Origin of the sequence: Streptomyces sp. NPDC088252 (assembly GCF_044740965.1) — a bacterium.
GTDB lineage: Bacteria > Actinomycetota > Actinomycetes > Streptomycetales > Streptomycetaceae > Streptomyces.
The window spans coordinates 1-55,801 of sequence record NZ_JBIURS010000035.1 but is presented as its reverse complement, the minus strand read 5'-3'; the positions used below and the strand labels follow the sequence as shown (position 1 = coordinate 55,801).

Below are 55,801 nucleotides of genomic sequence, written 5' to 3'. Positions count from 1 at the left end.
CGGGCGGCCTCGCTCCCGCCCCCCGGCGGCGGCGCGGGGGGGGGTGGGGGGGGGCCACCCGGGGGGGGGGGCGGGGGCCCCCGCCCGCCCCCCCGGCCCGCCCGTTCTCCATACTCTCCCGCCCACCCCGACCGATACCCGCCCACGGACCTCCGGTTCCCTTTTCCGCCCCCGCCCCCGCCCCCGGCAGGACCGACGCGGACCGACGCGGACCGACGCGGACCGACAATCATTCTCGTCCCCTTGACGATATTGACCACACCCCCTTATCGTCTGCATGACGAAAATAGAGGGGATTCCGACATGGCCGACATCACCCGGCGCTTCGGCTGGCGCCATCTGCGCTCCGCACCCACTGCGCACATCCGCCACCACAAGCGCGGCCGGCTCGCCCACGACGGGCCGGGGCTGAGTTTCTGGTACCGCTCACTGACCGCAGCGCTCTCCGAAGTCCCGGTCAACGACCGGGAGTTGGCCATGACCTTCCACGCGCGCACGTCCGACTTCCAGGACGTCACCGTGCAGGCCACCGTGACGTACCGGATCAGCGACCCGGCCGAGGCCGCCGCCCGACTGGATTTCTCCGTCGACCCGGACACCGGGGTGTGGCGCGGAGCACCGCTGGAACAGATCGCCACCCTGCTCACCGAGACCGCTCAACAGCACACGCTGGACGTGCTGGCAAGGACCGCATTGGCCGAGGCACTGGTCGACGGGGTCGCATCGGTGCGCGACCGGGTCGCGGCCGGGCTCGCCGCGGAACCCCGGCTGCCCGCCACCGGTATCGATGTGGTCGCGGTGCGGGTGGTCGCCATCCGTCCCGAAGCCGAGGTGGAGCGAGCCCTGCGCACCCCTGCCCGCGAGCAGATCCAGCAGGAGGCCGACCGGGCCACCTATGAACGCCGAGCCGTTGCCGTGGAACGGGAACGGGCCATCGCCGAGAACGAGCTGGCCAGCCAGATCGAGCTTGCCCGCCGCGAGGAGCAGTTGGTCGAGCAGCGCGGCACCAACTCCCGGCGCGAAGCCGAGGAGAACGCGGCGGCCGACGCGGTGCGTGCCGAGGCCGAGGCGGCACGCAAGGTACGCCTGGCCCGAGCCGAGGCCGAGGCCGCACGCGAGGTCGGTGCCGCACGCGCGGAGTCCCAGGCGGCCTGGCTGCGGGTGCACGGCGAGGTGGACGCCGCGACCCTGCACGCCCTGGCGACGACGAGACTGGCGGAGAACCTGCCCCGCATCGACAGTCTCACCCTCTCCCCCGACGTCCTCACCGGCCTGCTCAGCAAGCTCGGCAGGACCGATCCCGAGCCCCGGGCATGAGCCTCGCCCCCCGCGCGGTCCTGGTCCACCGCACCACGGAGTACGAGGAGTTGCTGGCCCGGCACGGCACGCACGGCCAAGTCGCGTTCTTCCTGTCCAGCCGCGGCCGGTCCATCGACGAGGTGGCCCGGCGGCACCGACACACCCAGCAGGCGCTCGCCGATGTGGCGGCAGCCGTACCGCTTCAGTGGCGGCAGTCGCGGGTGGAGCGCGTCGATCTCGACCGCTTCCTGTTCGCGCCCGAGGACGTGGTGGTCGTCGTCGGGCAGGACGGGCTGGTCGCCAACGTCGCCAAGTACCTGTCCGGGCAGCCCGTCGTGGGCATCGACACCGACCCCGGACGCAATCCGGGGGTGCTCGTACGCCACCGTCCCTCCGACGCGGCCGGCCTGTTGCGGGCGGCCGCGTCCCCCGTCGGCACGGTGGACGAACTCACCATGGTCGAGGCGGTCGCCGACGACACCCAGCGCCTGCTCGCCCTGAACGAGATCTATCTCGGTCCGCCCGGCCACCAGACCGCCCGCTACCGGATCGGCCCCGACGCGCCCGGCGCCGCCACCGAACCGCAGGCCTCGTCCGGTGTCCTGGTCGGCACGGGCACCGGTGCCACGGGCTGGCTCCGCTCTCTGTGGCAGGAGCGCCGCAGCGCCCTGCCGCTCCCGGCGCCCACCGATCCCCGGCTGCTGTGGTTCGTCCGCGAGGCCTGGCCCTCGCCCGCGACCGGTACTTCGCTGGTCGCGGGCGAGTTGGGGCGCGGACAGGGGCTGAGGCTCACCGTCGAGTCCGACCGGGTGGTGGTCTTCGGCGACGGAATGGAGACGGACGCGCTGGACCTGACGTGGGGGCAGACGGTCCGGCTGGGCATCTCGGCGACATCGCTGCGGCTGACGGTCTGACGACCCGAACCACACCCCTGACGAGGATGGTCGCCGGGTCGGCGCCCTCCGCGCCCACCCCGCGCAGCCGTTGTCCGGCCGTCGTGGACAAACGGTGGTCCGTAGGCTTCCTTTCACGTACACCGGATTGCCGAGGCCCCCGCCCGCAACACCCCACGCCGACCCGCGAGGAGCACCATGGACACCGCCCCTGACGAAACCCTCCCCCGCAACTCCCGTCCGCCTCTGGCGCAGGCGGCGCTCGGCGTGGGCGTCATCGTGCAGGACGCCCACGGGCGGGTGCTGCTCGGCAGACACCACAGCGGCACCTGGGAGCTCCCCGGTGGCAAGGTGGACCCGACCCATGAGTCCATCGCCGACGCCGCCGTCCGTGAGCTCCGCGAGGAGACGGGCCTGGAGGTCGATGTGGCCGGCGTGAGGGTTTTCGCCATGCTCCATGACGTGGTGGCGGGGATCAACCGCGTGTCGATGGCGGCCGTGGTGACCCTGGAGTCGGGGCGCCCCCGGGTGACCGAGCCCCATCTGATCAGCACCTGGCAGTGGACCGCACTCGACGCACTGCCGAGGCCGTTGTTCGGTCCCTCGGCGCAGGTGCTCGCCGCCTGGCGCCCGGATCTCCCGATCGAACACCCGCCGGCGCACCGGCTGACCGTCTCCGCCGCCGAAGACGCCTCGTGAGTCCTCAGCCGAGCCGGTGACCGCCGCGCCGGGCGACGGCGAGGATGGCCATGTCGTCCTGGTGGCCGTCGGAGGTCCAGCGTGCGACATCCGCGGTCACCGCGTGGACCAGGTCGTCGGGGTCCCTGAAGCGGCTGCCGGTGAGGGTGGCGGACAGACACGGATCGTAGAAGGCACCCGTGCGATTGCGTGCCTCGGTGACACCGTCGGTGATCAGGAGCAGCAGCGCGCCGGACGGCAGCGGAAAGACATCGGTGAGGGTGTCGCCCTCCGGCGCGGCCACCGCGCCCAGCCCCATGCCCAGAGGCAGCTGCGGGCGGGTGGCGTCGAGCCGTGCGACCACACCGTCGTGGATCAGGTACGGGCCCGGATGGCCACGGTTGACCAGGCGCAGCAGCGCGCCGTCGCCGGGCACTTCGGCCAGCACGGCCGTGGTGAAGTCCTCGCCGGACGTCTTGCTGCCGCTGCGGCTCGACTCCCTGCTCAGCGCGTCGTCCAGGCGCTGGGCCAGTTCGGCCAGTGTGGGGGCGTGTTCGGCCTCCTGACGGAACGCCCCGATCGCCACCGAGACGGCTGCGACCGCCTGGAGCCCCTTGCCCTTCACATCCCCGATGATCATGCGCACGCCGTAGGGGGTCTCCTGCACCGCGAAGAGGTCGCCGCCGATCCTCGCCTCGGCCTGTGCGGCGGTGTATCCCGCGGCGACGGCCAAGGGCCCCGCCCGCGACGGCGGGTCCGGCAGCACCGCCAGCTGTACCGCCTCCGCGATGACCCGGGCCCGCGCGAGGTCCCGCCCCTGACGCTGCAACAACAGATTGACCGCGAGCGCCAGAATCCCGATGAGGCCGATCACGGCCAGATCGACGAAGCTCGCCGTGGTCGAACGCCCCCGGACGAAATCCAGCACCAGCGACACACCGCAGGCGAGGCCGGCGACGAGAACTCCCGCCCGGAACGACAGCATCGCTCCGGCGATCAACGGCGCCGCGGCCAGCAGCGGAAGCCCCATGTACGGCTGGGGCGCGAAGACATTCAGCAGCACACCCGACACCAGGGCCGGCACGACGAGCAGCCAGCCCGCCCATGCCGCCGTGCGCCGACTCTCCTGCACCTGTACTCCCTGTCGCCCCCTCCAGGATCCCAAATCTGAACGTACCACCCATGATGTCCACATATGCCCACCGAGGGACCGGGTCCCGCTGGGCCCGCGATCGGACCCCCGGCCGCCTCGGCCCTGGCCATGTGTCCGGCGAACGTTCCCGCACCCCGACCGTTCTGGCCGCACACTTGTGACCATGCTGAATCGAGTCGCCGTACTGTCCGACATCCACGGAGTCCTGCCGGCCTTGGAGGCCGTGCTCGCAGATCCGGAGGTGCAAGCCGCGGATCGCATCGTGCTCACCGGCGACATCACCGCCGGCCCGCAGCCGAACCAGGTCCTCGACCGGCTCATCGGCCTCGGCGACCGCGTCGTATGGATCAGCGGCAACGCCGACCGCGAACTCCTCGAATACCGGCGCGGACAGCGGGAATCGATTCCCGATCCGATCGCCCCCTGGGCCGCCGAGCAGTTGCGCGAGGATCATCTCGACCTGCTCGGCTCATTGCCCCGATCGCTCTCCCTGTCGGTGCGCGGCCTCGGGAAGGTGCTGTTCTGCCACGCGACTCCCCGTGACGACGAAGAAGTCGTCCTGGTCGACTCCCGCCTCGACCGTTGGAAAGAGGTCTTCGGCGGACTCGACGACGACGTGCGGACCGTGGTCTGCGGCCACACCCACATGCCGTTCGTCCGCCTCGCCCACGGTCGGCTCGTGGTCAACCCCGGCAGTGTCGGCATGCCCTACGGAAGAGCGGGAGCCCATTGGGCCGTTCTCGGGCCGGGCGTCGAACTGCGCACCACGGACTTCGACGTCGAGACCGCGTCGGCGCAGATCGGGCACGACTCCGGCTACCCCGGAATCTCCGAGTGGACCGACTACTTCCTGCACGCCCGCGCGACGGACGAGGACGCTCTTCACGCCTTCGCCCCACGGGACGGCCGCGACCACGCGCCCTGACATCCCCCTCGGCGGCCCCTTGAGCCCCGTGGGCGGCCCGGTCCCGGCGGGGGCTCCCACGGCCTCGACCGCGCGCGCCGCTCACGAGCCGCACACGGTGCGACACGTCGGCCGCGAGCGGTTGGGGCGGCCCGGGAACCGGGCACGACGGCCCGTACTCCGATCCGCCCCGGCACCGTTTCCCGGCAATCGGTACCGTCACTTGTCCGAATGACCGGAAGCCCGGACCGGCTTCCGTACTGCTGCCGGGTCAGCAGCACGTCGGTCCGAGGCACCGGAGGCGTATGAGGAGCAGCGATGAGCCCTGAAGCCTTACTCCGACAGGCGGTGGCCGAGGACATGAGAGCCATCCCCGCCGGGGAGATCGTCCTGCGGGACGAGGGCACCCGGACGGACTGGAAGGTCGCGGTCGGGGCCTTCCGGCTGGCGCCGTATCCCGTGACCACCGAGTTGTACCGGGCGGTCGGGGGCGAGACGCCCGCGGGCCCGGCGGGCCCGCTGACACCGGTGACGGAGGTTTCCTGGAAGGAGGCCGTCGGCTTCTGCAATCTGCTCTCGCGAGCGACGGGACTCGAACCCTGCTACGTGCTCGGTGACGATCCCGACGGGCAGGACGTGGTCTGTGACTGGGAGGCCGACGGCTACCGCCTCCCGTCCGAGGCGGAGTGGGAGTACGCGTGCAGGGCAGGGTCGTCCGACACCCGCTACGGGGAGCTGGACGAGATCGCCTGGCACCGCGGGAACTCCGGCGGCAGGGTGCACGACGTCGCGACGAGGGCACCGAACGCGTGGGGGCTCCACGACATGATCGGCAACGTGTGGGAGTGGTGCTGGGACGTCTACGATCCGAGCGTCTACGGCCCGTACCGCGTCTTCCGTGGTGGCGGCGCGTACGACCGCCCCCGAGGATGCCGGGCGTCGTGCCGCCGCAAGAGTCACCCGACCTTCCGCATCGACGACCTGGGGTTCCGGCTCGCACGATCGAACTGAGCGGGACATGAACGGCGCGCCCGGTGGCTGTCCCCCGCTCCGGGGCAGCCGCCCCGTTCAGGCCGGGGCACCTGCCGTGAACGTGACCGGCAGGTGCTCCGGACCGCGCAGACCACCCGGCCGCCACCGCAGTTCGCCGGGCGGGACCGCCAAGGCGAGGCGCGGAAGGCGGCGCAGGACGGTGCCGACGGCGATCTGGCCTTCGAGCCGGGCCAACGGAGCACCCAGGCAGTAGTGGATGCCGTGCCCGAACGCGAGGTGCGCGTTGTCCCTGCGGGCGATGTCGAGGCGGTCGGGGTCGGGGAACTGCTCCGGGTCGCGGTCGGCGATGGCGGAGGCGATCAGCACGGTCGCACCGCGCGGGATGTCCACCCCGGCGAGGGTGACGTCCTCGCGCGCGAACCGGGCGATGCCGGGGTTGACCGGTCCGTCGTAGCGCAGGAACTCCTCGATCGCGCCCGGCAGCAGCGCCGGATCGTCCCGCAGCATCCTCAACTGGCGGGGGTGGGCGAGCAGCGCGGCGATGCCGCTGCCGATCAGGTTGACCGTGGTGACGTAGCCGGCCACCAGCAACAGGAAGGCCATGGCGATCAGCTCGTCCTCGTCCAGCCCCTGCTGCTCGTCCCGGGCGACGACCAGTGCGCTGAGCAGATCGTCCCCGGGCCGGGCGCGTTTGGCTTCCAGAAGCCCGGTCAGGTACGAGCGCATCCGGCGCCACGCCCCGTCCACCCGGGCCGGGTCCGGTGGTTCGTTCCCTCTCAGGACCATGTCGTCGGTCCACCGCTGGAAGTCGTGCCGGTCGGTCACGGGCACCCCGAGCAGTTCACTGATCACGGTGACCGGGAGCGGCAGGGCGTAGCTCTCGATGAGATCGGCGCGGCCGGCCGGCACGATCTCGTCGAGCAGTCGGTCGGCGATCTCCTGGATGCGGGGCCGCAGCTCCGCCACCCGGTGTGCGGTGAACGCCCGGGAGACCAGTCGACGCAGACGGGTGTGGTCGGGCGGATCGGAACGGAGCATGTTGCGCAGTACGGACTCGCGGTCGGTGGTGGGCAGCCGTTCGGCGAACCGGGGATCCGACGCATCACGGACGTCACTGCTCAGTTGTGGGTGGGACAGAGCCGCGAGGCCGTCCTCGTACCGCGTGACCAGCCATGCTTCCAGGCCCCCGGCGATGACGGCGCGCCGTACCGGGCCCTCCTGGCTCAGTTGCCGGTAGAACGGAAAGGGATCCGCCATGAAGGCCGGATCGGCATAGGGCAGGAGGACCGGCTGCTGGCTCATCATGCCTCCCTGTGGGCATCGCGCCCGTTCGCTCATATTCGTACGACTTTGGCCTGATTCATTCCAGCTTAAGGGCTGTCCCGTAATCCCTGGTGGATCAGCGCGCGGCGTCGGATGCGGTGCATCGCAAGGCGAAGGGACGTCCGCACACTGGATTCATGAGGACGTTCCGACGACGCGGCGAGGTGCCGTAGCTCCGTCGTGCGCCTGCCAGGAGTTACGAGACAGCCCTTGATGGGCCCGGGACGTCATCGAGGAAACATGCGGCCCGAGCCGGCTCGATCCGAACGAGAGGACCTAGGTCGGCCAGTCGACCTGCCCGTTCTCCACCTTGAGCACGTCTGGCGTCAGGGCTTCGTGGAACCTGATGCAGCCGATCCGGACCGCGGCCTGGTCCGCGATCAGGTGGGTGCTGTGCGCTCGGACGGCCAGCCAGCTGAGCAGTTCGCCGACGATGTCGAATTCGTCGGGGTGAATCTCCTGCCGGGAGGTCAGCGACCAGCCCTTCCGGGGCAGGTCCGCGCGACCGGCCAGCGCAGAGCAGAGCACTCCGCCCACACGCGAGGCAGCGCCACTCTCTGCCAGCAGGGGATGCGGCTCGTCCACGACCACCGGATACCCCGAGTCGTCCACGACCACGAAGGGGAACCCGGTCACGATGGACTGACGCTCGGGCCGCGGCCCGATTCTCAGATGCCAGCGCAGCTCGGCGACTTCCGGCTCGGTGATCTCGTCCCGCAGATCGACCGTGATCACCAACTCATACACGTCGCTCACCCGGCGCACCCTACCGAGACGCCGGGTATCGATCCGAGGTTGGGGAAGGCGGGAACACCATCACGGGCGGTCCCCGAACGCCCCGCTGCCTGCAGCGCACCTCGACCAGGCCGGATGAGCTGCCACCCCGTCAAGAACTGATCCCTGGTCGGGCCCGATGGACGATCAAGAGGCCGTTCCGGATCACTCCGCAAACAACCTCTGATAGCGCTCGCGCCCGTTGCCCTCGATCGAGCAACAGCATCGTCGTCACCCGGCCAGGGTGGACCTCGAAAGCCACCGGTCTCAACGTAGGAGGTCGCCGTGCGGGAACGCAGGACCCATGGTGTCGCGCGGGGGGTTGAGAAGTCGGTGGAGATGCTTCGGGCACGGAGTGCCGAGCTCTCCGTGGAGGTGCAACGGGCTGACACAAAGGCAACGACGCTCTGCGGCGTGGCCGGTGGTCTGCTGACATGAGTCGCAGGAATGTGGATACCGTCGGCGCCGGGCAGTGGCCGGATCGCCAGGCTGACCTTGATCGTGGCAGCCAGGCAGTGACCGCCGCCCTCGCCCGCCCGCTCGGGCCGCACGTGGCCCTCTCACACCCTGAGGCCGCACAACCGTCTCAGGCGTCGGACAGCAGTGCGCGCAGGCGGTCGGCGTCGGGTACCTGGAGCCGTTCGTCGATCGCGAGGGCCTGGCAGAGGAACGCACGGCCCTCACGGGCGGACCCCAGGGATGCGAGGGATCGCCCGGCGCCTTCGAGGGCGCGGGCCTCATCGTAGGGGGAGCGGATCTCACGGGCCAGGGCGAGAGCCGCCTGGTAGCACTTGAGAGCCTTCTCCGGGGCTTCCTCGGCGAGTCGGGCGTCGCCCAGGATGACGAGGGCGGTCATCCTGCCGCCGCGGTCCTGTGTCTGCGTGCAGAGTTCCAGGCTCGCCAGGGCGAGGCCGAGGGCCTCCGCGTGCGTGCCGAGGGCGGACGTGGCCTCGGCCAGGTGCATCGTCGCGTAAGCGCGCCCGAAGGGGCTGCCCAGTTCCTCGCAGATGGCGAGCGCCTCACGCAGGCCCTGCGCGGCCTCCGCGGGACGCCCGAGGCGCAGTTGCACCCGGGCCAGAAACGTGAGGGCCTGCGCCACGCCCATGGTGCTTCCGATCTCTCGGGACAACCGCAGGGCCCGTGCGATGGTGCCGGCGGCTTCGTCGTACGCGCCGAGCAGTCTCAGCACGTCACCGAGATCGGTGAGGGCGTTCGCCACGCCCAGCGGAACGTCGAGACGCTCGTAGAGCGTGAGGGCCTCGCGATGGCGGGCGACGGACTCGGTGTACCGGCCGGTGGACCTGAGGATGTCGCCGAGGGTGGTGAGGGCGCCGGCCCGGGTGACGTCCTCACGTTCCCGGCTCAGCTCCAGGGAGCGCTCCAGACTCGCGGCTGCCTGTGTGTAGTCACCAGTGAGTTGCTGGACATGGCCGAGTTCGATCCAGACGGCGGCCTGCCCCTGCACGTCCCCCACGTCGACACAGCACGCGAGCGCGTCACGATGGCTGCCCATGGCGTCACCGAACCTGCCGGTCAGCCGCTGGACCCGTCCGAGCCCGTTCAGCGCGATCCCCTCCCGGCGGCGGTCCCGCGCCTCGCGAACGAGCGTGAGGGCCTGCCGGAAACCCGCCTCGGCCTGCTCGTAGTGGCCACGCAGGCACTCGATCATCGCCTTGTTGTGATGGGCCACGGCCTGCATGGTGAGGTCGCCCGTCACCAGGGCCGCATCCAGAGCCGTCCGGTGCAGCGCCAGCGCATCGAGCCAGTGGCCGTTTCCCCGCAGGAATTCGGCCATCGCGGCGGGCAGGTGCGTCGCGTGGGCCATGTGCCGTCGATCGGCGGCGTACTCGACCGCTGCCCGCAGGTTCTCCCGTTCGGCGTGCATCCAGGCCGTGGCGTCCTCGGCATCGCGGAAGACGGGCAGAGCCGGGGGGCGGCGCACTGCGCGGACGAGGTCCGGGGCGGTGAAACGTGCCATGTGGCGGTCGGCTTCGGCCGCGGCGTGCAGGTAGTAGTCGAGCAGGCGCTCCCCAGGAGCCGTTGTCTCCTCGGCGGCACCGGCCCGGGCGTAGGCGCGGACCAGGTCGTGCATGCGATAGCGGCCGCGCGCCCGTTCCTCCAGGAGGTGCCGGCTCTCCAGGTCCTCCAGGAGTGCGCGTGCGGAGCCGAGGGAGATGTCCTCGATGGCCGCGGCGACGTAGGGGTCGAAGCAATCCCCCGGCACGAGCCCGAGCCGATGGAACAGCCGTCGGCTCTGCGGGGAAAGGTCCTGCAAAGAGAGATCGAAGGCAGCGGCGACGGAGGTGTTCTCCGAGGCCAGGGCGTCGAGCCCGCCGTGAGCGGCGCCGAGGTCACGCACCAGGTCCGCCGGGGACCAGGTGGGACGGTGGCGCAACCGGGCGGCCACGAGCTGGAGGGCGAGCGGCAGGTAGCCGCACAGGGCGGCGAGTTCGCGGACCGTCGGGTCGTAGGCCGTGACGTCCGGGCGTGCCGCCCTGATCACGAGCAGGTGCACGGCCTCGTCAGGCATGAGCAGATCCAGGCTCAGCGGCGTCGCGTCGGTCAGGGCCTCAAGCCGGCGGCGGCTGGTGACGAGGACCATCGAGCCGGGCGTCCCGGGCAACAGCGGTTCGACCTGATCGCTGCCACGGGCGTCGTCGAGCAGGACCAGGACGCGACGGCCGGCCACGCGGCTGCGCCAGAGGCCGGGCAGCGCGGCCGGGTCGGTCGGAATGCGCCGGGGGCTCTCCCCGACGGCGAGCAGCAGAGTGGTGAGCGCGTCCGCCGGGTCCACGGGCGACGTTCCCGGCGTATGGGCGTGCAGAGGCAGGAATATCTGGCCGTCGGGAAACGCGTCCTTGAGCCGGTGCGCGACGTGGACGGCAAGCGCCGTCTTGCCGATCCCCGGCATGCCGTCGACCGCGTGGATGCCCACCACGCCGGGAAGGGTCCCGGGGTCGCACACGGCGGCGGCCAGCAAGCGATCGATCTCCGTGGTCCGGCCGGTGAACACGGCCACGTCCCGGGGCAGGGCGTTCGGCACGGTGAACTCGAAGGCGCCTGCCGAGGACCTTACCGCCGCGGCGTCGGGCGGCTCGGGGGCCCGTTCGTCGTCCAGTGCCTCCTGATAGGCGGCCCGGACCGCCGGTCCGGGCTCGACCCCCATGGTGTCGACGAGGGTGCGACGCAGGCGGTGATAGACCTCCAGGGCCTCGGCCCTTCTGCCGATGCGGTGCAGCACCTGGAGGAGTTGAGCGTGGAAGGACTCCCGTACGGGAAACTCCTGTGCCAGGCGCGTGAGTTCGGCAAGCAACTCGGCGTGGCGGCCTTGGCGCAGTGCGGCATCACCCCGCAGCTCGACGGCCTGCAGGCGGGCCTCCTGCCACTCCGCCACCTGGGCCACGGCGTCGAGGGTCAGGGTCGGGAACTGCGCCAACGGCTCGCCGCGCCACAACGACAACGCGGCGTCCGCCTCGCGGCCCGCACCCTGCCAGTCCGCTGCGAGCCGAGCGTCGTGCGCCGCCTCCACGTGCCGTGTGAAGCGCACGTGGTCCAACTCCTCTTCCTTGGCGCCCAGCACCAGACCGCCCGCCACGCTGCGCACCCGCGAGACATCGCCCAGTGAACGCCTCAGTCGCATCAGATGGTTGTGCAGCGAGGCCCGGGATCTGGCCGGGGGCCGCCCGTCCCACAGGAGCGCTTCGAGCCGGTCGTAGGAGACGACCCGGTTCGGGTCCAGGAGCAGCGCGACCAACAGGGCTCTGGCCATGGGGGAACTCGGCGCACGGTCCACTCCCCCGTCGTCATGAACCGTGAGTACGCCAAGGAGCCCGAACCTCATGCCCACCCCCGTGTGAACGCGGGGACCATTCCCCCCTCGTCATCGTAGCGGCGCGGTCTCCGGAGGCGCGCGGGGTCACCATCGGGAACGCGCTCCGGGCGGATGCCCGCGCAGCCGGGCGGCCTCTAACACTGCCTGTTAGACAGCTGTTAAGGAGAACGAGAAAGATCGGTTCCATCGCTCCGATCACCATCGAATCAGGGGGAGTTCGTGCGTAAGATCAAGCGTGCGGCTGCGTTGTTCACCACTGTGGCCGCGATGACGATGGGGGCCGTCGCCGCTGCTCCGGCCGCTTCCGCGGGAGTGGGGCCGGCGTGTCCCAATGACGGGTACAACCACAACTGCCTCAACCTGTATTACAACAGCAACTTCGGGGGCGCGGGCGAAACGTTCTGGGACACTCCCATTCCGAACTTCGAGCCGTACAAGTTCGAGTGGCCCGGGCTCACGGGCGCCGGCCTGGGGCAGAGCGTCAAGAACCACGCGGCTTCCGGCTTCACCATCACCATGGGGTGGCCCTCCAAGACGTGGGCGACCATCTACTTCAACAGCAACTACGGCGGGGCGTGCGACGCGATCGCCCCCGACTCCAAGGCGTACCAGCTCCACTACACCTACAACAACAACGCGTCCATGACGTGGGCCTACACGGGAACGTGCTACCAGTTCCAGTGAGGTTGATCCCAGTTCTCCGGATCACGCTGCCGGCCCTGTCGCTCATCAGCATGAGCGCGTGCACCTCCGAGTCCGGATCCGTGCCTCGGGAAACCACGAGTACGGCATCGGCCGCGCCCGCTTCTCCGGAGACCCCGGCAGCGCGTGAGGCGCCCTCTCCGACCTTCAGTCTGCCGCTCGCGACATACAGTTTCACGGCGGCTCAGCACGCCAGGATCTCGACCGCCGAGGACGCTCTGATCAACGCGTGCGTCAGCAGGTTCGGCATCGTTGCCCAGGCACCGGTGTACGACGCGTCCGCACAGCAACCATCGGATCGGCGGTACGGCCTGATCAGGCGCCGTGAGGCCGAGGCGGAGGGCTACCATCTCCCGATTCGGAAGACGCCGGAGAAGCGGACGAGGATCGACGACGATCTCATGCTGGTTCTCCATGGCACGACGACTCCGTACGCGTCGGCGGGAACAGCGACGCCGCCCCCGTCACCCGTTCCTGTTCTTCATGGACGGAAGATCCCGAAGGGGGGTTGCACAAAGGAGGCGAACGACAGGATCCACGCACCCTTCGCCTACCCCGAGGGCTCGGAGATCGCGAGCCTGATCAACAGTCGCGCCAACCGGGAATCGACGCAGGACGCGCGCGTGCGGGCGGTCTTCGCCCGGTGGTCCTCCTGCATGAAGTCGTCGGGCTTCTCCTACGCAACCCCGCTGGACGCCATGGCTGACCATCGGTTCCTCGGCCCTGCCGTTTCCACATTGGAGAAGCGAACGGCGGTCGCCGACGTCACGTGCAAGGAGTCCGTCCAGCTTCCCCAGGTGTGGCTGTCCGTCGAGTCCGAGAAGCAACGGCCTCTGATCCAGCAACACGGTGAAACTCTCGACAAGTTGTACCTGATGCATCAGAGGAAGATGAAGGAGGTTGACGACATCCTCGCCACTACGGCCGGTCGCTAAGGGGTGTCCCGTAATCCCTGGCGGGCGCGCGGCGTCAGCTACGGCACCTCGCCGCGTTGTCGGAAAGTCCGCATACATCCAGTATGCGGACGTCCCTCCGCCTTGCGATGCACCGCATCCGACGCCGCGCACTGATCCACCACGGATTACGGGACACCCCTTAGACCGGCAATTGGGGGGCCGGAGTGGATGTGATGGACCCTCGTATCGGCCGGCTCATGCGCGAGACGACAGAAGACTTCACCGTGCATGCCGATTCTCTCGCCCGTGCCGGACTGTGTAGGGGGCGGGCGATCAGGAAGAGGCGAGTCCTTGCCTCGTCGGTCGTGGGTGTCGCCGCCATCGCGATGAGCTTCTGGTTGTTCATTCGCAGAGCCCGACGTTGACGCCTGCGCCGCCGATGGACGAATGGGCCGGCGCCTGCTTCCGAACCCCCGACAAAGTACACAACCTCGACGGCTGGTGGTGGGGCGACGTCCGCTGCACCCCCTCCCGCTCCGATGACTGCTCGGGCGTCGACCATGGCACCCACGACGCCTTGGTTCCCTGGAACCAGCGCAGCGACAACTACGTCCAGAGCGGCCTGCAAGACGCTTCCGCCAGAAGCCCACCACCGGTCGCCCCCCTCCGTCGTCTCTTCGACGACGCATGGTTTACCCCGCCGCCCCAAGCCGACCACTTCGTCATGCCGCACGGCTACCTCCGGAAGGAAAACCCATGACCATCAAGACCAAGCTCGCCAGGATCGGTACCGTAGCCGCCACCGGCGCGGCCCTTGCGGTGCTCGGCTCCGGCTCCGCGTTCGCCGGAACCAATGGCCAGCAGCTGCGCTTCTACGACACCCAGGGCAGCACCTACTCCATCCAGGTCGCCGGATGGAACCACGCCGGCCAGTACACCACCGCCTGCTTCAACACCCCCGTCAAGGACAACTACATCGGCGGATGGTGGTGGAAGTGGGACCTGCACTGGGTCGGCTACTCGAGCGCCGGCTGCTCCGGCAACGTCACCGTCAGCGAGAAGCAGGACCACGTCGAGCCGAACCAGGCCGACGACTGGTGGTTCATCCACAGCTGACACGCCTGAACTCGTGAGGGCCCATTCCAAGAATCGGACGCTGTTGGTCAATTCGGGGCCCGGCGTGACGTCGGCCCCCAAGACCCGGTTGTGGTCCTGGGAGCCGACGTTGTCGTATGGGGAGGGTGTTCTCTGCGACTTTGGACCCGGGCGGCCCCCCACCTGGGCCAGTGGCACGCACTGGCGCAATCAGTGCGCCGGTGCCTCGGTGCGACTACGGGTGCGCTGCCAACACGAAGGCCATCAGCCTTGGGTCCTCACCTACAACGTGGACGTGGCCGACCTGCAGTAACTCGTCACGTGGGCTGCTGACGACGGACGCGGCCGTCATCCATGCAGGGCATCGTCCGCGCCAGCCTCACCCTGCCCGAGCTCGTCCCGGCCCCCTTCCTGGAGTCCGGCTCGGACAAGGCGCTCACCGTCGCCAGCCACCGGCTGATCGTGACCGCGTTCCTGCCGTTCTTCGACTGCGCCCAGAACATCGGCGTCGGCCTGCTGCGTGGACTCGACGACACCAAGAGCGGATTCCGCATCACACTCATCGGCTACTGGGCCGTCGGCCTGCCCGCGGCACGGCTCCTCGCCTACGCCCTGAACCTCGAAGCCGTGGGAATCCGGCTCGGCCTGCTCACCGGCCCGGCCACCACCGCCGTCCTGCTCCTGCGCCGCTATTCCGCCTCCCTCACCGCACGAGCCGACGACCGGACATCCGTCGCGGCAGCCTGAATCGGACCGACACCCACCTCGCGGCACAGGACACAAGGAGGGCCCGAGCGAGTGGCTGAACACCCGCAGGGCGAGTCGAGCCACCACGGCGCGTGGGCGCGCCCCATCGTGGCGGCCCTCGTCGCACCCCGCGAGACTCGACCACACCCTCGTCTCGATCCTCACGGGACGGCCGTGCTCTCCGAGGAAAACGCCCTGTGGCGGGCCGACGCCATCCCCTGCGGCCTGCGCCATGTGGGACGGGTGGCCGCGGTGGCCCGATACCGCTTGCCGGACGCGTGCCGACTTCTGCCGCCGACGAGCGTCTGGCGTCGGAGGTCTCCCGATGGCTGTCACTCTTCGAAGCACCCAAGGATCCAACAGGGCAGGCGGCAACTCTGCGACGCTGCGCACCCGATGTGGCGGTCACTCTCCCGCGCACCCGAAGTGGCAACCGGCACACGAAGCGAATGCTCCCTGCCGAGCCCGATCGCCATGACCCGCTGAGGCCGGTCAAGGGCGCCGGTCCCCAACTGGTCCCCAAGAATGACCAGGGGCCGGTTTCGGATTTCTCCGAAACCGGCCCTGACCTGCGACTGTCTCCAGTCGGGACGACAGGATTTGAACCTGCGACCCCTTGACCCCCAGTCAAGTGCGCTACCAAGCTGCGCCACGTCCCGATGCGATTCCCCCCGGTCTTCCCGGGCGGCTGCGCAGGACAAACATTACCTCACTCCGAGGACCGGATCGACGCCCGTGCCTGGTGGGCGCGGTCGGCCAGGGCTTCGGCGCCGCACGCCGTGGCCAGTTTGTGGGCCCTGGCGAGTTCGCGCGGGGAGCGGATCGCGATGCCGTAGTCGACGAGAGCCAGGGCATGTTCGTACGCGGACGGGGAGGCCTCCAGATGACGGACCGACTCGGCCAGCAGATGGACTGCCTCCTCCGGACGTGCGAAGAGCGCGACACAGCGCAGGGCCTCACCGATCGCGGTGTCCGTGCCGAAGCGCTCGGCGTGCACCCGGGCAGAGCCGGCGATCTGGGCGGCGCGGCCCGGGTCCTCCTCGGCCAGGGAGCGGGCGAGATCGCCGGCCCAGGGAGCCCATACGCCGTTGAACCTGCCTCGTGCTTCCAGGGCGCGGCCGGCCGTTTCCAGCTCGGTGACCGCCTCCTCCGTACGGCCCTCGGCCAGCAGCAGCCGACCGCGCAGGCACGGGGCGTCGGGCAGCACCATCGCGCTGGGATAGGGCGGACCGAAGTCGTAGCGGTCGGCGATCTCGCGGGCCTCCGCGACACGGCCGCGGGCGGTCAGCGTGTCGATCAGGAGACAGGCCGCGTCCCAGTGGACGGGGAGTCCGCTGCCGACCCGGTCGGCGAGGCGCAGCCCTTCGCGCAGGAAGCCCTCTGCCTCCGCGAGTCGTCCGCGGCGGCGGTGGACCAGGCCGAGCAGGGTGTGCGCGAATGCTAGGTGGGCACCGCTCCAGCCGGAGATCTCGAAGGCCCTGACGGCCTCGCCGAAGAGTTCCTCGGCCCGGTCGAGCTGGTCGGTGAAGGCGTAGGTGATGCCGACGAGGGTCGGAAGCTCGAAGCCCCATTCCGTGTCGGTCCAGCCGAGCCCGCGGGCGGGGTGGCCGTCGACCAGGGCACGTTCGCAGAGGTCGACGATGAGCTGGGAGTTCTCGCCGCGCATCATGGCGTCGAAGGCGCGGAGCGTGAGCAGGGCGCGCTCGGCGTTGTCGCGGCCGGAGAGATGGTCGGCGTTCCTGGCGAGCCTGCTGGAGCGGGCGGGTCCGTCGTCCTCGGTGGACTGCATGCCCTCCCAGAGGAAGTGGGCGGCCTGAAGCCGCATCAGGCCGGGGCCGGGCGCGGTGCGGGCGGCCTCGGCGGCGAGGGCGGTGGCCGCCTCCTTCAGCTGGTTGTTGTGGGAATGCGCGGCCGCCAGCCGGTAGGTGGCGTCGACCCGCTGGTCGTCGTCGAGTCCGGGCATGTCGAGGGCGGCCCGCAGATGCCGGACGGTGGTGGCCGGGGAGCTGAGCAGCGTGGCGCAGCCCAATTCGTACAGCAGCGTTGCCTTCACGCGTTGGCGCGGCGGTTCCTCCAGGGCGCGTTCGAGGCAGCGACGGGCCGCCTCCGGAGCCCCGACCGCGAGATGCTGTTTGGCCGCGTCGCGGAGCTGTTCGACCAGTTCCTGGTCGTCGTCCGGGTGCACTTCGAGCAGGTGCCGGGAAGCCGCCGCGGCGCCGAGGCCGGCCCGGGTGATGGCCCAGGCCGCCCGGCCGTGCATGGCGGTACGGGTGGCCGGCGGGATCGAGCGGTACACCGCGGTGGCGATCAGCGGGTGGACGAACTCCAGCGGGTCGAAGCCGGTGACGATACGGGCCTCGCGCAGCCGCGCCGTGCAGTCGGCCGCCTCGGCGGGACTCATTCCGGCGAGGGTGGCGGCGAGGTCCTGCGAGATGTCCGTACCGAGGACCGCGGCGGCCCAGGCGAACCGGTTGGCATTGGTGCCGAGCCGTTCGAGCCGCGCGACGAGGCCGCTGCCACGGGCCGACGCGCCGAGTTCGCGCAGCAGCCCGGCCGATTCCTCCAGCGGCGCCAGCTCGCGGTCCTGGACCTTGGCGACGAGTTCGACCGCCTCGTAGGGGTTGCCGCCGGTGACGGCCCACACCTCGCGGCAGAAGGGATCGTCGGCGTGTTCCCCGAGGGCCGCACGGGCCAGTTCCGCGGTGGCATCAGGGGTGAGGGCGCGCAGCGCCACCCGGACCTGGGAAGGATGTGAGCTGCCCACTCCGCTCTCCTTCTGCCGCGCCGCCAGTTCCTCCGGCCGGTGGGCCTGGACGACCAGGACGGGCAGTTCACCGAGGCGGGCGGTGAACGAGGCCAGCCAGGCGAGGGATTCGCCGTCCGCCCAGTGCGCGTCGTCGATGACGAGCAGCAGCGGACGGTGGCTGAGCCGGGACGCGAGGCGGGAGACGACGAAGTCGAGGCCGTCCCGCACCCCTTGCGGATCCGCCTGCGGGCCGGTCGGCTGAGCGAGCCCGAGTGCGGGCGCGGTGATCTCGTACCAGGCCCCGAACAGGGTCCGCACCTCGTCGGGCGGGAACTGGTCGAGGGCGGGTTGCAGCAGTTGGCGTACGACGTGGAACGGCACGGACGTGACGGTTTCGCCGCCGCGTGCGGACCAGACCGTGCAGCGGTCGGCGGCCATCGCCTGGATCTCGGCGAGCAGTGCTGTCTTGCCGATGCCTGCCTCACCGCTGAAGATCAGCAGCCCGCCGGCCGCCTGGGCGCCGCACAGGGCATCCATGGCTTGTGCGGCAGCGGCGAGTTCCGGTTCGCGCTCGTACAGCGGCCGGGACTGCTTCATCCCTACCCTCCCCAAAGTGGTGCGGATGACTGTCGACACTAGTCGTGCGCGGGGGTCCACGGACAGTGGTTCGGACAGTTCGCCGCAGGTGCGGGGCACAATCGAGGGGTGGATGAGACTCACCGCGACCGCGATGCCGAGGGCCGGGCGCGCAATGCGCGCCCCCGTGACGGGCTGGGACGCCCGCTGCCGTACGGGACTCCGGGAGTGGAGCGGCAGCCGGAGGGGGTCGTACGTACGCCCGAGGAGACCCTGCGCGAGGCACAGCGGTTGCTGGACGCGGGGATGCCGTTCCATGCGCACGAGGTGTTCGAGGACGCGTGGAAGTCGCGGCCGGTGGCGGAGCGGGAGTTGTGGCGCGGGCTCGCGCAGCTGGCCGTGGGGCTGACCCACGCGGCGCGGGGCAACACGACCGGCGGGGCCCGGCTGTTGCGGCGCGGCGCGGCGGCGCTCGCGGAGTACGGGGTCACCCGGCCCCACGGAATCGGGGTCGAGGGACTGATCGGCTGGGCCGGGGAGCTGGCAGGGCGGGTGGAGCCGGGCGGCGGCGCGGCCGACGTCCGGGGGGCGGGTGCCGAACCCGTGGACGCGGCCGTCGAGGCGCCTCGTCTGCGGCCCCTGGAGCCCTAGCCCGGACGACCGGGGGCGGTGGCGCACGGGCGGTGGCCCGGACGGTGCGGGCGGTGGGGCATGGTGCAGACTCGGTGCGGTGAGAAAGATCTATGTCATCGGTATCGGCGCGGGCGACCCCGACCATCTGACCCTGCAGGCCATCAAGGCACTGAACAGGGCGGATGCCTTCTTCATCCTCGACAAGGGCGAGGAGAAGTCCGATCTGACCGGGCTGCGACGGGACATCCTCGACGTACATGTGAAGAACGCGTACCGGTTGATCGAAAAACGGGATCCGGAGCGGGATCGCAGGACATCGGACTACTCACCCGCGGTGGACGACTGGCGCAGGCGCCGTGCGGATCTGTACGAGCGGTTCATCGCGGAGGAACTCGGCGAGGACGAGTGCGGGGCGTTCCTGGTGTGGGGCGATCCCGCGCTGTACGACTCCACGCTCGGCATCCTCGAAGAGATCCTCGACCGGGGTGCGGTCGCCTTCGACCATGAGGTGGTCCCCGGGATCAGCAGCGTCTCCGCACTGCTCGCCAGGCATCGGACGGGGCTGAACCGGGTGGCGCGTCCGGTGCAGATCACGACGGGCCGACGGCTGGCCGACGGCTGGCCCGAGGAGGTGGACGACGTCGTGGTGATGCTCGACGCGCGGCAGGCGTTCACTCGCCACCTGGACCAGGATCTACACATCTACTGGGGGGCGTACGTGGGGACCGCCGACGAGATCCTGGTCTCCGGACGCCTCGCCGAGGTGTCGGACCGGATCGAGGAACTGCGGGCCGAGGCGCGGGCCCGCAAGGGCTGGATCATGGATACCTATCTGCTGCGTCGCGACTGATTCCGCCTTCCCGGCACAGCAGTCGGAGCGCCGCGGCGACATCGTGCACGACGCGCACGCCGTCGGGTGGCGGCGGTCGGCGGACCACGACCACGGGCAGCCCGAGGTTCCTGGCAGCGGTGAGCTTCGCCGCGGTGGCGGGGCCGCCGCTGTCCTTGGTGACAAGGACGTCGATGGTGTGGTCGCGCAGCAGCGCCGTCTCGCCCTCGACGGTGTACGGACCGCGGTCGAGGAGCACCGCGGTGTGGCGGGGCAGCGGCGGCTCGGGCGGATCCACGGACCGTACGACGAAGTGGAGCCGGTCCGCGCCGGGGGCGGTGGCGAAGGCGGCCAGGCCGAGACGGCCGGTGGTGAGGAGGATCCGGCGGCCCAGGCCGGGCAGTCGGGCAGCGGCGTCGGCGAGGTCGTCGGCCTGATGCCATTGGTCGTCGGGGCCCGCCGTCCAGCCGGGGCGGCGCAGTGCGAACAGTGCGGTGCCGGTGGCCTTTGCGGCTTCGGCGGCGTTGGCACTGATGGTGTCGGCGAACGGATGGGTGGCATCGACGACGGTGTCCACGCCGTGGGTTCGCAACCAGTCGGCGAGGCCCCGGGGGCCGCCGAAGCCGCCGATGCGTACGTCCCCCGCGGGCATTCGGGGCCGGGCGACCCGGCCGGCCAGCGAGGTGGTGACGCGCGCGGTCGCCCCGCCGCCGGGCCCGGTCAGCTCGGCGGCGAGCTGCCGGGCTTCGGTCGTTCCGCCGAGGATGAGGACGTGGCCGGGCATGCACCGAACCTACGTCACTTTGGCCGTCCGCCGCCCGGAGCGGCGAACAGGGCTGCCCGCAGCCACTACGATCCGGCGTCATGAGCACTTCTGACCAGGACCAGGCCGTGGACAGCCCGATAGCCGATCCGGAGGCCGCGTCGAAGACGGCTCCCGCAACCGTTCCGGAGGCCGTTCCCACGACAGCTCCCGAGACCGTTGCGGAATCCGCTTCGCGGACGTCGGCGCACCCGGTTCCCGAGGCCTCGGCAAGGACCGCGGCGGAGACCGTCCCCGAGGCGGCTCCCGCGGCCGATCCGGAGACCGCTGCCGAGACGGGCGAACGTCGGTTGACACCGCGTCAGGCGAGACGGCTGCGCATCGTCCTCTCGTCGATCGGCATGGCGGCGATGGCGGTCGTTCTCGCGCTGCGGATCGCCAGCCGGTCGTCCGTGCTGGTGGTCGGGGTCTACGGGCTCGCGCTGATCCTGTGCGGGATCGTGATCGAGCTCAGCAGGAACGGTCGCACCCGGCTCGGCAGTTGGCTGCTGGCCGTCGGGCTGCTGGCGGCGATCGGTTCGGACTGGCTACTCATTCCCTGACGCATGGTCAGGACAATGCGATCCGCACGGTCACCGCCGTGCGGATCGACCCGGTCGAGCCGGACGGCGCGCAGACGGAACGAGCGGCCCGGCACGGCGGGCAGCAGCAGCCGCCGGCCCGCGCCGACGACGGTCACGTCGTAGGCGGGCGGATCGGCCGGGTCCGCCGACGGGCTCCCGGGGAGGTCGTCGGGCAGTGCTCCGGCGGTGCCGATCGTGCGGTCTTCCATCGCGCTTTCATCGCGCGGGACTCGCACGTATCAGGCATGGTCCAGCAGGGTCCGCACCGCGGCTCGGAATCCGGCCAGGCGTTCGGCCGCCTCGTCGGCGCCGATCCGGGGTTCGTACACGGCAACGGGCTTCCATTCGGGTACGGCCTGCCGGAGCGGGAGCCGGGGGTCGAGGCCGAGGCGGGCGACGGCTCCGACGCCGAGTGCGGTGACATCGGGCAGCGCGGAGACCTCGACGGGGCGTTGCAGCAGGTCGGCCTGGGTCTGCATGAGCAGTGCCGAGCGGGTCAGGCCTCCGTCGACCCGGAGTGAGGTCAGCGGGGAGCCCAGGTCGGTCGCGACCGCCTCGGTGAGTTCGACGACCTGTGCGGCGATGCCTTCGCACAGCGCGCGCACCAGATGGCCCGCGGTGGTGTCGAGGCCGAGGCCGGTCACCGATCCGCGCAGGTCGCCGCGCCACCAGGGGGCGGCGAGACCGGCGAGCGCCGGTACGAACGTGACACCGCCGGAGCCGGGGACGCCGGCGCCGACCGCGTCGAGGTCCGCCGCACCCGAGATCACCCCCAGGCCGGTGAGCCAGTCGACGGCGGACGCGGCGGTGTAGACCTGTCCGTCGAGGCAGTAGCTGGTGCGGCCGCCGAGCCGCCAGGCGACGCAGCTGACCAGTCCGGTGGACCCGCGGCGGGGCGCCGGACCGGTCTGGGCGAGCAGGAAGGCGCCGGTTCCGTAGGTGCACTTGGCGTTGCCGGGGTCGAGGGCGTTCTGGGCGAGCAGGGCGGCCTGCTGGTCGACGAGGAGTCCGGTCAGCGGGAGTTCGCCGCCGAAGGCGGTCGTGGTACCGACCACGCCGTCGGAGTCGACGACGGCCGGGAGGCGCTCGTCGCCGAGGCCGAAGACGTCCAGGGCCTCGGGTGACCACCGGACCCGGTCGAGGTCGAGCAGCTGGGTGCGTCCCGCGGTCGCCGCGTCCGTGACGAACGCACCGGTCAGCTGATGGACGAGCCAGGAGTCGCTGGTGGTGACCACGCCCTCGCGGGTCAGCTCGCGCCGGATCCAGGCCATCTTGGGGGCGGCGAAGTAGGGATCGAGCGGCAGCCCGGTGAGGCGGGTCAACTCCTCCTCGTGCGGCGCGAGTTCCGCGCAGACGGGTGCGGAGCGCCGGTCCTGCCAGACGATCGCTTGGGTGAGCGGGCGCCCGGTGTCCGGATCCCAGGCGAGCACCGTCTCGCCCTGGTTGGCGAGGCCGACGGCGGCCACCGGTTCGCCCGCTTCGCGCAGCGCCCGACGCCCGGCCTCGACGACCGAGCCGAGCAGTTCGGCGGGGGCGACCTCGACCGCCCCTCCGGCGCCGTGACGCGGCCGCACGGGAGCCGAACCGGAACCGATCACGCCTCGCTCCGGGCAGACCACCAGCGCCTTCGTTCCCGACGTGCCCTGGTCCACCGCGAGTACCGGGCCTGTCATCGACACTCCAGTCGTGCGAAAGCTCTACGGCTTGAACGGAATCGTGATCATTGGTCTCCGCCGCCCAGAGTGGTGCAGACCACCGCGTACGTCAAGGGCTGTCCGGGCGCACGTCCGGAACAACCGGATGCTGATCAACGTCCGTACGGGTCAGCCGACTTGAGTAAGATCCGCGAATCGGTCCGGAGTTCGGGGCAACTGGCCTTACACTCACCGCCGAGCAACAACCGGACGCTTTCGAGCAGTTCGTTGTTCAACAGCTGCTTCACCCCCCACGCCCTTGAGGATTGATGACACCGACATTCCCTCCCGAGCTCCGAGACCTCGAATCCCGGGCTTTCCGCTTCCGCACGGGTTCCATGCCACCGCCGGGCTGCGTGACGTGCTGAGGAAATCTCCCGACCGTCACACCCCGTCCGGTCGCACATGGGCAGGGCGTGTCCATGGCGAACAGTGAATTCCGGCCGGTCTATCACCCGGCCGGCCATGACAACGAATTGCGTGTCGCCTTACAGGATCTGCGCACCGGGCGCTGGCTTTCCATGCGCGACCTGCTGGAGCGTACGCCGGACTGGACCCTGTGGACGCAACGCACCCAGGTGCTCGGAGCCATCGCCGCCGGTTCGGACGCGGTACAGGCCTGGCTGGCCGAGGAGCCGCGAAGTGTCGCCGCCTCAGTGATGCACGCACGGGTCGTCGTGGAGCGGGCCGTGCGGGCCCATCGCGAGGGCCATCACCGTGCGCAGGAACTGTGGCAGGAAGCCTGGGGAGCCTGCCGGACGGCCGCGCACACCTCCCCCGCCGACCCGGTGCCCTGGGTGTGCCTGCTGGCCCTGTCGCAGCTGGACGAGCACCAGCGACTGGAGGAGCACCGGCTGCACCCGCCGGGGCCGATGCTCTTCCCCGGCCCGTGGGGGCTGCTGGCGGAGGCCGACAAACGGGATCCGTACAACCGCGAGGCCTACCACCGGATGCTCCAGTTCGTGTACGCGCGGAAGGCCGGCGGATCGCTCTCGGAGGCGGTCAACTTCGTTCAGTGGGCGGCCTCTTCCGCTCCCGACGGATCCGCGCTGCACGCGCTGCCCCTGTATGTGCGGGTCGAGCGCTACCGGCGCGAGCACGGGCACGAGAAGGCCCTGGATCTCCACTGGGTCACCGAGGACGCGGAGCGGGACGCCGCTCGGGCGCTGGAGCTCTGGTTCCGTCGCACGCCTCCGATCTCCCACTCCCTGCTCGATCTGAACCATCTGGCCCACGCCCTGTGGGGTGCCCTCCAATTCGCCGACGCCGCACCGGTGTTCCGGGAACTCGGGCCCTATTTCACCTCCGTTCCCTGGGTGTATCGCACACGGGACCCCAAGGCCCCCGGTGGCGCCGAGGAAGTCTTCCTGCGTGCCCGCAGCCGCTGCCTCACGGTGTCCCGCGACCCCGGACGGGGGCCGCACGGCTGAGCCATGGCGCCGATCGCCGAGCCGCATCCCCGTTCCGGACCGACCGCTTTCCTTCCCGTCCCCGTCACTCCTCATGGAGGTTTTCCCATGTCCATATCCACCCCGACCCAGTCGGGTGCGGAGGCCACCCCGCCGAAGGACGAGGAGGAGCGGCTGCGTGAACTCGGCTATCAGCCCGTGCTCGCCCGACGCATGGGCGGCTTCGGCAACTTCGCCATCAGCTTCTCCGTCATCTCCATCCTGTCCGGCTGCATGACCCTGTACGGCTTCGGCATGTCCACCGGTGGTCCGGCGGTGATGCTCTGGGGCTGGGCCGGTGTCGGGCTCTTCGTGCTCTGTGTCGGCATGGCACTCGCCGAGGTCACCAGCGCCTACCCGACCTCGGGAGCGCTCTACTACATGGCCGACCGGCTCGGCGGCCGCAAGTGGGGCTGGTACACCGGCTGGCTGAATCTGCTCGGTCTGCTCGGTGCGATCGCCGGTATCGACTACGGTGCCGCGCTGTTCACCGGTGCGCTGATGAATCTGCAGTGGGGATTCACCCCCACACCGGGCAAGACGATGATCATCTTCCTCTGCATCCTGCTGCTGCACGCCGTGCTGAACCTCTTCGGTGTCCGCCTCGTCAGTGTGCTCAACTCCATCAGCGTGTGGTGGCATCTCGCCGGTGTCGCGGTGATCGTCGTCGTACTGGCGGTCGTGCCGTCGCACCACCAGTCGCCCTCGTTCGTCTTCACCGAGTTCGTCAACGACACGGGCTGGCACAATCCGTTGTACGTGGCGGCGATCGGTCTGCTCCTCGCCCAGTACACCTTCTGCGGCTACGACGCGTCCGCCCATCTGTCGGAGGAGACCTCGAACGCCTCGGTGACGGCCGCCAAGGGCATCGTCCGCGCTATCTGGGTCTCCTGGGTCGCCGGTTTCGTGCTGCTCGCCGGGCTGACCTTCGCGATCCAGGACTACGCGGGCACCCAGAACAGCGCGACCGGGGTACCTCCGGCCCAGATCCTGATCGACGCGCTGGGCACCTCCGGAGCAACGGCCCTGCTGCTGATCGTGATCGCGGCCCAGCTGTTCTGCGGCAACGCCGAGGTCGCCGCCGCCAGCCGGATGGTGTTCGCGTTCAGCCGGGACAACGCCCTGCCGGGCTCGGCGCTGTGGCGCAAGGTGAGCGCGAGCACCCAGACGCCCGTCAACGCGGTGTGGCTGTCGGTCGTCGTCGCCGGTGTGCTGGCGCTGCCGTCGCTGTACTCCGCCACGGCGTACGGTGCGGTGACCGCGATCAACGTCATCGGCATCACGCCCGCCTACGCGATCCCGATCTTCCTGAAGCTGCGCTCCGGTGGCCGGTTCGAGCGCGGGCCGTGGCACCTGGGCCGCTGGAGCAAGCCGATCGGCTGGATCGCCGTGGTGTGGGTCGCCATCGTGACCGTGCTGTTCCTGCTCCCCCAGTCGTCCCCGGTGACGGTCGACTCGATGAACTACGCGTCGATCGCGCTGGTCGCCGTGCTGGTTCTGGCCACCATCTGGTGGTTCGTCGCGCGTCGTTCGTACAGCACGCCGTCCGCGTACGGGAACGCACGTGAGCAGGCGGAGATCGAGGAAGGCATCGTCTGATCCGGCCCCGCCCACGCCCTTTCCCAGCCCTCCCCGGTCGCAGCGAGCAGCTGTCGGGGAGGGCTGCGGCGTGTGTGCGGCGGCGGGTTCGGAACGTCGTGTGCGCTCAGCGCAGGAGCAACTGGAGTCCACCGAGGACGGTCGCACCGATGACCAGCTGCTCGAAGAGTCTCTGGTTGATCCGGTCCACGCACCTGCGGCCGATGAAGGCGCCGGGGAGGACGAACAGCAGCATGCAGGCATCCAGCAGCAGCGACTGTGCGTCGATGAGGCCCAGGCCGACGCTGAACGGCACCTTGGACGTGTTGACGATGAGGAAGAACCACGCCGACGTCCCCAGGAAGCCCAGCTTCCGGAAGCCGGCGGAGAGCAGACAGAGCGACATGACGGGGCCGCCCGCTTTGGCGACCATGGTGGTGAATCCGCCCAGGACCCCGTACGAGCGGGCCTTGAACCCGCCACTGCCGCGCGTCGTCGGTTCGCCGGACTCCTCCGCGGCCTCCCGTCCCGTGGCCGCGGGCCTCCGCCGCCGGATGGCGACACCCGCCATGAACAGCAGGATCGCGCCGATCGATGTCCGTACGGCCGCGTCGTCGGCCCACACCATGAAGGCCGTTCCCGCCACCACGCCGACGGCGACGGCGGGGAAGAGCCGCAGCAGGGTCGGCCAGTGGGCGTGCCGCCGGTGGATGAGAACGGCGAGCACGTCGCCCGCGATGAGGATCGGGAGCAGTACCCCGGTGGACTCGCGGGCGGGAGTACGGCCGCGAATACGGCCGGACTGATCGTGTTGGCGCCGCTGACGGCCGACTTCGAGAAGCCGACGAGAGCGGATGCCGCGGCGAGCGAGGCCAGTTGCCCGGCCGGACCCCCCTCGCCGATCCGGCCTGACTCGAACGAAAGACCCCAGGTGCCGTTGGACCAAGCCCGCAAGAGCGCCCTGAGACGGGTGAGGCCCACAGGACGATCCACGCGCGTGGACGGGGCTGGGGCGATCGCTATGCTGCGACGCGAACGCTCACCTGAAGCGCTCAAACGAACAACACACGGCGGTACGGCGAGGGGGCCAACAGCATGCGGGAGCCGGTCGAACTCAGGCGACAACGAATCCTGTCGGTGGTGGAGTCGCGCGGCGCCGTCAAGGTCAGCGTGCTCGCGGCCGAGCTGGATGTCTCGGTGGTCACGATCAGGCGGGACGTCGAGGAGCTCGCCCAGGCCGGACGGCTGCGGCGCGGACACGGGGTGGCCCGGCCGGTCGGGGAGGCTCAGCCGCCCGCCGCGGTGCCCGCGTCGCGGGGCGAGGAACCTGCCGGGGAGGGCGGGGCGGTGGCCCTGGTCGTACCGGAACGGCATTCGTACCTGTACGAGACCCTGCACGGCGCCCGGAGCGTTCTGGAGGAGTCCGGCATGCGCATCGCCCTGCACATCGCACCCCAGGCGGCCGGAGCCGAACGACCACTGGTGGAGCGGGCGCTGGCGGACGGGGCGCGCGGGCTGCTGATCGCGCCGCGCTGGCGCAACGCGCGCTCGGAGGAGCTGGACTACGGATGGCTCGCGGACGTGGGGGTGCCGACCGTGCTCATGGAGCGGCGGCCGCGGCCGGGCAGCGCGCTGCACGCCCTCGACTCCGTCTGTTCCGACCACTGGTACGGGACGCACCTCGCCGTCGAGCACCTGGTGTCGCTGGGGCATCGCCGCATCGTCCTGGCCGCCCGTGACGACAGCCCGACGGCGCGCAGCATCCGTGCGGCGTTCGCCGAGATCGCAGCGGCCCGCGCGGAGGTGGAGGACTGGTCGGTGGTGCTGAGTTCCCCGGCGGCGGTGCCCGGCCCCGGTCCCGACTCCGCCGCCTCGGGAGCCGGCGCGCCACCGGGCCCCGGAGCCGATGGTCGATCCGGCCTCGACCTCGCGGCGCTGCTGCGGGAGCGGGGGGCCACGGCGGCCGTGCTGCACGGCGACGTCGATGCGTTGATGCTGGTGCAGCGGCTGGCGGAGAGCGGTATCGAGGTGCCGCGCGACTGCTCCGTGGTCGCGTACGACGATGTGGTCGCGGCCCTCGGCAGCACGCCCCTGACCGCGGTGGCTCCACCGAAGACGGCGATCGGACGCGCCGCCGCCGAGCTGCTGCTCCACAGGCTGTCCGGGACTGTCGACGCGAGTGGACCCGTACGCCGGACGGAGTTGCTGCCCACGCTCAAGGTGCGCGGATCCGCGCAGGAGAGGATCCCTTCCACAAGATGAGCGTTTGACCGCTTTGATTTTCTTCTGAGCGATCTCTTGACCAGTACCGATCAGCCGATCAGGATTCCCCGTGACCCGAATCAGGAGCCGCGGGAGGCGCACATGCCCGGTCGACAGAGCCGTCGATCCGTGCTCGCCACGATCGCCGCCCTGCCGCTGACAGGCGCACTGAGCGCCTGCGGCGGCAGCGGCGGATCATCGGGGTCGGGCAGCACGAGCAACACCAGCTTCGGAGGCACCACCGGCAGCGGGGCCGGGAAGAACGCCACGCGCATCACCTTCTGGTCCGCCCTGCGCGGCAGTCAGGAGGTCGTGGACGCGTTCAACCGCAGCCACGACAAAGTCCAGGTCGACTTCCAGCAGATCCCCACGGGCGGCCAAGGTGGTTACGCGAAGCTCAGCAACGCCGCACGGGCGGGCAACGCCCCCGACGTGGCGACGATCGAGTATCCCCAGGTGCCCGGCTTCGCGATCGACGGGGTCGCCCGTGAGATCACGGACATGGTCAGCGACGACCTGCGCGCCGCGCTGCTGCCGCAGGCACTCGGCCTCACCACCTTCGAGAAGCGTGTCTTCAGCGTTCCGCTGGACGTCGAACCGATGGTCATGCACTACCGCACCGACCTCTTCGCCCAGTACGGACTCGAAGTCCCGCGCACGTGGGACGAGTTCGAGAACCTGGCCCACACGGTGCGCCGCAAGGCGCCCGGCCGCAGACTGTGCACCTTCGCCACCGACGGTGCCCCGCAGTTCGCCGCGTTCGCCTGGCAGGCCGGCGCCCAGTGGTACGACACCCGCTCGGGCGCCTGGAACGTCTCGCTCGCCGACGGGCCGAGCCGGCGCGTGGCCTCGTACTGGCAACGTCTCATCGACCAGGACCTGGTCTTCATGAACGCGGTCGACAGCCGGCAGTACGACGCCCAGGTCGGTAACGGTCAGGTGCTCGTCCGGCTCAGCGGCGCCTGGGACGCCGGGGCGCAGATGAACGCCCGGCCCGCGCAGAAGGGCAAGTGGGCCGTCGCACCGCTGCCCCAGTGGAAGGAGGGCGACGCCGCGCTCGGCACCCATGGCGGGTCCACCTTCGCGGTCACCGCCGACAGCCGGCACCCGGAGGCCGCGCTGGAGTTCATCGGGTGGCAGGTGTCGCACCCCGACGCGCTGCGCGCCCGGCTCTCCAGCGGCACCAGCAGCCAGTACCCGGCCGCCCCGGCGCTCGTCGCCGTGGGCCGCGAAGCCTTCGACCGCGGCTACTACAGCGGCCAGGACATCTACTCGCTGTTCGAGCGGGAGGCCCACAAGATCAGGGACGGCTGGACCTGGGGGCCCCGGATGACCGCCTCCCAGAAGGTGATGCAGGACGGCTTCGCCCGGGTGGGCGGCGGCCAGGGCTCACTGATCGACACCGTGCGCGCGACGCAGCGGGGCACCATGCCGGACCTCAGGGCACTGGGCCTGGCCACCACCGAGCGCAGCAGCTGACCCGAGCCCGCCCCGTCCCCCTTCCCAGCAGCAGAGAGGCAGGTGACACCGATGACCAGCCCCCTCACCACGACCGCTTCCACTCCCCCGAGCCCGGCCGCGCACCCGTCGCGGGCCCCCTCGCCCCTACCGGCGAGTTCCACCCGCAGATCCGCCAGGCGCCGTGAACTCGGCGCGTGCGGCGCCCTGATGACCCCGTTCCTCCTGCTCCTCGTGACGGTCTTCCTGATCCCCGTCGGGACGGCCATTTGGCTCAGCTTCTTCAGCGACGACCAGCCCGGGCTCGGCTTCGGGCCGGAGCGCACGGTCTTCGTCGGACTGCGCAGCTATACCGCCGTGCTGACCGACCCGACCTTCCTCGGCGGGCTCGGCACCGTCGTCATCTACTGCCTGATCTACATCCCGCTGATGGTGATCGGTGCGCTGGCGCTGGCACTTCTGCTGGATTCCGGGTTGGTACGGCTGCGGTCCTGGGCACAGCTCGGACTGTTCCTGCCGCACGCCGTGCCCGGCATCATCGCCGCCGTCATCTGGCTCTACCTGTACACGCCGGGGCTCAGTCCGGTGGTCGACCTGTTCGCCAAGGCCGACATCACCATCGACTTCCTCGGTGTGCACACCGTCGTCCCGTCGATCGTCAACATCGCCCTGTGGAGCAATCTCGGCTACAACATGGTCGTCTTCTACGCCGCCCTGCAGGCCGTACCGCGCGAGATCATCGAGGCGTCGGTGGTCGACGGCGCCGGACCGGTGCGCACCGCACTCCAGGTCAAGACTCCCCTGGTGCGTTCGTCGATCGTGATGGTCGCGATGTTCACCCTGATCTTCGCCCTGCAGCTGTTCACCGAGCCGATGCTGCTCAGCCAGGCCACGCCGATGATCAACTCACGTTTCTCACCCAGCATGTACATCTACGACGCCGCGTTCACACGCAACAACTACGGCCTCGCCGCGGCCGCCTCGGTCGTCCTGCTCATCTGCACGATCGCCCTCTCCTACGGCGTCACCCGCTGGACCAACCGCTCCAACACCCCCGAGGAGGAAGCCCGATGAGCGCGACGAGCACCGTCCGCACCGCCGCGCCCCCGCGGCCCCGGCTCCTCGGCCGGTCCGTCGTCAATCTCGTCGTCGGCGTCTCGGTGCTGTACACGCTGCTGCCCGTGCTGTGGCTGGTGCTCGCCGCGTCCAAGGACCGGGACGCCCTGTTCGGCAGCGATGTGCTCTCGCTGGACCACTTCTCCTTCGGACAGAACCTCAAGGACCTGTTCGCGATGGACGGCGGACTGTACGGACGGTGGTACGGCAACAGCCTGCTGTACGCGGTCCTCGGCGCCGCACTCGGCGCGCTCGTGAGCATCGCCTGCGGATACGCCTTCGACAAGTACCGATTCGCGCACAAGGAGAAGCTCTTCGGTCTGGTGCTCGCCGCGGTGATGGTGCCGCAGACCGTGCTCGCGCTGCCGCTGTATCTGATGGCGTCCCGCACCGGCCTGGTCAACACCTTCTGGTCCGTCTTCATCCCCGTGCTCTTCAACCCCTTCGGTGTCTACCTCGGCCGTATCTTCAGCCAGGGTTACGTGCCGAACGAGGTGCTGGAGGCGGCGCGGGTGGACGGCGCCGGCGAGCTGACCACGTACGTCCGGGTCTGCCTGCGGATGCTGGGGCCGGGCCTGGTCACCGTCTTCCTCTTCCAGCTCACCGCGATCTGGAACAACTTCTTCCTGCCCATGGTGATGCTCTCCGACCAGCACCTGTACCCGGTCAGTCTCGGGCTCTACACCTGGAACAGCTCCGCCACGGTCTCCCCCGAGTACTACCCCGTCGTGATCATGGGCTCGCTGCTCGCGGTCCTGCCGCTGATCCTCGCCTTCGCCCTGCTCCAGCGGTTCTGGAAGTCGGGGCTCACCGCGGGCGCGGTCAAGTAGCCGCGCCACCGTCCTCATCCCCGACCAGGAGAGAGATGCACAGCACCTACGCCACCCCACCCACCGGCCGGAACAGACCGCGCGCCGCCGTCGCCATGAAGCCGGACGCCGCGACCGCCCTCCTCGACGCCCGGTCCCTGGCCGCGCTCGGCGAGGTGTGCGATCTCGCCCCGCCACCCGTCCTCGACGACTTCACCACCGACCGGGCCCGCGCCACTCTGGCGGATGTGGAGATCCTGGTCACGGGCTGGGGCTGTCCGCCGCTCGACGAGGCGGCCCTGGCGGCGGCACCGCGGCTGCGCGCCGTCGTCCACACCGCGGGCAGTGTCCGCGGGCACATCACCGAGGCCTGCTGGGACCGCGGCATCGAGGTGTCGTCGGCAGCCGCCGCCAACGCGCTGCCGGTGGCGGAGTACACCGTCGCGATGATCCTCCTCTCCGGCAAGCGGGCCCTGGAACGGGCCCGTGACTACCGGACGGAACGCCGCCGCGACAACTGGCTCGCCACCGCGACCGAGGTCGGCAACTACGGCCGTACCGTCGGCATCCTGTCCGCCTCGATGATCGGCCGACGCGTCATCGAACTGCTGCGACCGTACGACCTGCCGGTCCTGCTCCACGACCCGTACGTCTCCGAGGCGGAGGCCGCCGCGCTCGGCGTCCGGTCCGTCGGTCTCGGTGAACTGTTCGCACACAGCGACGTGGTGAGCGTGCACACCCCCCTGCTGCCGGCCACCCACGGGCTCGTGAGCCGTGAGCTGCTCACCTCGATGCGCAGGGACGCCGTGCTCATCAACACCGCACGGGGCGCCGTGATCGACCAGGACGCGCTCGTCGACGTGCTCCGGCAGGACCGGATCCGGGCGATCCTCGACGTCACCGTCCCCGACTCGCTGCCTCCCGCACACCCCCTCTGGGAGTGCGACAACGTCACCATCACCCCACACCTCGCAGGCTCACAGGGCAACGAGTGGCGGCGACTGGTCGATCTGGCGGTCGGTGAGGCCGGCCGCTGGGCCGCGGGCGACGGATTCGCCCATCCCGTACGACGCGAAAGGCTGGCATTCCTCGCATGACCGCACCCCATCCGGATTCCCCCCTCGAACTTCCCGCCGAAGACAGGGCGTCGAGCCCGCACACCGGCTACACCCGCGCGCACTGGGAGGCCGCGGCGGACGGACTGCTCAAGGCGGCCTGGCAGTGGGCCACACCGGGCGGCGCGCTGCTGGACCTGCCGGGCCGGCCGTCCGCCTCCGGGGTGCGTTCCGACGGGCTGGAGGGATACGCGCGTACGTTCCTCGCCGCCGCCTTCCGGGTGGCGGGCGCGGACGGCAAGGACCCGCGCGGCTGGCTCGACCGGTACGCCGACGGACTCGCGGCCGGTACCCTCACCCCCGGCCGCGACGACACCGAGTCCTGGCCGTTGATCCGTGACCACACCGTCTTCGGCCAGCCCATGGTCGAGTCGGCCTCGGTCGCCATCGGTCTGCGGCTGACCCGGCCATGGCTCTGGGACCGGCTGGAGTCCGGGGTCCGGGACCGTGCCGAGGAGTGGCTGCGCGGCGCGCTGCGCCACACCCCCGCGCCCAACAACTGGTACCTGTTCCCCTACTCCGTGGCCGCGTTCCTGGAGTCCGTGGGCCGTGGCGACGCGGAGACGGCCCGCGCGAAGGAGCGCGCCCTGGGCCTGCTGGAGGGCTGGTACCGCGGCGACGGCTGGTACGCGGACGGCGACGGCCGCGCCTTCGACCACTACAACGGCTGGGCCCTGCACCTCTACCCCGTACTCGACGCACATCTGTCGGGCGACTCCGAGCTGTCCGAGCACTACGGTTCCCGGCTGCGCGAACATCTGGAGGGCTTCTCCCTCCTGTTCGGCGGCGACGGTGCGCCGATCCACTTCGGCCGGTCGCTGACGTACCGGTTCGCGGCTGCCTCGTCGGTCGCGCTCGGCGCCGTCACCGGGCACACACCGCTCACGCCCGGCGCCTCGCGGCGGGTGATCAACGGATCTCTGCGCTACTTCCTGGACCGCGGCGCCACCGGTACGGACGGGCTGCTGAGCCTGGGCTGGCACGGCCCGCACGAGGCGTCACTGCAGAACTACTCGGCACCCGCCTCGCCGTACTGGGCGTCCAAGGCCTTCGTCTCCCTGCTCGCCCCGGACAGCCATCCGCTGTGGACCGCGACCGAGGAGCCCGCGCCGAGCGAGGGCCCCGACCGGGTGCTCGCGCTGCCCGCGCCCGGGCTGCTCGTCCAGTCCACCCGGGCGGACGGAGTCGTACGGCTGCACAATCACGGCAGCGACCATGTCCGCCCGCACGAAGGCGAGTCGGGGGTGGCGGACGACCCGCTGTACAGCCGTCAGTCGTACTCCACGGTGACGGGCCCCACGGCGAAGGCCAACCAGGCGGACAACCACCTGGCCGTGGTCGTCGCCGGAACGCGCAGCGGCCGCCGCTCCATCCGCCCGCTGGGCGCCGGCGGCGGCGACGACTGGGGCTGGGCCGCCTCCTGGCACCGACCGGTCTTCTCCTCCGGTGCGCCGATGGTGCCGGGGATGCGCGTGGAGAGTGTCACCGTGGCACGCGCCCGCTACGAGCTGAGGGTGCATCGGGTGCTCGGCGCGCCCGCCGGGGCCCGGGTGGAGCAGACGGGCTGGGCGACCGGCCCCGACGACACACTGACCTCCGCACTGCACGGACTGCATGGCTGGGGGAATCGGGACGGGGTACGGGCCCCGCAGGGCACGGCGTACACGCGCTGGGCGGTGGTGCCCCGGCTGTCCGCGGACGCGGAGGGCACGACGGTGCTGGTCGCACTCGCCTCGCTGACCGCGGAGCCCGACCCCGGACCGCTGGACACGGTGGTGAACGGGGTCCGGGTGAACGGGGACACGGTGGAGGTCCGCTGGGCCGAGGACGGTACGACGACCCGGATCGGTTTCGAGCCGCTGAGCGTCACGCACGGCTGAGAGCCTGTCGGGTGACCTCGGAGCAAAGAGGTCGCGCGGCCCGTGGTCGCGCGGCCTCTTCACCCCTACCTGTCGGTCCGGATCACCACCACCAGCGTGCGCGGTCCGTGCACGCCCTCGACCCGCTCCAGTTCGATGTCGGACGTGGCCGAGGGGCCGCTGATCAGTGTCGTCGGCCGTTCGGGCACCAGCCGGGCCACCGCCTCCGGCACCCCGACCTCGACGGTCGACAGATCGACGACGCAGACATGCAGGTCGGGGACGAGGGACAACGCCCGCCGCCCCTGGTCGGGCGAGCCGTCCAGGAAGATCGTGCCCGTCTCTGCGCAGCTGACGGCCGAGGCGGTGACGACCCCGTCCAGCGCGTCGAGGCGGGGCGCCGGGACGGCGGCGGAGTCCTGCTGGACCTCGCCCTCGTAGGTGCCGAGCCAGGCCGGGTCGAGTCCGGCCGGCACACCGATCCGTCGGGCCCCACGCTCCCGCAGCGCCTCGGCGACGGCGTCCGCCGTGCGGTCGGCGGTACAGGTGCGTACGTGTGCCTTGTAGTCGACGAGCCGGTCGGTGAGGAGTGCCAGCCGCTCGTCGTCGGGGAGGGTGCGGCCGGTGCGGTAGGCGCGGGGAACGGTGGTGTCCGGGGTGGGGGCGAGGGCCAGGGCGTCCTTGATCCTGCCCAGCACCGTTTCACGAGCGGTCGTCACTTCTCCCCGTCCTTCCGGTACTCGTCGGTGGCGGCCCGCATCGTCGCGGCGCCCTCGGCCGATGCCAGCCAGGAGCGGAAGGTCTGCTTCGGCGGGGCGGCGGTGTCGCGGCTGTCGCTCCAGCCGTTGAACGGCGGCGGCAGATGGGAGATCTTCCCGTCCCGCCCCGCGATGACCCGGCCGAGGCCCGCTCCCTTCTGGGCGGCGGTGAACAGCTTCGGCCGCTTCATGACGGCGGCCGCGGCCTTCATGGCCAGTTTCTCCGCCGTCGTACCCGCCTGCTCGGTGTGCTGGTGGCGCAGCTCGACCAGCAGCGACGGGATGTCGATCTTGACCGGGCAGGCGTCGAAGCAGGCGCCGCAGAGGCTGGAGGCGTACGGCAGCGAGCTGTTCGGATCGTCCTTGGCCGCGTGCATGCCGGCGAGCTGCGGGGTGAGGACGGCGCCGATCGGCCCGGGGTACGTGGATCCGTACGCATGGCCGCCGGCCCGTTCGTACACCGGGCACACGTTGAGACAGGCCGAGCAGCGGATGCAGTTGAGCGCCGCGCGCCCGATCCGGTCGGCGAGCGCCGCGGTGCGTCCGTTGTCGAGCAGGACCAGATGGAAGTCCTGCGGTCCGTCGCCGGGCGTCACCCCGGTCCACATCGAGGTGTACGGGTTCATGCGCTCCCCGGTGGAGGAGCGCGGCAGCAACTGCAGGAACACTTCGAGGTCCTGGTAGCGCGGCAGCACCTTCTCGATGCCCATGACGGTGATCAGGGTGTCGGGCAGGGTCAGACACATACGGCCGTTGCCCTCGGACTCCACGACGGAGAGGGTCCCGGTCTCGGCGATGCCGAAGTTGGCCCCGGAGACGGCCACCTTGGTCGTCATGAACTTCTCGCGCAGATAGGCGCGGGCCGCGGCGGCGAGATGCGCGGGTACGTCGTCGAGGCCCGGATCGACGCCCGGGATCTCCTTGAGGAAGATCTGCCGGATCTCATCGCGGTTGCGGTGGATGGCGGGGACCAGGATGTGCGACGGCTTGTCGTGCGCGAGCTGGACGATCAGTTCGGCGAGGTCCGTCTCGTACGGGGTGATGCCGACCGATTCGAGGTGCTCGTTGAGGCCGATCTCCTGGGTGGCCATCGACTTGACCTTGATGACGTCGCGGCTGCCCGTCGCCTTGACCAGCCGGGCGACGATCTCGTTGGCCTCGACGCCGTCCCGCGCCCAGTGGACGGTGCCGCCACGCTCGGTGACCTTGCGCTCCAGTTGTTCCAGGAGTTCGGGGAGCCGGTTCATGGTGTCGGTCTTGATGGCCGAGCCGGCGTCGCGCAGTTCTTCCCAGTCGGGCAGTTCGCCGGTGACGTTCAGGCGTTTGGCGCGGATCGTACGGGTGGCCCGGCCGAGGTTGCGGCGCAGTTGTTCGTTGCGCAGCTCGTCGTGGGCGGCGGCGGGGAACTTCCGGTCGCCGCGCAGATTGCCCGTTCCGTACGGGGAACGGGGCGGCGTCGCGGGCATGCCGAGGAAGGTGCTGCTCATCGGACGGCCTCCGTCGGGACGTACGGCGAGGTGCGGGTGGCGGAGAGGATCTGCGCGAGGTGCAGGGTGCGGGTGCCTGAGGCGATACGGGAGAGCCCGCCGCCGATGTGCATCAGGCAGGAGGAGTCCCCCGCGGTGCAGACATCGGCCCCGGTGGTGGCGATGCTGCGCATCTTGTCCTGGAGCATGGCCGTCGACGTCTCGGCGTTCTTGACGGCGAAGGTGCCGCCGAATCCGCAGCAGGAGTCGGCTTCGGGGAGCTCGACGAGGTCGATGGAGTCGACGGCGCGGAGCAGCTTCAGCGGCTTGTCGCCGACGCGGAGCATGCGCAGGGAGTGGCAGGTGGGGTGGTAGGTCACCCAGTGCGGGAAGTAGGCACCGACGTCGGTGACGTCCAGGACGTCGACGAGCAGCTCCGACAACTCGTACGTCTTGGCCTTGACGGTGGCGACGCCCGCGCGCAGCGCCGCGTCCCCGTACCGCGCGGCGACGATCTCGTGCTGGTGCCGGACCGAGCCCGCGCACGATCCGGACGGCATGACGACGGCGTCGATCGTCGCGTCACCGAACTGCTCGGCGAAGTTCCGTACCAGGGGGACGGGTTCGCGCTGGTATCCGGTGTTGACGTGCATCTGGCCGCAGCAGGTCTGCCCCGGCGGGAACACCACGTCATGGCCCAGTCGGGCGAGCAGGACCGCGGTCGATTTCACCGCCTCGGGGAAGAGCGTGTCTCCCAGACAGGTGGCGAAGAGTCCGATGCGCATGGGTCTCTCCGATCTTTTCTCCCTCTATATGGTCCGACCATACTAGCCTCGGTCCGAAACATGAAGGATGCGACGCTCGGGGTGGCGCGCCACATTAGCCATATACATGACAAGACGCGGGGCCGGAGAGGGGCATCGATGATGCGCACGCCCCACTCTCAAAGGCGCTCCGCGTTCTCGTCGACCAGCGTGCCGTGGAGGCTGCGGATGTGCCGCTCGACCAGGTCGGCGGCCTTCTCGCCCTTGCCCGCGCGCACCAGCCGCAGGAGTTCGGCGTGTTCCGCGTTGAGCGCGGCGGCCGTGGCCGGCCAGTCCTCGGCCTGCTCCAGGGCGCGCAGGATCAGGGGACGCACCGACTCGCGTACGGCGGAGGTGAGCGTGGAGGTCAGCGCGTTGCCGGAACCGCGCGCGACATGAACATGGAAGCGGGTGTCCAGGTCGTTGAACTCGGGCACCGCGACATCCGGCTCCCCCATGCGCACGACCAGGGTCTCCGCCTCGTCGAGGTCTTCCTCCGAGGCGTGCCGTGCGGCCGCCTCGAAGCTGGACCTCTCCAGCACCACACGCGCCTCCAGGACGTCCTGGAGGCTGTAGCTCCCCAGAGCGAAGTGCAGTCGGAGCAGCCGCCCGAGGGCATCGTCGGGGTTCCGCACGATCCGCGCCCCGGCATCCGGCCCCCGGCCGGGCTGGGCGACCAGCACACCGATGGTCTCCAGCACGCGCAGCGCCTCGCGCAGCGCGGACCGGCTCACCCCGAGCACCGGGGCGAGCTCCCGCTCGGGCGGCAGCCGGTCGCCGGCCCTGAGCTCCCCGGCGAACACCCGCTCCTCGATGCTCCGGAGCACGAGTTCATGCGTACGGGACTGCCGTACGGGTTGCCACTCGACGGGCATCCCGTCACCCCCTGCCTCGGCCGGAATCGTCCGGTGTCGTCTCGTCTGCCGCCGATCTTCAACTATGTCACACATCACGTATGGTCGGACCAAAGAGTGCCGGAATCATGTGCCTGCCCGGCAGTCGCGCTCGGGCGCGGTCCGCCGACGACGACCATCGCCACCACGGTGTCGGGCCGCGCGCCCGACCGGGCCCCGTGCGCGGCTCGCCGCCCGTGCGGTGCCCCGCTGTCGCGTGATGCGGCCCGCCGCTCAGTCGTCGAACGAACCGTGCCGACCGGCGCCGCCGCCGAACCGGTCCGCACCGGCCTGCGTCTCCCCCGCCGTGAGGGGCACCAGGCCGTGCCGGTACTCCCCCGCCAGCGCCTCCGCCTCGCTCAGACCGTGCTGCTCCCTGACCGAGAGCCGGTCGTGACGCAGGCACAGCTGGGGGAACGCTGCGATCTCCCGGGCGAGCCGCTCCGCAGCGCGCCGGGCCTCGCCGGGCGGCACGATCCGGTTGACGAGCCCCATGGCACAGGCCTCGGACGCCGGAACGGGGCGCCCGGTGAGAATCATGTCCATGGCCCGGCTCTCGCCGACGAGGCGCGGCAGCCGTACGGTTCCGCCGTCCACCAGTGGCACTCCCCAGCGACGGCAGAACACTCCGAACACCGCGTCGTCCTCCGCCACGCGCAGATCGCACCAGAGGGCCAGCTCGAGTCCCCCTGCCACGGCATGCCCCGAGACCGCCGCGATGACGGGCTTGCTCAGGCTCATACGGGTCGGGCCCATCGGCCCGTCGCCTTCGGCCCGGACCTCGTTGCCTCGCTCCGTACCGATGCCCTTCAGGTCGGCGCCGGCGCAGAACGTACCTCCCTCGCCCCACAGCACGGCGACGGCCGCATCCGGGTCGGCGTCGAACTCGCGGAAGGCGGCGGCCAGTCGGTTCGCCGTCGGGCCGTCCACGGCGTTGCGGACCTCGGGCCGGCTGAGGACCACCGTGAGGACGGGGCCGTCGCGCTCGATCCGTACCGCAGGTGTCTCGCTCATCGTCGCCCTCCACAGGGGTCACGCGGGTCCCGGCGGAGGATCTTCCCGACCGGGGAGTACGGGATGGTGGCCACGAAGCGCACGTTCTTCGCAGCCTGTTCCGGCCACCGCGCGCACGCGCCTGGCCTCACCCCCGTGCGCAGGGTGACCTAGGTGGTGACGGCCCTCCGTCCGGGTGCGGCCGGATTCATCTGATTCTCACGCAACCGTTCTACCGTGGGCCGCGTGACCCAGACGAGCCCGCCCGGCTGGCATCCAGACCCCGGGTATACAGGAATCGGCCCCGTTCAGGAACGCTGGTGGGACGGCAACCAGTGGACCGACCATCTCCGCCTGCCGCCCGCCACGATCAGGCGTCGGCGGATACGCATCGGCGTCACCGCAGGTGTGGTGGCGCTCGCCGCGATCGGGACAGGCGTCCTTCTTCTGTCGGATCCTTCCGGCGGCCCCAAGGAGAACGCGGCCACGGCTCCGTCCACCGCGCCCTCCGGCGCTCCCGGCGGCGGTGGGCGCGGCGGCGGCGAGAGCCGGGCACCCGAGCGGCAGTTGCCGCAGACCGAGGACGGCTACGCCACCGATCTGGCCGGAGGCATCAGCCTCCCCGTGCCCGACGGCTGGAAGGGCAAGTCGGGAATCGCGGGGGCGGGCGTGACCACCGGTGAGTACGCCTGCCCCGGAGACACGTCCCAGCAGTGTGTGCGCGGCGGCGTCTTCTCCATGCCGGCGACGGCCCTGGGGCTCGACACCACCACGGCGAAGGCCACGGCGACGAAGGACATCTCCGCCAACGCCACGGAGTCCTACGGCGAGAAGATCTACGGGGGCATCGCCTCGCATCAGGAACTCAAGTCCGAGCCGGTCACGGTGGCCGGCCAGCAGGGCTACCTGGTGCGCTGGAAGGTGGTGACGAAGAACGGCGACGACGGGTACGTGCAGTCGCTGGCCTTTCCGTCCCCCCGCTCCAAGGAGATGCTGATCGTCGTCCGCTCCGGCTTCGACATCAACGCCAAGGCACCGGCGCTGTCCGTCATGGACGACATCACCAAGGGCATCAAGGCCGCCTCGGGTACGGGCTCGGGCCCCGGCACCACCGCATAGGAGCGCGGACCGCGATCACACCGAGCGGGCGGGTGCCGTAGACGGGTGTGAGTACAAGAGATCAACCGGCTGAGTACGTCGCCCGATTCACCGGCGGGCCGTGGCTGGTCGAATGGCTGCCATGGCTCCTGACGCACCGCACCGCCCCCGCCTGCAGCACGTCACCACGGCAGGTACGGCCCTGGCCGTGACCCTGGCCCCGCTGGTGATCGGTGTGCTGCTCGCCAAGTCCATGGCGACGGACCCCATGACACCGGTCAACGCGATGGTCACCAGGGGCGGGCAGCCCGTACCCGTGTCGCCCACGCAATTGGGCCGATGCGGCAGGCATGCGCTGCGCGGGTGGAAGCGCCCGCTGATCGCGTACAAGCGCCCACGCGCGCTCGCGCGACGGTGCCCCGGGGTACCGTCGCGCGAGCGCTGAGACAACCACGCGCCCGGCGCACCCGGGCGAAGCCGAGCATCAGTCCCGTCGGCAGTGCAGGAACAACTGGGGCTCGGCCACCGCCGCTTCATGGGCCGGGGTGAACAGGCCGGCCTGCTCCCACAGGACCGCGAATCCGGCGCCGGCGACCAACTCGGTGAACTCCTCGGCGCCGAAGCTGGTCGCCCGCACCTCATGTCCCATGAAGACCACACTGACGTCCTCGGCGTCCACCGGTACCGTCGCGACGACCAGGTGCCCGCCGGGCACCAGCAGCCGCGCCAGCTTCCGCAGCAGTCGGGACTGGTCGTCGCGGGACATCTGCAGCAAGGAGAAGTACACGCAGACCGCGTCGAAACTTCCCTCTTCCAGGGAGAGTTCACGAATGTCCGCGCACTCGAAGGACGCACCGGGCACCTGCCCCGCCGCCAGTTCCACCATGACGGGTGAGACATCGACGCCCAGCACGTCATGACCGGCCTCGGCCAGGACCTGTGCGGTCGGCCGGCCCGTTCCGCTGCCCACGTCCAGGACCCGGCTGTGCGGTGCGAGGTGCTCCAACAGCCGCCGCAGTGAGGCATGGTGGGTGGCGGATCCGGCGAACGCCCGCTCGTACTCAGCACCCAGGGCGTCGAACACCCTGGCGGCGGCGAGGCCGTGGTCGTCGTCCATCGATGTGATTCCTTCCGTTGTCCGGGACGGCTCCCGGGATCGTTCCATCCTTCGAGAAGCCGTTCAACGCGGTGGTCCGGGGCGTGTCCGGGCTGGTGTACCGGCATGTCAAGCAGGACGGAGGCGCTGGCCAGTTCGCTCATGTCGTCCTCGATGTGGAGCCGTGGGAGGCCACGGGTGACGACGGCGGTGGCGGGGCGACGGACTTCGTGTTCCGGTCCACCGTCGTGGGTGGCCGGGTGCCGCAGGAGTTCGCCCGTGCGGTGGAGGCCGGCTGCCGGGACGCCCTGGCCGAAGGCCCCCTGGGCGGGCACCCGGTGACCGGGCTCCGGGTCACGTTGACCGACGGGGCGACCCACTCCAAGGACTCCTCGGAGATGGCGTTCCGGACGGCCGACCGCCTCGGGCTGCGGGAAGCGCTGCGCACCAGCGCGATGGTGCTGCTGGAACCGGTGGCCGAGGTCACGGTCCCCGTGCCCGACGACGCCGTGGGTGGGGTGCTCGGCGACCTGGCGGCACGGCGTGGCCGGGTCTCGGGCTCGACGGCGCGGGCGGGCACCTCGGTGATCACCGCTGCCGTGCCGCTGGCGGAGCTGTTCGGCTACGCCACCCGGCTGCGCAGCCGCACCCGTGGCCGGGGAACGTTCACCACCCGGGCCACCGGCTACGCCCCGGTGCCGAGCGCGGTGTCATCCGCCGGGGCATCGGCCCGGCAGTGACCGTGCCGGCCCTGCCCGTTCGCGGGCGGGGCCGGCACGGCCGCCGCATGCACAGTGGCCATGCCGGCCGCGTGACCGAGCCGCCCTGGTCGATCCACCGGGCCCGGTACGGCACTCGGCACCCGTGTTCGTGAACGCGACCGGTCGAACCGGGACGCCGCTCGCTGATTGACTGCGTGCGGACCCCACCGACCGGGACCGTACGGCTCTCACGCCCCGGTGCGGCGGGGTCCGCGGGTGGCCCCTGCGCGCCGTTCGCGGTGTTCGGCGCGCAGGGGCCCAGGGTTTGTGGCCTAGAGTGCGGTTGTGCCGTCGTACAGCATTGGGCAGGCAGCGCGGCTGCTCGGAGTCAGTTCGGAGACCGTCCGCCGGTGGGCGGACGGCGGCAGGCTGCGCATGGGCCGGGACGGCTCGGGCAACCGGGTGATCGACGGAGCGAGTCTGGCGGCCTTCGCCAAGGAGCGTGGGTCCGGCCTGCACGCCGTGCCGGACGAACTGCCCACATCCGTGCGCAATTCCTTCGCGGGGATCGTGACCGCTCTACGGGTCGACGACGTGGCGGCACAGGTGGAGGTCCAGTCGGGGCCGCACCGGCTGGTGTCGCTCGTGACGCGCGAGGCAGTCGACGAACTCGGGCTGGCCGTCGGGGTCACTGTCACCGCGCGGGTGAAGTCGACGAACGTCCATATCGATCTGCCCTGATCCCCCGCGCTCGTCAGCGGCACAGCAGTGCCGCGCGCAGATCCAGCTTGTGGTCGAGGCGGGAGATGTCCCGGCCCGTGAGGCTTTCGATGCGCTGGATGCGGTAGTGGACCGTGTTCACGTGGAGGTGCAGGGCCTCTGCGGTCCTGGCCCAGGAGCAGTTGTGCGCCAGGAAGACTTCGAGCGTCGCGAGCAGCGTGGCGTTCCAGGCTCGATCGGCGTGCAGGAGCGGGCCGAGCACCGTCTCGCGGTAGACGGCCCGCACGTCGTGGGGCACGCCCGCCACCAGGGTCTCCAGGCTGGAGAGGTCATCGACGGCTGCCACCCGCGCGATGTGCGGGGCCGTCGTGCGGGCCGCGGCGAGCGCGTGGCGGGCCTGCGCGAGGGCCGTGCCCAGCTCCTCGGGGGCGGTGACGGGCCGGCTGACCCCTGCGTGCGAGATCGGCGACGTCGAGCAGGGCTTCGCCGAGGCCGATGTCGTGCACGAGGAGACCTTCCGCACTCAGCGCGTGCAGCACGCCAGCCTCGAAACCCACGGCTGCGTGGCGTACTTCGAGCCGAAGGGGGACGGGACGGGCGAGCGCCTGACCGTGCGCTCCTCCACCCAGACGCCGTTCCTGACCCGTCGCGCCCTGTGTGCGCTGTACGGCCTGCCGGAGGACGAGGTCCGTGTGGTCGCGGGCCGCGTCGGCGGCGGGTTCGGCGGCAAGCAGGAGATGCTCACCGAGGACATCGTGGCGCTTGCCGCGCTGAAGCTGCGTCGGCCGGTGAAGCTGGAGTACACCCGCGCCGAGCAGTTCCACGGAGCGACCACCCGGCATCCCTTCATCATCGGATCAAGGTCGGGGCCCGCGCGGACGGCACCCTGACCGCCGTGCAGATGCGGGTGGTCTCCAACACGGGCGCGTACGGCAACCACGGCCCGGCCGTCATGTTCCACAGCGTGGGTGAGTCCTTCGCCGTCTACCGCGCCCCGCACAAGAAGGTGGACGCCTACTCGGTCTACACCAACGCCGTTCCCGCGGGCGCATTCCGGGGGTACGGACTAGGCCAGGTCACCTTCGCCGTCGAGTCCGTGATGGACGAGCTCGCACGCCGTCTCGGCATGGATCCGCTGGTCCTGCGCGAGCAGGACATCAGCGGTCCGGGCGAGCCGATGCACAGCCCCGTCGGCGAGGAGGAGGACCTGCACATCGCCTCCTACGGACTCGACCAGTGCCTGTCCGTGGTCCGTCGGGCCATCGCCGAGGACACCGGCGACCAGGACGTGCCCGAGGGGTGGCTCACCGGCCAGGGCACCGGAATGGCCATGATCGCCACCGGCCCGCCCGGCGGCCACTACGCCGACGCCCGCGTCTCCCTCCTGCCCGACGGCACGGACGACATCGCCGTCGGCACCGCCGAGTTCGGCAACGGCACCACCACCGTCCACAAGCAGATCACCGCCGGCGCCCTGAACACCACCGAGGGACGGGTCACGATCCGGCAGTCCGACACCGACGTCGTGCGCCACGACACCGGGGCCTTCGGCTCCGCCGGCACCGTGGTCGCGGGCAAGGCCGTTCTGCTGGCCTCGCAGTCGCTCGCGGAGCGGCTGCGCACGCTCGCCGCCCGCCACACCGGCGTGGCGCGGCACCTGTGCGCGCTCGGGGCCGAGGCCGTCGACTGCGCCGGCCGGCTCGTCACGCTCAAGGAGTTGCACGAGGTGGCCCACACGACCGGCGCCGCGGACGAACTCGCCGCCGACGGCCACTGGGGCGGCTCGCCCCGCTCCGTCGCCTTCAACGCCCAGTGGTTCCGGATCGCCGTCGATCCCGGCAGCGGAGAGATCCGCATCCTGCGCAGTGTCCACGCCGCCGACGCCCGCAAGGTCATGAACCCGATGCAGTGCCTCGGGCAGGTCGAGGGCGGGGTGGCGCAGGCACTGGGGGGCGACCCTCTTCGAGAACGTACGACTCGACGAGCGCGGCGAGGTCACCACGGCCGCGTTCCGCCGCCACCGGCTCCCCCAGTACGCCGACGTCCCCCGGACCGAGGTCCATTTCACGGAGACCACCGACGCGATCGGCCCGCTCGGCGCCAAGTCCATGAGCGAGAGCCCCTTCAACCCCGTCGCGCCCGCCTTCGCCAACGCTCTGCGCGATGCGACCGGGATCCGCTTCACCGAACTCCCCCTCACCCGCGATCGCGTCTGGCTCGCTCTCAGCCGGCACGCACACACCGCCGCCGAGGACCGGCATCTTGGTTCATGAACCCGGAGAATGCGATCGCTTCACTCGTAGCAAGCTCACAATCACACGCGAAACAGCGTGTTTTGGGTGGCAATCACGATTCCCGCCCCGGGCGGTCGGGTATCACTGGGCGCAGTCGCGGCACCGACTGCCCGAAGGGGATTGACGATGAGCCGGCTCAGCACTCCACCGCATTCGACCACCGCCCGGCACGGCACCTTCGCACTCTGGGGGGAGGTAGCCCTTCCGACGACACTGACCGTCGCCGACCTGCGGCAGGGCTGGACCCAGCACCGTGCCGACGTCGTATTCGACTGCGCGACCGCCGGGCCGCAGCATCACACCTTCGAAGGACCGCTGCTGCGCGAGGTGGTGAGCCGGACGCGGCCGCGCTTCGACCCGGTGCGGCGCAAGGAGCGCTCCCGCTTCCTGCTCGCCGTGAGCGGCGGCGACGGCCACCACACCGTTCTGTCGTGGGCGGAGATCGACGCCGACTTCGGCAACGCCCCCATGCTCCTCGCGACGTGCATGGACGACGAGGACCTCGACACGGCCGGCACCCAGCTCGTCGTCCCGTCCGACCGCTGCGGCGCCCGCTACGTCAGCGCCGTCACGACCATCTGGATCGGCGCCTGCCGCATGCCCGGCGCCCCCTCGCGAAAGGACTGAGGCGCCGGGACGCCGTCCTCCGACCGGGCCGCACGTCCACCGGGCATCGGCCACCGACCGCGCGAACCGCTGCACCGGCGTGGACCCGTCCGTGACCCGGCCGTGCCCCGCAACGACGAACGCGGGCGCCGCCTTCCCGGCACGCCGCGCGGCCCGTACTCCGTGCCGAGCCCGATCGAGGTCACCCGCCGGCACGGTCGAGGGCGTCGGCCTCCGCCCGTCCCCGGACATGGTCGAGGGGCTGGCTCGGATTTCTCCGGAACAGCCCCTCCAACCACGACTCGTTCGAGTCGGGACGACAGGATTTGAACCTGCGCCCCCTTGACCCCCAGGAGTGCGAGCGAGGGGAATTTTCCGAATAGATCACACATTTCACCGAGGCAGATCGTGCATGGCGAGGCACACCGTGCGGCACCGGGCATACCCTGTGGTCCCCAACTGGCCCCCAAGCCCGGACCCGGTCGCCCCTGGAGGTCGGTACTGGTCGAGCGATCAGTAATTCGGCGCGGACGCCGGCGGACTTCATCTTCGAGATGAAGCCCTTCACCGGCCGCATGACGAAGGGGCGCCGGAACAAGGTCGGGGAATCGCCGGCAAGGGCAGCTCGTCGGAACCTCGTCCCCCACCTGATCCCGGCCCGGAAACAGGCCGCGACCGAGCCCGCCACGCGCTGACCTCACACAGGCCGGCAACAGGAGCATCCGGACGGGTCCCCATCACCAGCCCCATGCCCCATGCGTCCGGGCCTCCATCGACGGCGACCGTGGCGATGCCGAAGGCAGCGCGAGCGACGCCGACAGCGGACAGTCGCCGACGAAAGCGCTCGGACTGGCCAACCAGAACGCTCAGCCACGCTCCCGGCCCCACCCGGGAGGCGCTCAGCCAGCGACCCGCTGCAACATGACTCAAACCAGTTCGGGCTGCGGTTCGCGTCGCGGTTCCGGCAGATACGCCGACGCGGCCTTCCGGTCCCACAGCTTGGTGGTCCGTACGTAGCCGTAGACCACTGAGGTCATCGCCAGAATGAGCAGCGGCCCGAACACCCACGGATGTCCGGCCATCTCCACCGACAGATAGCGATACGACGCCAAGAGCCCGGCGAAGACTGCGGCACCGTAGACGACCAGCTGGATTCCCGACCGGTCCCAGCCGCGGTCGAGCGAGCGCAGCGCCGTCTCGATCGTGAGTGTGAACACCACACCGGCGACGATGTCCCCTCCGTAGTGGTAGCCGAAGCCCAGCGTTGCACCGAGCGTGGCGATCAGCCAGAACGTGCCTGCGAATCGCAGAGCCCACGGGCCCTTGCGGGAATGAATGAAGATCGCGGTAGCCCACGCCGTGTGCAGACTCGGCATGCAATTGCGCGGGGTGATCTCGTCGAAGAGCATCGGGTGCGGGGTATTGACAGGCGGCGGCGTGTCCGGCCACAGGTTGGCCACCGCCCAGTGCCCCCCGTCCGCGCCATAGGCGAAGATCGGTCCGACCACCGGGAAGATCATGTAGATGCCCGGCCCGAGCAGGCCGATGACCAGAAAGGTACGCACCAGATGATGGCCCGGGAAGCGGCGCTCGACCGCCACGTTGCGCAGCTGGTACAGCGCGACGACGACCGCGGCCACCGCGAGCTGAATGTAGACCCAGTCGAGAACGTGGGCGCCGACCGTGCCGGTGGCCGCGACAATCCGGCCTACCAGCCACGACGGGTTACCCAACGCATGATCGGCGGTTGCCACGTACTGGTCGAGCACCGCCGGGCGGGTCTTCGACGTGATCAGCAGCCAGGTGTAGCCGGTCTTGCGGCCGGCCACCAGCAGCAGGGCCAGTCCGACGCCTTTCAGCAGCAGGACGCGGTCCCGGTCGGTGCGGCGCGTGACAGCGATGGCGGCACAGGCCAAAGTCACCCACAACGCGCCGTTGCCGAACATCATCTCGGCGTCGACCGCCCGCCGCACGAGCCAGAAGACGACGTCGATGCCGATCGCGGCGCCGGCCGCGATGAACCGCTGCCGCCAGGTGAGCACCACCATCATCAACGCCATACTGACGTACAACACCGTCCCCGATTTGGGGGCGAATATCACCTCTCGCGCCTGGTCGGTGATCGGCCCCGGCTCGCCGTACCGACGCGCGGCGACCTCCAGTGCAATGAGGAATCCGAGGGCCGCCACACTCACCGCGACCCACAGCATGACGCGTGGTTGACGCCATGCAGCGAACCTAGTTCTGCCGTCTATTCGCGAAATCATTCGCGTTACTGTAGATATCAATTTTCAGCTGCTTTGTCATATTTCAATGTGATCGTTGCGAGCTCGAACATGCTAACGGAACGGGTGCGTTTCACTGATCACAGGTACGCCGAATACAGCGATCAGCTCCCCTTTTCCCGCGGCCACGGCGGACATGGAACGCCGCGCGCCCCGCACGGCCCCGGATTAGGGCGGCGCGGGCGGCTCGGTGGACGGGAGGGCGGGTGTCGGGGCGAGCTCGACGGCGACAGTGAGCCTTTTCCAATCTCACGCTGACGCGTGATGAAGGACGAGAACGGCCTGGACGATCGCGGTGATGCGGTTGGTGCCCGGATGGAGCCGCCGGCGCCCTGATACGCCTTGTCGGCCCAGCACTTGAGGCCGGCCTCGGTGAGTGCGTCGACGATGCCGTGGGTGCGGGCGGCGGTCAGGTCGTGAGTGGAACCGGGCAGCGCGGGCGAGGCCCGCAGCAGCCGCCCGAAGGGATCGGTGAGGACCTGGACGTTCATGCCGTGACGTCAATGTTTGCCCGAGTAGCACGGGGTGTCAGCGGCGATCCGGTCGATCGACGACAGAGTGCCGTCCAGGATCACGAACGCCTTGGTCCGCGCAATGTGCATCGCCTCGGCCAGGGTGGGCGCGAGGCCGGCCAATACCTCGACGGCCTCGCGTATGTAGCGGCATACGGTCGCGATGCCGATACCGAACCCCGCGGCGAACTGGGCGTACGTGTCACCGCACCGCAGATGGGCCAGGGCGAGGAGAGCCTGACGACCCGCAGTCAAACGCCGCCATCGGGTCCCGATCACCCCTCGCCGCACAGCGAGCCGTCCGGTCAGGCACCGCAGGGTGCGACCGGACAGGTCGATCGACGACGGGTGGACAAGCACGCGAAGCTCCTGGTGGTTGCGGCGAGCTTGGTCGTGAACCCGTCTACCAGGAGCTTCGTCGTTCCGCAGATCCTTCCAACACGCGGCCAGCACCGCCAGGTTGGAAAAGGCTCCTTGTACGACGGCGGTGTACTGCCCACCGACAACCCCCTCCACCGCGATCGACCCGAAGATCATCCCACCCGTCAGCCAACGTGACAGTGCCGGAGAACGAGCGCCTGGACGAATTCACCACCGAACTGGACTCGATCGGCGTCGAACGCCGCTGGCCCGCGCCTGCCGGATACTGACCGAGCGGCTCCGGTTGACCTGGCGCGGACGGCTCAGTGCTGACTGGCTACCCTTCGCCGAGTTCGGCGAGGGGCGGGAACCCTGGTACGGGGATATTCCCCTGCGGAGAGAGATGCACCCGGCCACGATCGTCGCGTGCACGCACGATCCGGATGAGATGAACTACATCACAGCGAGTCTTGAGGGCTTCCTCGAAGTATCCATCGACGAGATTTTGGAAATCCGGAGGAGTACGCAACTGAGACCTGATCAAGAGGAATCCATCTGCTGAGCGTCAACGCGTTGCAGGATGAGGTTATGTGGGTCCGCTCGGGAGGCTGTCGTTCCGGTGAAAGCTCTGTTGGGACAACAACCCGCACCGAACCAGAGATCGATGATGTGCGAGCCGCGGTTACTTCCGGCGTACAGTGCACGCTCGGCATCCATGTGCCGGGCGCATGCTCACTGCTCGGAAGATTTGCCTCGATTCCAGGCCTGAGCCATGGCCTGGGCGGCCTCCGGACCGAGGTGCCGAGCGGCAGCGTGGTCAATCATCGAAATTTTCCGTGTACCGCTTCGTGAAACTCCCGAAAAGTCTCCGCAGGACGAGACCTGCGATTCCCAGCGGAACCATTGCCGCCGAGATGACCAGCAAAAGCAAATCGAGGGTGTTCCTGGTGAGAGTATTCCAGTAGCCGAGGTCTGAGGGAAGGGCGACCGTGCCGGTATCCGTCGGATCGTACACGACTACCATGGTGTAGCCGTCTCTTACTTGACGTGTCTTGAATTTCAGTGGCGACTCAACGGAACGCCCGCCGGACGGGGTAAAGCGTACCCAGCAGGTGACAGACAGCTCGCCGCCGTTTTCGTCGTGGAGAGCTTGCCGGCATCTCGTGACATCCGCGTGAGTCTGGACCCCGCGACTCTTCAAGATGGATATCACCTTGGTGTGGTTCGGTATCGTGAATGCGATGATCGTGACGAAACCGCACAACCCCGCGACGATCACGGTGATGGACGTGATCGTGAGATACGTGAGCAGATTGCGTGGACGTGCGGGCTTCGTACTCATCGGCTCCCTGACGTAATTGAATCAGTCGATACCGGTCTACCCCGTCCATCCGGGGCGTGATCGTTCCGTGGTAGACCGATGGACCACACCTCAAGTGCGGACCGTCATCCCCATCGGCTACCGACCTGGGTGTCCTCGGAAATCTGAGAACAAGGCGAAGTACTACGGCACGAACGTCGAGTTCCTCTTCGATGTCCCACTGGCTGTCATCTGGTACGACGAGCAACGAGCCGTCAACGAGACGGACTTGCTGGACGTGGCTCCCGCTGTGTGGGGTACCCCCGCTGAACCCAGGTGTCAGGCGTGTCGCCCAGGGGTGTAACGCCGCCGGTCGAGGTCGACCGCCGGCCCAGGGAAGCCTCACGCTTCCGCAACTGACCAGAGCATCCGCCTGCCCCTCGCCTCCGGTTACGGGCACCGCTCGGCGGTACACCATCCCGCTCAAGGTTACTCACCGGCGGCCAGGCCGGATGCCTGACGCTGGCGGAGCGCTGCGTCCTCGGCATCACCACCAACCGCGACCACCTCCGGGCCACGGTGGAGAACACCATCGGTATCGTCACCGCCCTCAACCCGCACATCGGCTACGCCCGGGCGAGCGCCGCCGCACAGGAAGCGCTCGTCACCGGCCGCACCGTCGCCGACATCGTCCTGGCGCCTGGACTCCTCACGCAGGCCAACCTCGACGACATCCTCCGTCCGGAAGCCTCGTACGGTCCGGCAGTTGCAGTTCCAGGTGACAGTGGAGGAAGCGGGCAGCGATGGCGCAACCCGGCCGTCCCGTCGGCAACGCCCTCACCAACGGATGGCAGTGTTGGCTCATGACCGAAGACGGAGATCCCCATCCTGATGACTGGCCGACGCAGGCACGCCAGTCGTTCCTCACCACCGTGTGGAACATGGCTGTCGACGAGGACGCCTACACCGACGGCTCCCCGTCGTGGATCGAGTCCTGGCTACGAGGCCACGAACAGGGGAGCGTTCCCGGCAGCGCATCGGCTGCGGCGCTGCACCGGATCCTGGCGTGCGGGGCGGATCCGGACGATCTGACCGATGTGGTGCGGCAGATGCAGCACGATCTTGCCTACAACGTCTGCCGGCTGATCGACGATCCAGGGCTGTTGGGCATCGGACTGGACGAGGACCGGTCCGAGCAGACCGACTTCCGCTGGGAGCTCGTGGCGGTCCGCACCGCACAGCCGACAGAGCGGGCACCGATCGATGGACTGCACTCCTCACTCGACGAGCTCGACCCCAGCGGCCGCGGCGGCGAGCCACGCGGCCGACCCGTTCCCGCCCGACTGCCGGGCTATCCCCTCCACGCGCGGCTGGCCGTTGCCCACGTACGCTCGGGCGATCGCATCCAGGCGATCAACACCTGGCGGAAGGCGACCGGCGCGTCGGTGATGGAGGCGAAGGCAGCCATCAACCAACTTCTCGACCAGTTGCGGCAAGATCCGGAGAACTCGCAGCAGTGACCGAGGAACGGCTGTCGCACACGCCGTAGTTGTGACGGCCGGCGGAGATTCCCGACTCGCCGGCTGGCGCTGCCATGTGGTCCCGGCCCTCGGGCACTTCCCCGCCCGGATGATCACCAACGGCGCCGTCGACCGCACCGTCCACGGCTGGATCACCGACCAACACAGCCGCTCCACCGTCAAGAACAGCCTCGCCGTCCTCGTCCGCGTCATGGAACAAGCCGTCCGCGACGGGATCATCACCGTCAACCCCGCCCGAGTCACCGGCTGCAGCGCGAGGACAAACAGGCCGAGGACGAACTCGACAACCCCCGCGCCCTCGCCCTGCGCGACTGGCCCACCCTGCTCCGCCTCGACCAGGCACTCACCGACCGATCCCACGACCACTACCGAGGATGGCGCGAGGTCGTCGTCTTCGCCGCCGCGACCGCCGCCCGCATCGGCGAGGTCTCCGGCATCCGCGCCTGCGACATAGACACCGAGAACTGGATCTGGACCGTCCGCCGGCAGACCACCCCCGCACCCGGCGGACTCATCGACAAGAACACCAAAGGCAACCGCGCCCGCCAAGTCCCCCTCATCGAGGAAATCCGCCCGATGATCCCCGAACGCATCCTCGCCGTCGGCCCCAACCCTGACGCGCGGCTCTTCACCGGGCCCCCGCGGCGGCCGCATCTCCACCGCCGTCCCACGGGACGCAACCCACTGGGACGAGGTGGTGACCTCACTCGGCCACGAACACCTGCGCCGCCACGACCTCCGCCACACAGGACTCACCTGGCTCGCCGACGTCGGCGTCCCCGCCCACGTCCTCCGCAAAATCGCCGGACACGGCTCCCTCCTCACCACCCAGCGCTACCTCCACCCCGACATGACCCAGATCACCAACGCCGGCCACGCCCAAGAAACACGGAAAGGCGGTACCGGATTTCTCCGATACCGCCTGCGACCTGCGAAAAAACAAGTCGGGACGACAGGATTTGAACCTGCGACCCCTTGACCCCCAGTCAAGTGCGCTACCAAGCTGCGCCACGTCCCGATACTCGTCTGACCTGGGGTTTCCTCCTGGCCGAACGCGCATGAGAACAATACCGCACTCGGGCGGGTGGTCTCGAACCACTTTCCCCGCTTGACCTCAACCGAGCTTGATGTTTCACGCTGGACCCATGACGAGGACGACTGCCGCACCGACGGCCGACTACGGCGACATGAACCGGCTGATGGGCCTGATGACGGGGGACGAGAAACACGGCCCCGCCGCGACTTCCACGCTGGACGCCCTCTGGGTGCTCTACGACCGGGTGCTGCGGGTGACACCCGGCACGGTCGACGCACCCGACCGCGACCGCTTCCTGCTGTCCAAGGGGCACGGGCCGATGGCGTACTACGCGGTCCTGGCCGCGCACGGCTTCTTCGACGAGGAGCTGCTGCCCGGCTTCGGTTCGTACGACTCGCCGCTCGGGCACCATCCGGACCGCACGCTGGTGCCGGGCGTCGAGATCGGCAGCGGGTCACTGGGGCACGGGCTCCCGCTGGCCGTGGGGAGCGTGCTCGGCCTGCGGGCGCAGGGGCTGACCGACCCCCGGGTGTGGGTGCTGATCGGGGACGCAGAACTGGACGAGGGCAGCAACCACGAGGCGCTCGCCTACGCGGGCCCGGCCGGGCTGGAGCAGCTGCACACCGTGGTGATCGACAACGCGTCGGCGTCCTACGGCCGGCCCGGCGGGATCGCGGCCCGGTTCGAGGCCGCCGGCTGGTCGGTCGAGTCCGTCGACGGCCGGGACCACGAGGCGCTCCACGCGGCCTTCACGGCCGCCCATCCCGGACGACCGCGCGTCGTCGTCGCACGGGTCGCCCCCAAGAACTGAACGCGTCGGGCGAGGACCGAAGACGCGGCACCGACGAAATCGGAGAGGGACACTTCACATGGACACGATGCGTGACCGCTTCATCTCGACCACATCGCAGCTGCTGGACGAGGACCCCCGCCTCGCGCTGGTACTGGCCGAGATCAGCCGGGACGGTTTCGAAGGGGCCGAGCGGGCCCATCCGGACCGGGTCGTCAATGTGGGCATCAGGGAACAGCTGCTGGTCGGCGCGGGGGCCGGGATCGCCCTCACCGGGCTGCGACCGATCGTGCACACCTTCGCCAGTTTTCTCGTGGAGCGGCCGTTCGAGCAGGTCAAGCTGGACTTCGGACACCAGGGAGTGGGCGGGGTGCTGGTGAGCGCCGGAGCTTCGTACGACTGGCCGGCCGGCGGCTTCACGCACATGGCACCGGGTGATGTCGCCCTCCTGGACACCCTCGACGGCTGGACCATTCAGGTGCCGGGCCACCCCGACGAGGCCGAGGCGCTGCTGCGGCAGGCCGCGGCCGGGGACGGCCGGGTGTATGTGCGGCTGTCGCTGCAGTCCAACGACCACGCCCGACCGGTCGGCGCGACGGCCGGGTTCCTCACGGTGCGCGAAGGGACCGGCGGGGTGGTGATCGCGGTCGGGCCGATGCTCGACAACGTCCTCGCGGCGACCGAGGGCCTCGACGTGTCCGTGCTGTACGCGACGACGGTCCGCCCGTTCGACGGGGCGGGGCTGCGCCGGGCGGCCGGTGGCCGCGGGGCCGCCGATGTGGTGATCGTCGAGCCGTATCTGGCGGGCACGTCCACCGCCGCCGTCAATGACGCGCTCGTGGAGCTGCCCCACCGCGTGCTGGGCCTCGGGGTGGGGCGGACCGAGCTGCGCAAGTACGGGCAGATGGACGAGCACCTCGCCGCCCACGGCCTGGACACGCGTGGCCTGCGGGAACGCATCGGCGCGTTCCTCCGCCGGTGACCGGCCCGGTGGCTGCGGGCCTGGGGCCACCGGCCCGCAGCCACCGGCCCGCACCCCGTGCACCGAGGCTCTGGCGACGTCACAGACGTGCACCACCGACCCATTGACCCCATCAAGAGCTGAACCTAATCTGAACGATGCACTCCAGAAAGCGCTTTCTACATCCCGCAGTCTGCATCTACCGCACAGGGAGCGCCCATGAGTCATCGTCCGTCGCCCGGCCGCCCGGCCGCCCGGCCGCCCGTTAGACGGTCCCGGTCTCCGTCCCCGCTCATCGCCCTCACCGCACTCCTGGCATTGGTCGTCGGCCTTCTCGTGGCCTCGCCGCCCCGGGCCCAGGCGGCCTCCTTCCGGGTCCTGGTCTACTCCGAAGTCACCAACTTCAGGCACGACTCGATTCCCGCCGGAGTCGAAGCGATCAAGAAGCTCGGCGCCGAGAACGGATTCGAGGTCGAGGCGACCGACGACTCCGCCGTCTTCAACGACACCGATCTCGCCCGCTTCCAGGCGGTCGTGTTCAACAACACCAACTCCACGCCGGGGTCCGGGGACTTGCTCAACGCCGACGAGCGGGCGGCGCTGCAGAAGTACGTCCGTGCGGGGGGGTGCCTCTATGTCCTTCGTCAAGTTCGCGCTGCCGGTTTTGAGGGTTTTCATCCTGGTCATGCGGCGAGGGTGGGGGTTCGGGACTCGTAGAAGGTGCCGTCTCGGAGCATCGCGAACAGGACGCTGGTGCGTTGGCGGGCGAGGCGGAGGAGGGCTTGGGTGT

General features: G+C 70.2%; 45 protein-coding genes, 2 tRNA genes and 5 pseudogenes. 32 read left to right on the top strand and 20 right to left on the bottom strand.

The genetic code is table 11. The features are described from left to right. Positions 1–303: 303 nt before the first annotated feature. The 3 genes from ACIOHC_RS39625 (at position 304) to ACIOHC_RS39615 (ending at position 2,891) form a co-directional block, all read left to right on the top strand. Positions 304–1,317 carry an SPFH domain-containing protein gene (locus tag ACIOHC_RS39625; protein ID WP_351086649.1) on the top strand — a complete coding sequence of 338 codons (1,014 nt, stop codon included), beginning with the start codon at positions 304–306 and terminating at the stop codon, positions 1,315–1,317. Beyond that, entirely contained in the window at positions 1,314–2,213 is a 900-nt protein-coding gene (locus ACIOHC_RS39620; protein ID WP_401846392.1) for a hypothetical protein, read from the top strand. The genes ACIOHC_RS39625 and ACIOHC_RS39620 overlap by 4 nt, the downstream gene beginning before the upstream one ends. A gap of 177 nt (positions 2,214–2,390) precedes the next feature. Beyond that, a complete protein-coding gene (locus tag ACIOHC_RS39615; protein ID WP_351086645.1) occupies positions 2,391–2,891 on the top strand; it encodes an NUDIX domain-containing protein in 501 nt (166 codons plus the stop codon). Positions 2,892–2,895: 4 nt separating this feature from the next. On the opposite strand, the gene ACIOHC_RS39610 is transcribed toward ACIOHC_RS39615, so the two are convergent. Beyond that, a complete protein-coding gene (locus ACIOHC_RS39610; protein ID WP_401846389.1) occupies positions 2,896–4,002 on the bottom strand; it encodes a PP2C family protein-serine/threonine phosphatase in 1,107 nt (368 codons plus the stop codon). Positions 4,003–4,186: 184 nt separating this feature from the next. Between ACIOHC_RS39610 and ACIOHC_RS39605 the strand changes: the two genes are divergently transcribed. Both ACIOHC_RS39605 and ACIOHC_RS39600 read left to right on the top strand, forming a co-directional pair. Further along, positions 4,187–4,948, top strand: a complete 762-nt coding sequence (locus tag ACIOHC_RS39605) for a metallophosphoesterase family protein (protein WP_351086643.1) — start codon at positions 4,187–4,189, stop codon at positions 4,946–4,948. Between the two features lie 297 nt (positions 4,949–5,245). After that, positions 5,246–5,938: an SUMF1/EgtB/PvdO family nonheme iron enzyme gene (locus ACIOHC_RS39600; RefSeq protein ID WP_351086641.1), complete on the top strand. Its 693-nt coding sequence runs from the start codon at positions 5,246–5,248 to the stop codon at positions 5,936–5,938. Between the two features lie 57 nt (positions 5,939–5,995). Here the strand turns inward: ACIOHC_RS39600 and ACIOHC_RS39595 are convergent, their stop codons facing one another. The 3 genes from ACIOHC_RS39595 to ACIOHC_RS39585 all read right to left on the bottom strand — a co-directional run bounded on the left by ACIOHC_RS39595 (position 5,996) and on the right by ACIOHC_RS39585 (position 11,786). Further along, the gene (locus ACIOHC_RS39595) at positions 5,996–7,222 is read right to left on the bottom strand and encodes a cytochrome P450 (RefSeq protein ID WP_351086639.1); all 1,227 of its coding nucleotides are present in this window, start codon (positions 7,220–7,222) and stop codon (positions 5,996–5,998) included. A gap of 297 nt (positions 7,223–7,519) precedes the next feature. After that, positions 7,520–7,999: a hypothetical protein gene (locus tag ACIOHC_RS39590; RefSeq protein ID WP_401846386.1), complete on the bottom strand. Its 480-nt coding sequence runs from the start codon at positions 7,997–7,999 to the stop codon at positions 7,520–7,522. Between the two features lie 604 nt (positions 8,000–8,603). Next, positions 8,604–11,786: a BTAD domain-containing putative transcriptional regulator gene (locus ACIOHC_RS39585; RefSeq protein WP_401846384.1), complete on the bottom strand. Its 3,183-nt coding sequence runs from the start codon at positions 11,784–11,786 to the stop codon at positions 8,604–8,606. 282 nt (positions 11,787–12,068) lie between these two features. Between ACIOHC_RS39585 and ACIOHC_RS39580 the strand changes: the two genes are divergently transcribed. From ACIOHC_RS39580 to ACIOHC_RS39565, 4 genes are all read left to right on the top strand, one after another. Then, positions 12,069–12,533, top strand: coding sequence for a hypothetical protein (locus ACIOHC_RS39580; RefSeq protein WP_351086633.1), 465 nt, complete (start codon positions 12,069–12,071; stop codon positions 12,531–12,533). Between the two features lie 284 nt (positions 12,534–12,817). Beyond that, positions 12,818–13,486, top strand: a complete 669-nt coding sequence (locus ACIOHC_RS39575) for a hypothetical protein (protein ID WP_401846381.1) — start codon at positions 12,818–12,820, stop codon at positions 13,484–13,486. Positions 13,487–14,203: 717 nt separating this feature from the next. Continuing rightward, positions 14,204–14,563: a hypothetical protein gene (locus tag ACIOHC_RS39570; protein WP_365690656.1), complete on the top strand. Its 360-nt coding sequence runs from the start codon at positions 14,204–14,206 to the stop codon at positions 14,561–14,563. Positions 14,564–14,896: 333 nt separating this feature from the next. After that, complete coding sequence (locus ACIOHC_RS39565) at positions 14,897–15,289, top strand: hypothetical protein (protein WP_351082544.1); 393 nt, start codon at positions 14,897–14,899, stop codon at positions 15,287–15,289. A 585-nt stretch (positions 15,290–15,874) separates the two neighbouring features. Here ACIOHC_RS39565 and ACIOHC_RS39560 read toward each other — a convergent pair. After that, positions 15,875–15,948 (bottom strand) — tRNA-Pro (locus tag ACIOHC_RS39560). Positions 15,949–15,998: 50 nt separating this feature from the next. Continuing rightward, the gene (locus tag ACIOHC_RS39555) at positions 15,999–18,632 is read right to left on the bottom strand and encodes an AAA family ATPase (protein ID WP_351082545.1); all 2,634 of its coding nucleotides are present in this window, start codon (positions 18,630–18,632) and stop codon (positions 15,999–16,001) included. A 108-nt stretch (positions 18,633–18,740) separates the two neighbouring features. On the opposite strand from ACIOHC_RS39555, the gene ACIOHC_RS39550 reads away from it, so the two are divergent. Further along, a complete protein-coding gene (locus tag ACIOHC_RS39550) occupies positions 18,741–19,262 on the top strand; it encodes a DUF309 domain-containing protein (protein WP_351082547.1) in 522 nt (173 codons plus the stop codon). 79 nt (positions 19,263–19,341) lie between these two features. Further along, positions 19,342–20,094, top strand: coding sequence for a precorrin-6A synthase (deacetylating) (gene cobF / locus ACIOHC_RS39545; protein WP_365690660.1), 753 nt, complete (start codon positions 19,342–19,344; stop codon positions 20,092–20,094). On the opposite strand, the gene ACIOHC_RS39540 is transcribed toward cobF, so the two are convergent. After that, positions 20,063–20,857, bottom strand: coding sequence for a cobalt-precorrin-6A reductase (locus ACIOHC_RS39540; RefSeq protein ID WP_365690662.1), 795 nt, complete (start codon positions 20,855–20,857; stop codon positions 20,063–20,065). The two genes, cobF and ACIOHC_RS39540, sit on opposite strands and share 32 nt — an antisense overlap. Before the next feature lie 80 nt (positions 20,858–20,937). On the opposite strand from ACIOHC_RS39540, the gene ACIOHC_RS39535 reads away from it, so the two are divergent. After that, positions 20,938–21,438, top strand: a complete 501-nt coding sequence (locus ACIOHC_RS39535) for a hypothetical protein (RefSeq protein ID WP_351082553.1) — start codon at positions 20,938–20,940, stop codon at positions 21,436–21,438. Positions 21,439–21,698: 260 nt separating this feature from the next. Here the strand turns inward: ACIOHC_RS39535 and ACIOHC_RS39530 are convergent, their stop codons facing one another. Next, positions 21,699–23,132, bottom strand: a complete 1,434-nt coding sequence (locus tag ACIOHC_RS39530) for an FGGY family carbohydrate kinase (RefSeq protein ID WP_401846376.1) — start codon at positions 23,130–23,132, stop codon at positions 21,699–21,701. A gap of 443 nt (positions 23,133–23,575) precedes the next feature. Here ACIOHC_RS39530 and ACIOHC_RS39525 point away from each other — a divergent pair, with 443 nt between their 5' ends. Continuing rightward, positions 23,576–24,583: a hypothetical protein gene (locus ACIOHC_RS39525; RefSeq protein WP_351082559.1), complete on the top strand. Its 1,008-nt coding sequence runs from the start codon at positions 23,576–23,578 to the stop codon at positions 24,581–24,583. Positions 24,584–24,670: 87 nt separating this feature from the next. Then, positions 24,671–26,200: an amino acid permease gene (locus tag ACIOHC_RS39520; RefSeq protein ID WP_351082561.1), complete on the top strand. Its 1,530-nt coding sequence runs from the start codon at positions 24,671–24,673 to the stop codon at positions 26,198–26,200. 106 nt (positions 26,201–26,306) lie between these two features. Here ACIOHC_RS39520 and ACIOHC_RS39515 read toward each other — a convergent pair. Beyond that, a pseudogene (locus ACIOHC_RS39515) lies at positions 26,307–27,082 on the bottom strand (sulfite exporter TauE/SafE family protein). Positions 27,083–27,274: 192 nt separating this feature from the next. Here ACIOHC_RS39515 and ACIOHC_RS39510 point away from each other — a divergent pair. The 6 genes from ACIOHC_RS39510 to ACIOHC_RS39485 all read left to right on the top strand — a co-directional run bounded on the left by ACIOHC_RS39510 (position 27,275) and on the right by ACIOHC_RS39485 (position 34,819). Then, complete coding sequence (locus ACIOHC_RS39510; RefSeq protein ID WP_389638443.1) at positions 27,275–28,441, top strand: substrate-binding domain-containing protein; 1,167 nt, start codon at positions 27,275–27,277, stop codon at positions 28,439–28,441. A 102-nt stretch (positions 28,442–28,543) separates the two neighbouring features. Beyond that, positions 28,544–29,920, top strand: coding sequence for an ABC transporter substrate-binding protein (locus tag ACIOHC_RS39505; RefSeq protein ID WP_401846373.1), 1,377 nt, complete (start codon positions 28,544–28,546; stop codon positions 29,918–29,920). A gap of 51 nt (positions 29,921–29,971) precedes the next feature. Continuing rightward, a complete protein-coding gene (locus tag ACIOHC_RS39500) occupies positions 29,972–30,973 on the top strand; it encodes a carbohydrate ABC transporter permease (RefSeq protein ID WP_401846370.1) in 1,002 nt (333 codons plus the stop codon). Next, a complete protein-coding gene (locus tag ACIOHC_RS39495; RefSeq protein WP_351082569.1) occupies positions 30,970–31,845 on the top strand; it encodes a carbohydrate ABC transporter permease in 876 nt (291 codons plus the stop codon). Before ACIOHC_RS39500 ends, ACIOHC_RS39495 begins: the two co-directional genes overlap by 4 nt. A gap of 35 nt (positions 31,846–31,880) precedes the next feature. Then, complete coding sequence (locus tag ACIOHC_RS39490) at positions 31,881–32,921, top strand: hydroxyacid dehydrogenase (RefSeq protein WP_351082570.1); 1,041 nt, start codon at positions 31,881–31,883, stop codon at positions 32,919–32,921. Then, a complete protein-coding gene (locus tag ACIOHC_RS39485) occupies positions 32,918–34,819 on the top strand; it encodes a DUF2264 domain-containing protein (RefSeq protein ID WP_401846367.1) in 1,902 nt (633 codons plus the stop codon). Before ACIOHC_RS39490 ends, ACIOHC_RS39485 begins: the two co-directional genes overlap by 4 nt. A 65-nt stretch (positions 34,820–34,884) precedes the next feature. Here the strand turns inward: ACIOHC_RS39485 and ACIOHC_RS39480 are convergent, their stop codons facing one another. The 5 genes from ACIOHC_RS39480 to ACIOHC_RS39460 all read right to left on the bottom strand — a co-directional run bounded on the left by ACIOHC_RS39480 (position 34,885) and on the right by ACIOHC_RS39460 (position 39,732). Beyond that, positions 34,885–35,517 (bottom strand): LUD domain-containing protein, encoded by a 633-nt coding sequence (locus tag ACIOHC_RS39480; RefSeq protein WP_351082574.1) that lies wholly within the window; start codon positions 35,515–35,517, stop codon positions 34,885–34,887. Beyond that, positions 35,514–37,043: a lactate utilization protein B gene (locus tag ACIOHC_RS39475; protein ID WP_401846365.1), complete on the bottom strand. Its 1,530-nt coding sequence runs from the start codon at positions 37,041–37,043 to the stop codon at positions 35,514–35,516. The genes ACIOHC_RS39480 and ACIOHC_RS39475 overlap by 4 nt, the downstream gene beginning before the upstream one ends. After that, positions 37,040–37,807 carry a (Fe-S)-binding protein gene (locus ACIOHC_RS39470; protein ID WP_401846363.1) on the bottom strand — a complete coding sequence of 256 codons (768 nt, stop codon included), beginning with the start codon at positions 37,805–37,807 and terminating at the stop codon, positions 37,040–37,042. Before ACIOHC_RS39470 ends, ACIOHC_RS39475 begins: the two co-directional genes overlap by 4 nt. A gap of 158 nt (positions 37,808–37,965) precedes the next feature. Next, a complete protein-coding gene (locus tag ACIOHC_RS39465) occupies positions 37,966–38,700 on the bottom strand; it encodes an FCD domain-containing protein (RefSeq protein ID WP_351082579.1) in 735 nt (244 codons plus the stop codon). Positions 38,701–38,952: 252 nt separating this feature from the next. Then, a complete protein-coding gene (locus ACIOHC_RS39460; RefSeq protein ID WP_351082581.1) occupies positions 38,953–39,732 on the bottom strand; it encodes a crotonase/enoyl-CoA hydratase family protein in 780 nt (259 codons plus the stop codon). A 225-nt stretch (positions 39,733–39,957) separates the two neighbouring features. On the opposite strand from ACIOHC_RS39460, the gene ACIOHC_RS39455 reads away from it, so the two are divergent. Together ACIOHC_RS39455 and ACIOHC_RS39450 are read left to right on the top strand one after the other, a co-directional pair. Next, positions 39,958–40,830 (top strand): DUF2510 domain-containing protein, encoded by an 873-nt coding sequence (locus ACIOHC_RS39455; RefSeq protein ID WP_401846361.1) that lies wholly within the window; start codon positions 39,958–39,960, stop codon positions 40,828–40,830. Positions 40,831–40,951: 121 nt separating this feature from the next. Beyond that, entirely contained in the window at positions 40,952–41,254 is a 303-nt protein-coding gene (locus ACIOHC_RS39450; RefSeq protein ID WP_401846358.1) for a hypothetical protein, read from the top strand. A gap of 39 nt (positions 41,255–41,293) precedes the next feature. On the opposite strand, the gene ACIOHC_RS39445 is transcribed toward ACIOHC_RS39450, so the two are convergent. Then, a complete protein-coding gene (locus ACIOHC_RS39445; RefSeq protein ID WP_351082586.1) occupies positions 41,294–41,926 on the bottom strand; it encodes a methyltransferase domain-containing protein in 633 nt (210 codons plus the stop codon). 71 nt (positions 41,927–41,997) lie between these two features. On the opposite strand from ACIOHC_RS39445, the pseudogene fusA reads away from it, so the two are divergent. Both fusA and ACIOHC_RS39435 read left to right on the top strand, forming a co-directional pair. After that, positions 41,998–42,645 (top strand): annotated as a pseudogene (fusA, locus tag ACIOHC_RS39440) (elongation factor G); the annotation flags it as partial. 306 nt (positions 42,646–42,951) lie between these two features. After that, positions 42,952–43,347, top strand: a complete 396-nt coding sequence (locus ACIOHC_RS39435) for a helix-turn-helix transcriptional regulator (protein WP_351082588.1) — start codon at positions 42,952–42,954, stop codon at positions 43,345–43,347. A gap of 13 nt (positions 43,348–43,360) precedes the next feature. Here the strand turns inward: ACIOHC_RS39435 and ACIOHC_RS39430 are convergent, their stop codons facing one another. Further along, positions 43,361–43,672: a PucR family transcriptional regulator gene (locus tag ACIOHC_RS39430; protein ID WP_389638432.1), complete on the bottom strand. Its 312-nt coding sequence runs from the start codon at positions 43,670–43,672 to the stop codon at positions 43,361–43,363. Between the two features lie 112 nt (positions 43,673–43,784). On the opposite strand from ACIOHC_RS39430, the pseudogene ACIOHC_RS39425 reads away from it, so the two are divergent. Then, positions 43,785–45,599 (top strand): annotated as a pseudogene (locus tag ACIOHC_RS39425) (xanthine dehydrogenase family protein molybdopterin-binding subunit); the annotation flags it as partial. Positions 45,600–45,746: 147 nt separating this feature from the next. After that, positions 45,747–46,247, top strand: a complete 501-nt coding sequence (locus tag ACIOHC_RS39420) for a molybdopterin-dependent oxidoreductase (protein ID WP_351082591.1) — start codon at positions 45,747–45,749, stop codon at positions 46,245–46,247. 905 nt (positions 46,248–47,152) lie between these two features. Here the strand turns inward: ACIOHC_RS39420 and ACIOHC_RS39415 are convergent. The 3 genes and pseudogenes from ACIOHC_RS39415 to ACIOHC_RS39405 all read right to left on the bottom strand — a co-directional run bounded on the left by ACIOHC_RS39415 (position 47,153) and on the right by ACIOHC_RS39405 (position 50,725). Further along, the gene (locus tag ACIOHC_RS39415) at positions 47,153–48,493 is read right to left on the bottom strand and encodes a phosphatase PAP2 family protein (RefSeq protein ID WP_401846356.1); all 1,341 of its coding nucleotides are present in this window, start codon (positions 48,491–48,493) and stop codon (positions 47,153–47,155) included. 323 nt (positions 48,494–48,816) lie between these two features. Next, positions 48,817–49,383: pseudogene (locus ACIOHC_RS39410) on the bottom strand (transposase family protein); the annotation flags it as partial. Positions 49,384–50,200: 817 nt separating this feature from the next. After that, the gene (locus tag ACIOHC_RS39405; RefSeq protein WP_351082593.1) at positions 50,201–50,725 is read right to left on the bottom strand and encodes a DUF3592 domain-containing protein; all 525 of its coding nucleotides are present in this window, start codon (positions 50,723–50,725) and stop codon (positions 50,201–50,203) included. Between the two features lie 537 nt (positions 50,726–51,262). Between ACIOHC_RS39405 and ACIOHC_RS39400 the strand changes: the two genes are divergently transcribed. From ACIOHC_RS39400 to ACIOHC_RS39390, 3 genes are all read left to right on the top strand, one after another. Beyond that, entirely contained in the window at positions 51,263–51,550 is a 288-nt protein-coding gene (locus tag ACIOHC_RS39400; protein ID WP_389638337.1) for a hypothetical protein, read from the top strand. Then, complete coding sequence (locus ACIOHC_RS39395; RefSeq protein ID WP_401846354.1) at positions 51,547–52,203, top strand: hypothetical protein; 657 nt, start codon at positions 51,547–51,549, stop codon at positions 52,201–52,203. The genes ACIOHC_RS39400 and ACIOHC_RS39395 overlap by 4 nt, the downstream gene beginning before the upstream one ends. A 715-nt stretch (positions 52,204–52,918) precedes the next feature. Next, positions 52,919–53,203 (top strand): tyrosine-type recombinase/integrase, encoded by a 285-nt coding sequence (locus tag ACIOHC_RS39390; RefSeq protein WP_351082599.1) that lies wholly within the window; start codon positions 52,919–52,921, stop codon positions 53,201–53,203. On the opposite strand, the gene ACIOHC_RS39385 is transcribed toward ACIOHC_RS39390, so the two are convergent. Continuing rightward, positions 53,169–53,242 (bottom strand) — tRNA-Pro (locus ACIOHC_RS39385). The genes ACIOHC_RS39390 and ACIOHC_RS39385 overlap by 35 nt on opposite strands. Before the next feature lie 127 nt (positions 53,243–53,369). Here ACIOHC_RS39385 and ACIOHC_RS39380 point away from each other — a divergent pair. The 3 genes and pseudogenes from ACIOHC_RS39380 to ACIOHC_RS39370 form a co-directional block, all read left to right on the top strand. Next, on the top strand, positions 53,370–54,071 hold the full coding sequence (locus ACIOHC_RS39380; protein ID WP_351082602.1) for a transketolase: 702 nt from the start codon (positions 53,370–53,372) through the stop codon (positions 54,069–54,071). A 58-nt stretch (positions 54,072–54,129) separates the two neighbouring features. Further along, positions 54,130–55,032: a transketolase gene (locus ACIOHC_RS39375; protein ID WP_351082604.1), complete on the top strand. Its 903-nt coding sequence runs from the start codon at positions 54,130–54,132 to the stop codon at positions 55,030–55,032. Between the two features lie 205 nt (positions 55,033–55,237). Further along, a pseudogene (locus ACIOHC_RS39370) lies at positions 55,238–55,638 on the top strand (ThuA domain-containing protein); the annotation flags it as partial. Between the last annotated feature and the right edge of the window lie 163 nt (positions 55,639–55,801).

Bases quoted from the DNA above. Each gene is read 5' to 3' on its own strand.
- ACIOHC_RS39625 (WP_351086649.1), top strand. From the start codon at position 304: ATGGCCGACATCACCCGGCGCTTCGGCTGGCGCCATCTGCGCTCCGCA.
- ACIOHC_RS39620 (WP_401846392.1), top strand. From the start codon at position 1,314: ATGAGCCTCGCCCCCCGCGCGGTCCTGGTCCACCGCACCACGGAGTAC.
- ACIOHC_RS39615 (WP_351086645.1), top strand. From the start codon at position 2,391: ATGGACACCGCCCCTGACGAAACCCTCCCCCGCAACTCCCGTCCGCCT.
- ACIOHC_RS39605 (WP_351086643.1), top strand. From the start codon at position 4,187: ATGCTGAATCGAGTCGCCGTACTGTCCGACATCCACGGAGTCCTGCCG.
- ACIOHC_RS39600 (WP_351086641.1), top strand. From the start codon at position 5,246: ATGAGCCCTGAAGCCTTACTCCGACAGGCGGTGGCCGAGGACATGAGA.
- ACIOHC_RS39595 (WP_351086639.1), bottom strand. From the start codon at position 7,222: ATGAGCCAGCAGCCGGTCCTCCTGCCCTATGCCGATCCGGCCTTCATG.
- ACIOHC_RS39585 (WP_401846384.1), bottom strand. From the start codon at position 11,786: ATGGCCAGAGCCCTGTTGGTCGCGCTGCTCCTGGACCCGAACCGGGTC.
- ACIOHC_RS39570 (WP_365690656.1), top strand. From the start codon at position 14,204: ATGACCATCAAGACCAAGCTCGCCAGGATCGGTACCGTAGCCGCCACC.
- ACIOHC_RS39565 (WP_351082544.1), top strand. From the start codon at position 14,897: ATGCAGGGCATCGTCCGCGCCAGCCTCACCCTGCCCGAGCTCGTCCCG.
- ACIOHC_RS39555 (WP_351082545.1), bottom strand. From the start codon at position 18,632: ATGAAGCAGTCCCGGCCGCTGTACGAGCGCGAACCGGAACTCGCCGCT.
- ACIOHC_RS39540 (WP_365690662.1), bottom strand. From the start codon at position 20,857: ATGCCCGGCCACGTCCTCATCCTCGGCGGAACGACCGAAGCCCGGCAG.
- ACIOHC_RS39535 (WP_351082553.1), top strand. From the start codon at position 20,938: ATGAGCACTTCTGACCAGGACCAGGCCGTGGACAGCCCGATAGCCGAT.
- ACIOHC_RS39530 (WP_401846376.1), bottom strand. From the start codon at position 23,132: ATGACAGGCCCGGTACTCGCGGTGGACCAGGGCACGTCGGGAACGAAG.
- ACIOHC_RS39525 (WP_351082559.1), top strand. From the start codon at position 23,576: ATGGCGAACAGTGAATTCCGGCCGGTCTATCACCCGGCCGGCCATGAC.
- ACIOHC_RS39520 (WP_351082561.1), top strand. From the start codon at position 24,671: ATGTCCATATCCACCCCGACCCAGTCGGGTGCGGAGGCCACCCCGCCG.
- ACIOHC_RS39510 (WP_389638443.1), top strand. From the start codon at position 27,275: ATGCGGGAGCCGGTCGAACTCAGGCGACAACGAATCCTGTCGGTGGTG.
- ACIOHC_RS39505 (WP_401846373.1), top strand. From the start codon at position 28,544: ATGCCCGGTCGACAGAGCCGTCGATCCGTGCTCGCCACGATCGCCGCC.
- ACIOHC_RS39500 (WP_401846370.1), top strand. From the start codon at position 29,972: ATGACCAGCCCCCTCACCACGACCGCTTCCACTCCCCCGAGCCCGGCC.
- ACIOHC_RS39495 (WP_351082569.1), top strand. From the start codon at position 30,970: ATGAGCGCGACGAGCACCGTCCGCACCGCCGCGCCCCCGCGGCCCCGG.
- ACIOHC_RS39490 (WP_351082570.1), top strand. From the start codon at position 31,881: ATGCACAGCACCTACGCCACCCCACCCACCGGCCGGAACAGACCGCGC.
- ACIOHC_RS39485 (WP_401846367.1), top strand. From the start codon at position 32,918: ATGACCGCACCCCATCCGGATTCCCCCCTCGAACTTCCCGCCGAAGAC.
- ACIOHC_RS39475 (WP_401846365.1), bottom strand. From the start codon at position 37,043: ATGAGCAGCACCTTCCTCGGCATGCCCGCGACGCCGCCCCGTTCCCCG.
- ACIOHC_RS39470 (WP_401846363.1), bottom strand. From the start codon at position 37,807: ATGCGCATCGGACTCTTCGCCACCTGTCTGGGAGACACGCTCTTCCCC.
- ACIOHC_RS39465 (WP_351082579.1), bottom strand. From the start codon at position 38,700: ATGCCCGTCGAGTGGCAACCCGTACGGCAGTCCCGTACGCATGAACTC.
- ACIOHC_RS39460 (WP_351082581.1), bottom strand. From the start codon at position 39,732: ATGAGCGAGACACCTGCGGTACGGATCGAGCGCGACGGCCCCGTCCTC.
- ACIOHC_RS39450 (WP_401846358.1), top strand. From the start codon at position 40,952: ATGGCTCCTGACGCACCGCACCGCCCCCGCCTGCAGCACGTCACCACG.
- ACIOHC_RS39445 (WP_351082586.1), bottom strand. From the start codon at position 41,926: ATGGACGACGACCACGGCCTCGCCGCCGCCAGGGTGTTCGACGCCCTG.
- ACIOHC_RS39420 (WP_351082591.1), top strand. From the start codon at position 45,747: ATGAGCCGGCTCAGCACTCCACCGCATTCGACCACCGCCCGGCACGGC.
- ACIOHC_RS39415 (WP_401846356.1), bottom strand. From the start codon at position 48,493: ATGATTTCGCGAATAGACGGCAGAACTAGGTTCGCTGCATGGCGTCAA.
- ACIOHC_RS39405 (WP_351082593.1), bottom strand. From the start codon at position 50,725: ATGAGTACGAAGCCCGCACGTCCACGCAATCTGCTCACGTATCTCACG.
- ACIOHC_RS39395 (WP_401846354.1), top strand. From the start codon at position 51,547: ATGACCGAAGACGGAGATCCCCATCCTGATGACTGGCCGACGCAGGCA.
- ACIOHC_RS39380 (WP_351082602.1), top strand. From the start codon at position 53,370: ATGACGAGGACGACTGCCGCACCGACGGCCGACTACGGCGACATGAAC.
- ACIOHC_RS39375 (WP_351082604.1), top strand. From the start codon at position 54,130: ATGGACACGATGCGTGACCGCTTCATCTCGACCACATCGCAGCTGCTG.